This window comes from Streptomyces sp. NPDC050759, assembly GCF_044456945.1.
Taxonomy (GTDB): Bacteria; Actinomycetota; Actinomycetes; order Streptomycetales; family Streptomycetaceae; genus Streptomyces.
In genome coordinates this window covers 54,606-109,711 of the sequence record NZ_JBITGI010000009.1, presented here as the reverse complement: position 1 = coordinate 109,711, position 55,106 = coordinate 54,606, and the positions used below count along the sequence as shown (strand labels likewise).

The 55,106-nt window shown below is 69.7% G+C and carries 56 protein-coding genes, 2 tRNA genes and 1 riboswitch (2 of these 59 cut by a window edge); of the genes, 33 read left to right on the top strand and 25 right to left on the bottom strand.

What is annotated here, in order from left to right:
• The 4 genes from ACIBJB_RS26015 to ACIBJB_RS26000 form a co-directional block, all read left to right on the top strand.
• Window positions 1–724, top strand: partial view of an ATP-dependent DNA helicase UvrD2 gene (locus tag ACIBJB_RS26015; RefSeq protein WP_398933555.1) — the final stretch only. 1,472 nt of this gene lie to the left of the window's left edge; the window shows 724 of its 2,196 coding nt (coding positions 1,473–2,196); the start codon falls outside the window, past its left edge; its stop codon occupies window positions 722–724.
• Window positions 725–893: 169 nt separating this feature from the next.
• On the top strand, window positions 894–1,217 hold the full coding sequence (locus tag ACIBJB_RS26010; protein ID WP_398933553.1) for a hypothetical protein: 324 nt from the start codon (window positions 894–896) through the stop codon (window positions 1,215–1,217).
• Window positions 1,218–1,392: 175 nt separating this feature from the next.
• Window positions 1,393–1,761: a WhiB family transcriptional regulator gene (locus tag ACIBJB_RS26005; protein ID WP_030784068.1), complete on the top strand. Its 369-nt coding sequence runs from the start codon at window positions 1,393–1,395 to the stop codon at window positions 1,759–1,761.
• Window positions 1,758–2,081: a hypothetical protein gene (locus ACIBJB_RS26000; RefSeq protein WP_398933551.1), complete on the top strand. Its 324-nt coding sequence runs from the start codon at window positions 1,758–1,760 to the stop codon at window positions 2,079–2,081. Before ACIBJB_RS26005 ends, ACIBJB_RS26000 begins: the two co-directional genes overlap by 4 nt.
• A 142-nt stretch (window positions 2,082–2,223) precedes the next feature.
• On the opposite strand, the gene ACIBJB_RS25995 is transcribed toward ACIBJB_RS26000, so the two are convergent.
• Both ACIBJB_RS25995 and ACIBJB_RS25990 read right to left on the bottom strand, forming a co-directional pair.
• The gene (locus ACIBJB_RS25995; protein WP_398933549.1) at window positions 2,224–3,594 is read right to left on the bottom strand and encodes an ABC1 kinase family protein; all 1,371 of its coding nucleotides are present in this window, start codon (window positions 3,592–3,594) and stop codon (window positions 2,224–2,226) included.
• Window positions 3,587–4,804, bottom strand: coding sequence for a TOMM precursor leader peptide-binding protein (locus ACIBJB_RS25990; protein ID WP_398933547.1), 1,218 nt, complete (start codon window positions 4,802–4,804; stop codon window positions 3,587–3,589). Before ACIBJB_RS25990 ends, ACIBJB_RS25995 begins: the two co-directional genes overlap by 8 nt.
• Window positions 4,805–5,062: 258 nt before the next feature.
• Between ACIBJB_RS25990 and ACIBJB_RS25985 the strand changes: the two genes are divergently transcribed.
• The 4 genes from ACIBJB_RS25985 to ACIBJB_RS25970 all read left to right on the top strand — a co-directional run bounded on the left by ACIBJB_RS25985 (window position 5,063) and on the right by ACIBJB_RS25970 (window position 8,833).
• Window positions 5,063–5,659: a M48 family metallopeptidase gene (locus tag ACIBJB_RS25985; RefSeq protein ID WP_398933545.1), complete on the top strand. Its 597-nt coding sequence runs from the start codon at window positions 5,063–5,065 to the stop codon at window positions 5,657–5,659.
• Between the two features lie 115 nt (window positions 5,660–5,774).
• Window positions 5,775–7,394, top strand: coding sequence for a TerD family protein (locus tag ACIBJB_RS25980; protein ID WP_398933543.1), 1,620 nt, complete (start codon window positions 5,775–5,777; stop codon window positions 7,392–7,394).
• A gap of 4 nt (window positions 7,395–7,398) precedes the next feature.
• Window positions 7,399–8,076, top strand: a complete 678-nt coding sequence (locus ACIBJB_RS25975) for an AIM24 family protein (RefSeq protein WP_057612239.1) — start codon at window positions 7,399–7,401, stop codon at window positions 8,074–8,076.
• Between the two features lie 19 nt (window positions 8,077–8,095).
• Window positions 8,096–8,833 (top strand): AIM24 family protein, encoded by a 738-nt coding sequence (locus tag ACIBJB_RS25970; RefSeq protein WP_059204535.1) that lies wholly within the window; start codon window positions 8,096–8,098, stop codon window positions 8,831–8,833.
• A gap of 47 nt (window positions 8,834–8,880) precedes the next feature.
• Here ACIBJB_RS25970 and ACIBJB_RS25965 read toward each other — a convergent pair whose 3' ends face one another.
• Window positions 8,881–9,402, bottom strand: coding sequence for an NUDIX hydrolase (locus ACIBJB_RS25965; protein ID WP_398933540.1), 522 nt, complete (start codon window positions 9,400–9,402; stop codon window positions 8,881–8,883).
• The gene (locus ACIBJB_RS25960) at window positions 9,399–10,823 is read right to left on the bottom strand and encodes a zinc-dependent metalloprotease (RefSeq protein WP_398933538.1); all 1,425 of its coding nucleotides are present in this window, start codon (window positions 10,821–10,823) and stop codon (window positions 9,399–9,401) included. The genes ACIBJB_RS25965 and ACIBJB_RS25960 overlap by 4 nt, the downstream gene beginning before the upstream one ends.
• A gap of 192 nt (window positions 10,824–11,015) precedes the next feature.
• Between ACIBJB_RS25960 and ACIBJB_RS25955 the strand changes: the two genes are divergently transcribed.
• The 4 genes from ACIBJB_RS25955 to ACIBJB_RS25940 all read left to right on the top strand — a co-directional run bounded on the left by ACIBJB_RS25955 (window position 11,016) and on the right by ACIBJB_RS25940 (window position 14,218).
• Window positions 11,016–12,131: an SDR family oxidoreductase gene (locus ACIBJB_RS25955; RefSeq protein ID WP_398933536.1), complete on the top strand. Its 1,116-nt coding sequence runs from the start codon at window positions 11,016–11,018 to the stop codon at window positions 12,129–12,131.
• A gap of 182 nt (window positions 12,132–12,313) precedes the next feature.
• A complete protein-coding gene (locus ACIBJB_RS25950) occupies window positions 12,314–12,775 on the top strand; it encodes a molybdenum cofactor biosynthesis protein MoaE (protein WP_398933534.1) in 462 nt (153 codons plus the stop codon).
• Window positions 12,776–12,898: 123 nt separating this feature from the next.
• On the top strand, window positions 12,899–13,087 hold the full coding sequence (locus ACIBJB_RS25945) for a hypothetical protein (protein ID WP_398933532.1): 189 nt from the start codon (window positions 12,899–12,901) through the stop codon (window positions 13,085–13,087).
• 36 nt (window positions 13,088–13,123) lie between these two features.
• Window positions 13,124–14,218, top strand: coding sequence for a PDZ domain-containing protein (locus ACIBJB_RS25940; protein WP_398933530.1), 1,095 nt, complete (start codon window positions 13,124–13,126; stop codon window positions 14,216–14,218).
• A 9-nt stretch (window positions 14,219–14,227) separates the two neighbouring features.
• On the opposite strand, the gene ACIBJB_RS25935 is transcribed toward ACIBJB_RS25940, so the two are convergent.
• The gene (locus ACIBJB_RS25935; RefSeq protein ID WP_398933528.1) at window positions 14,228–14,770 is read right to left on the bottom strand and encodes a PPA1309 family protein; all 543 of its coding nucleotides are present in this window, start codon (window positions 14,768–14,770) and stop codon (window positions 14,228–14,230) included.
• Window positions 14,771–14,970: 200 nt separating this feature from the next.
• Between ACIBJB_RS25935 and ACIBJB_RS25930 the strand changes: the two genes are divergently transcribed.
• The 4 genes from ACIBJB_RS25930 to ACIBJB_RS25915 all read left to right on the top strand — a co-directional run bounded on the left by ACIBJB_RS25930 (window position 14,971) and on the right by ACIBJB_RS25915 (window position 20,222).
• Window positions 14,971–17,907: a UPF0182 family protein gene (locus ACIBJB_RS25930; protein ID WP_398933525.1), complete on the top strand. Its 2,937-nt coding sequence runs from the start codon at window positions 14,971–14,973 to the stop codon at window positions 17,905–17,907.
• A 54-nt stretch (window positions 17,908–17,961) separates the two neighbouring features.
• Window positions 17,962–18,035: transfer RNA gene (locus ACIBJB_RS25925), tRNA-Met, on the top strand.
• Window positions 18,036–18,242: 207 nt separating this feature from the next.
• A complete protein-coding gene (locus ACIBJB_RS25920) occupies window positions 18,243–20,078 on the top strand; it encodes a tetratricopeptide repeat protein (RefSeq protein WP_398933523.1) in 1,836 nt (611 codons plus the stop codon).
• A gap of 70 nt (window positions 20,079–20,148) precedes the next feature.
• A tRNA-Met gene (locus tag ACIBJB_RS25915) sits at window positions 20,149–20,222 on the top strand.
• A 49-nt stretch (window positions 20,223–20,271) separates the two neighbouring features.
• Here ACIBJB_RS25915 and ACIBJB_RS25910 read toward each other — a convergent pair.
• From ACIBJB_RS25910 to hisN, 6 genes are all read right to left on the bottom strand, one after another.
• Entirely contained in the window at window positions 20,272–21,417 is a 1,146-nt protein-coding gene (locus ACIBJB_RS25910) for an ABC transporter substrate-binding protein (protein ID WP_398933521.1), read from the bottom strand.
• Window positions 21,414–22,274, bottom strand: a complete 861-nt coding sequence (locus ACIBJB_RS25905; protein ID WP_398933519.1) for an ABC transporter permease — start codon at window positions 22,272–22,274, stop codon at window positions 21,414–21,416. Before ACIBJB_RS25905 ends, ACIBJB_RS25910 begins: the two co-directional genes overlap by 4 nt.
• Entirely contained in the window at window positions 22,271–23,002 is a 732-nt protein-coding gene (locus ACIBJB_RS25900; protein ID WP_398934009.1) for an ABC transporter ATP-binding protein, read from the bottom strand. The genes ACIBJB_RS25905 and ACIBJB_RS25900 overlap by 4 nt, the downstream gene beginning before the upstream one ends.
• A gap of 274 nt (window positions 23,003–23,276) precedes the next feature.
• Window positions 23,277–23,693: a Fur family transcriptional regulator gene (locus ACIBJB_RS25895; RefSeq protein ID WP_007384586.1), complete on the bottom strand. Its 417-nt coding sequence runs from the start codon at window positions 23,691–23,693 to the stop codon at window positions 23,277–23,279.
• Between the two features lie 80 nt (window positions 23,694–23,773).
• A complete protein-coding gene (locus ACIBJB_RS25890; RefSeq protein WP_398933516.1) occupies window positions 23,774–24,172 on the bottom strand; it encodes a cyclic nucleotide-binding/CBS domain-containing protein in 399 nt (132 codons plus the stop codon).
• Window positions 24,173–24,353: 181 nt separating this feature from the next.
• Window positions 24,354–25,154, bottom strand: a complete 801-nt coding sequence (gene hisN / locus ACIBJB_RS25885) for a histidinol-phosphatase (protein ID WP_398933514.1) — start codon at window positions 25,152–25,154, stop codon at window positions 24,354–24,356.
• Between the two features lie 210 nt (window positions 25,155–25,364).
• Between hisN and ACIBJB_RS25880 the strand changes: the two genes are divergently transcribed.
• The gene (locus ACIBJB_RS25880; RefSeq protein WP_398933512.1) at window positions 25,365–25,970 is read left to right on the top strand and encodes a TetR/AcrR family transcriptional regulator; all 606 of its coding nucleotides are present in this window, start codon (window positions 25,365–25,367) and stop codon (window positions 25,968–25,970) included.
• A gap of 16 nt (window positions 25,971–25,986) precedes the next feature.
• Here the strand turns inward: ACIBJB_RS25880 and ACIBJB_RS25875 are convergent, their stop codons facing one another.
• From ACIBJB_RS25875 to ACIBJB_RS25860, 4 genes are all read right to left on the bottom strand, one after another.
• The gene (locus tag ACIBJB_RS25875) at window positions 25,987–26,310 is read right to left on the bottom strand and encodes a multidrug efflux SMR transporter (RefSeq protein ID WP_266522149.1); all 324 of its coding nucleotides are present in this window, start codon (window positions 26,308–26,310) and stop codon (window positions 25,987–25,989) included.
• 94 nt (window positions 26,311–26,404) lie between these two features.
• Complete coding sequence (rsgA, locus tag ACIBJB_RS25870) at window positions 26,405–27,415, bottom strand: ribosome small subunit-dependent GTPase A (RefSeq protein ID WP_326664592.1); 1,011 nt, start codon at window positions 27,413–27,415, stop codon at window positions 26,405–26,407.
• 12 nt (window positions 27,416–27,427) lie between these two features.
• On the bottom strand, window positions 27,428–28,753 hold the full coding sequence (gene aroA, locus ACIBJB_RS25865; RefSeq protein WP_398933509.1) for a 3-phosphoshikimate 1-carboxyvinyltransferase: 1,326 nt from the start codon (window positions 28,751–28,753) through the stop codon (window positions 27,428–27,430).
• Between the two features lie 97 nt (window positions 28,754–28,850).
• Window positions 28,851–29,573, bottom strand: coding sequence for a M50 family metallopeptidase (locus tag ACIBJB_RS25860; RefSeq protein ID WP_398933507.1), 723 nt, complete (start codon window positions 29,571–29,573; stop codon window positions 28,851–28,853).
• 50 nt (window positions 29,574–29,623) lie between these two features.
• Here ACIBJB_RS25860 and ACIBJB_RS25855 point away from each other — a divergent pair, with 50 nt between their 5' ends.
• The 10 genes from ACIBJB_RS25855 (at window position 29,624) to ACIBJB_RS25810 (ending at window position 39,554) form a co-directional block, all read left to right on the top strand.
• A complete protein-coding gene (locus tag ACIBJB_RS25855) occupies window positions 29,624–30,439 on the top strand; it encodes an SOS response-associated peptidase (protein ID WP_398933505.1) in 816 nt (271 codons plus the stop codon).
• A 9-nt stretch (window positions 30,440–30,448) separates the two neighbouring features.
• Complete coding sequence (locus ACIBJB_RS25850) at window positions 30,449–31,078, top strand: alpha/beta family hydrolase (protein ID WP_398933503.1); 630 nt, start codon at window positions 30,449–30,451, stop codon at window positions 31,076–31,078.
• A 257-nt stretch (window positions 31,079–31,335) separates the two neighbouring features.
• The gene (sigR, locus tag ACIBJB_RS25845) at window positions 31,336–32,019 is read left to right on the top strand and encodes an RNA polymerase sigma factor SigR (RefSeq protein ID WP_007384596.1); all 684 of its coding nucleotides are present in this window, start codon (window positions 31,336–31,338) and stop codon (window positions 32,017–32,019) included.
• Window positions 32,016–32,327, top strand: coding sequence for a mycothiol system anti-sigma-R factor (gene rsrA / locus ACIBJB_RS25840; protein WP_365649428.1), 312 nt, complete (start codon window positions 32,016–32,018; stop codon window positions 32,325–32,327). Before sigR ends, rsrA begins: the two co-directional genes overlap by 4 nt.
• Window positions 32,328–32,443: 116 nt before the next feature.
• The gene (locus ACIBJB_RS25835) at window positions 32,444–33,751 is read left to right on the top strand and encodes an HD-GYP domain-containing protein (RefSeq protein ID WP_398933501.1); all 1,308 of its coding nucleotides are present in this window, start codon (window positions 32,444–32,446) and stop codon (window positions 33,749–33,751) included.
• Window positions 33,748–35,007: an HD-GYP domain-containing protein gene (locus ACIBJB_RS25830; protein ID WP_398933499.1), complete on the top strand. Its 1,260-nt coding sequence runs from the start codon at window positions 33,748–33,750 to the stop codon at window positions 35,005–35,007. Before ACIBJB_RS25835 ends, ACIBJB_RS25830 begins: the two co-directional genes overlap by 4 nt.
• 104 nt (window positions 35,008–35,111) lie before the next feature.
• Window positions 35,112–36,092 (top strand): hypothetical protein, encoded by a 981-nt coding sequence (locus ACIBJB_RS25825; RefSeq protein WP_057612214.1) that lies wholly within the window; start codon window positions 35,112–35,114, stop codon window positions 36,090–36,092.
• Window positions 36,093–36,166: 74 nt separating this feature from the next.
• Window positions 36,167–36,817, top strand: a complete 651-nt coding sequence (def, locus tag ACIBJB_RS25820; protein WP_398933497.1) for a peptide deformylase — start codon at window positions 36,167–36,169, stop codon at window positions 36,815–36,817.
• 248 nt (window positions 36,818–37,065) lie between these two features.
• Complete coding sequence (cyc1, locus tag ACIBJB_RS25815; RefSeq protein WP_398933495.1) at window positions 37,066–38,184, top strand: epi-isozizaene synthase; 1,119 nt, start codon at window positions 37,066–37,068, stop codon at window positions 38,182–38,184.
• Window positions 38,181–39,554 (top strand): cytochrome P450, encoded by a 1,374-nt coding sequence (locus ACIBJB_RS25810; RefSeq protein WP_398933493.1) that lies wholly within the window; start codon window positions 38,181–38,183, stop codon window positions 39,552–39,554. The genes cyc1 and ACIBJB_RS25810 overlap by 4 nt, the downstream gene beginning before the upstream one ends.
• 1 nt (window position 39,555) lies before the next feature.
• Here the strand turns inward: ACIBJB_RS25810 and ACIBJB_RS25805 are convergent, their stop codons facing one another.
• A complete protein-coding gene (locus ACIBJB_RS25805) occupies window positions 39,556–40,521 on the bottom strand; it encodes a GlxA family transcriptional regulator (protein WP_398933491.1) in 966 nt (321 codons plus the stop codon).
• A gap of 92 nt (window positions 40,522–40,613) precedes the next feature.
• Here ACIBJB_RS25805 and ACIBJB_RS25800 point away from each other — a divergent pair, with 92 nt between their 5' ends.
• Both ACIBJB_RS25800 and ACIBJB_RS25795 read left to right on the top strand, forming a co-directional pair.
• Complete coding sequence (locus tag ACIBJB_RS25800; RefSeq protein WP_398933489.1) at window positions 40,614–40,784, top strand: hypothetical protein; 171 nt, start codon at window positions 40,614–40,616, stop codon at window positions 40,782–40,784.
• 27 nt (window positions 40,785–40,811) lie between these two features.
• A complete protein-coding gene (locus tag ACIBJB_RS25795) occupies window positions 40,812–41,591 on the top strand; it encodes a hypothetical protein (protein WP_398933487.1) in 780 nt (259 codons plus the stop codon).
• Here the strand turns inward: ACIBJB_RS25795 and ACIBJB_RS25790 are convergent.
• The 9 genes from ACIBJB_RS25790 to ACIBJB_RS25750 all read right to left on the bottom strand — a co-directional run bounded on the left by ACIBJB_RS25790 (window position 41,584) and on the right by ACIBJB_RS25750 (window position 51,510).
• On the bottom strand, window positions 41,584–42,069 hold the full coding sequence (locus ACIBJB_RS25790) for a hypothetical protein (protein ID WP_398933486.1): 486 nt from the start codon (window positions 42,067–42,069) through the stop codon (window positions 41,584–41,586). The two genes, ACIBJB_RS25795 and ACIBJB_RS25790, sit on opposite strands and share 8 nt — an antisense overlap.
• 51 nt (window positions 42,070–42,120) lie before the next feature.
• Complete coding sequence (locus ACIBJB_RS25785; protein ID WP_398933485.1) at window positions 42,121–43,131, bottom strand: ribonucleotide-diphosphate reductase subunit beta; 1,011 nt, start codon at window positions 43,129–43,131, stop codon at window positions 42,121–42,123.
• Window positions 43,131–45,491 (bottom strand): ribonucleoside-diphosphate reductase subunit alpha, encoded by a 2,361-nt coding sequence (locus tag ACIBJB_RS25780; RefSeq protein ID WP_398933484.1) that lies wholly within the window; start codon window positions 45,489–45,491, stop codon window positions 43,131–43,133. Before ACIBJB_RS25780 ends, ACIBJB_RS25785 begins: the two co-directional genes overlap by 1 nt.
• Window positions 45,492–45,636: 145 nt before the next feature.
• Window positions 45,637–45,719: riboswitch (cobalamin riboswitch) on the bottom strand.
• 77 nt (window positions 45,720–45,796) lie between these two features.
• Window positions 45,797–46,294 carry a GNAT family N-acetyltransferase gene (locus tag ACIBJB_RS25775; RefSeq protein WP_398933483.1) on the bottom strand — a complete coding sequence of 166 codons (498 nt, stop codon included), beginning with the start codon at window positions 46,292–46,294 and terminating at the stop codon, window positions 45,797–45,799.
• A gap of 73 nt (window positions 46,295–46,367) precedes the next feature.
• Entirely contained in the window at window positions 46,368–47,978 is a 1,611-nt protein-coding gene (gene mctP / locus ACIBJB_RS25770) for a monocarboxylate uptake permease MctP (RefSeq protein ID WP_398933482.1), read from the bottom strand.
• Window positions 47,975–48,226, bottom strand: coding sequence for a DUF3311 domain-containing protein (locus tag ACIBJB_RS25765; protein WP_311714660.1), 252 nt, complete (start codon window positions 48,224–48,226; stop codon window positions 47,975–47,977). Before ACIBJB_RS25765 ends, mctP begins: the two co-directional genes overlap by 4 nt.
• Window positions 48,227–48,350: 124 nt before the next feature.
• Complete coding sequence (locus ACIBJB_RS25760; protein ID WP_398933481.1) at window positions 48,351–48,548, bottom strand: YbdD/YjiX family protein; 198 nt, start codon at window positions 48,546–48,548, stop codon at window positions 48,351–48,353.
• Window positions 48,523–50,658 (bottom strand): carbon starvation CstA family protein, encoded by a 2,136-nt coding sequence (locus ACIBJB_RS25755; RefSeq protein ID WP_398933480.1) that lies wholly within the window; start codon window positions 50,656–50,658, stop codon window positions 48,523–48,525. Before ACIBJB_RS25755 ends, ACIBJB_RS25760 begins: the two co-directional genes overlap by 26 nt.
• An 87-nt stretch (window positions 50,659–50,745) precedes the next feature.
• Window positions 50,746–51,510 carry a GntR family transcriptional regulator gene (locus ACIBJB_RS25750; protein ID WP_057612201.1) on the bottom strand — a complete coding sequence of 255 codons (765 nt, stop codon included), beginning with the start codon at window positions 51,508–51,510 and terminating at the stop codon, window positions 50,746–50,748.
• Window positions 51,511–51,816: 306 nt separating this feature from the next.
• On the opposite strand from ACIBJB_RS25750, the gene ACIBJB_RS25745 reads away from it, so the two are divergent.
• The 4 genes from ACIBJB_RS25745 to ACIBJB_RS25730 all read left to right on the top strand — a co-directional run.
• Window positions 51,817–53,100, top strand: coding sequence for an extracellular solute-binding protein (locus ACIBJB_RS25745; protein WP_398933479.1), 1,284 nt, complete (start codon window positions 51,817–51,819; stop codon window positions 53,098–53,100).
• Window positions 53,101–53,230: 130 nt separating this feature from the next.
• The gene (locus ACIBJB_RS25740) at window positions 53,231–54,211 is read left to right on the top strand and encodes a carbohydrate ABC transporter permease (protein WP_398933478.1); all 981 of its coding nucleotides are present in this window, start codon (window positions 53,231–53,233) and stop codon (window positions 54,209–54,211) included.
• 5 nt (window positions 54,212–54,216) lie between these two features.
• Entirely contained in the window at window positions 54,217–55,083 is an 867-nt protein-coding gene (locus ACIBJB_RS25735) for a carbohydrate ABC transporter permease (RefSeq protein WP_398934007.1), read from the top strand.
• 9 nt (window positions 55,084–55,092) lie between these two features.
• Window positions 55,093–55,106: the 5' end (the start) of a glycoside hydrolase family 3 protein gene (locus ACIBJB_RS25730; RefSeq protein WP_398933477.1), read on the top strand. 1,471 nt of this gene lie beyond the right edge of the window; 14 of the gene's 1,485 nt are visible here — the first part of the coding sequence; it begins with the start codon at window positions 55,093–55,095; its stop codon lies beyond the right edge, outside the window.

Here is a 55,106-nt window from a genome sequence, read left to right as displayed (position 1 = left end):
CGAGCGGGCCGGCGCCCAGCACGCCCCGACCGTCGAGGGCGTCACCCTCGCCTCCCTGCACTCGGCCAAGGGTCTGGAGTGGGACGCCGTGTTCCTGGTCGGTGTCGCCGAGGGCATGATGCCGATCACCTACGCGAAGACGGACGAGCAGATCGAGGAGGAGCGCCGACTCCTCTACGTCGGTGTCACCCGCGCCCGCGAGCGCCTTCACGTCTCCTGGTCGCTCTCCCGCTCGCCCGGCGGCCGCCCCAACCGCCGCCCCAGCCGCTTCCTCGACGGACTGCGCCCCGGTTCCACCGCCACGGCGGGGCGCACTGCGGGCGGTGGTCCCGGAGGTGTCGAGCGTGGCTTCACGAGCCCCGCCGGCGCCGCGCCGAGACGCACCCAGCGCACCCCGGCGCGCTGCCGGGTGTGCGGGCGCACGCTCACCGACGCGGGCGAGATGAAGCTCATGCGGTGCGAGGACTGCCCCTCCGACATGGACGAGGGACTCTACGAGCGCTTGCGCGACTGGCGTGCGGTGCAGGCGCAACGCAGCGGACAGCCGGCCTTCTGCGTCTTCACGGACAAGACGCTGATGGCGATCGCCGAGGCCGTGCCCGACGACGAGCATGAGCTCGCGCGGATCCCGGGCGTCGGTATGCGCAAGCTCAACCGGTACGGAGCCGATGTGCTGACCATCTGTGCAGGCCAGGAGGTTTCGGAAGAAGAAGACGAGGCCTGATCCCAACTCGTCGGAAAAATAGTTTGCGCATGCCCCAGCAATCCCCATAGGTTCTTAGCCACGGGGACGGAGGCCTTCTCGGAGGCCCCGATTCCGTGTTCTACTTGCATTTCCGTCGGACAGCGGCTCGCGCCGCCGTCCCCAGAGACGCCGAGAGGAGGCGATTGAAGTGATCAGCATCAACAGCAGCAAGGCCATCAGCACGGCCAAAATGACCGATCGCTCGGTCGTCTCCGCGTGCATGCTCGGCGTTTCGAACCTGGGCACCGGTCTGTCCGGCATTCCTGCCGCGCGTCCGGCGTCCTCCGTGTCTCTCGCGGTCCTTCCCGTCCGTGAGCGCAATGAGCGACCGACCAAGGCACTGGAAGCAGTAGTGGCACAGGCGCATGTCTATGCCTTTGCGGCGGCCGGTGCCGGATTCCGGAAGCAGACGACGCAGCACCACCTGATGTGGGCCTTCCGTGGGCCAGAACCCTGGAGTGATCCAGTCTGATCGTCGATCAGGCCGGCGCCTTCAGGGCCGCGGAACCCCATCCGGGATCCGCGGCCCTTCTGTTTTCCCCGAACGGGGAGAGCGGAGCGAAGGGGCCTCGGGACAAGAAAAGAACCCGGTACCAAGCGACTACCGGTCCAACAGGGCCGGACCGAACAGACGAGGAAGACCACCCGTGCAACTCGAAGCGCACGCCCCGTCCGTACCGCCTTCCGAAACGATCCCCCCGCCCGGCCTCACGGAGGACTCCGCCTTGACTCCGCTCACCGCGCTCACCGCGCTCGACGACGCCATCGAGAACCTCGGCGTACCCGTCCCCTGCCGTTCCTACGACCCGGAGGTCTTCTTCGCCGAGTCGCCGGCCGACGTCGAGTACGCCAAGTCCCTCTGCCGCACCTGCCCGCTGATGGAGGCCTGCCTCGCCGGCGCCAAGGAGCGGCGTGAGCCCTGGGGCGTCTGGGGTGGCGAGCTGTTCGTCCAGGGTGTCGTCGTCGCCCGGAAGCGGCCGCGTGGTCGCCCGCGCAAGAACCCGGTCACGGCATGAACATCACAGGAACGATCGACCGCCCCCTCACGAACGACCCCACGAAGCAGGCCCCGATGAAGCCGTCCACCAGCGAGCCCGCAGGCTCCGCGATCCCAGACTTCACCACCACCGACGCGTCCGACCAGCGTCAGAACAGGACCCGAGAGATGCAACTCATCCCAGAAGCCCTGGCTCGTGCGCATATGCACGACCGCCTGCATGAGGCCGAGCAGGAACGCCGGGCGATCCGCCTGGTGACCGCCCGCCGGATGCAGCGCCGGGCCGAGCGCGCCTCCCTGCGTGCTCGCCGTGCGCTCGCCATCGCCGTCATGCAGTAGATCCGACCCACACCTGAAGCGGTGGCCTCCCGCACCGAGCTGAACTGAGCTCACCGGGAGGCGAAAGCTCTCCCCATCGGGGGCCGGTCCGTCCGAACGGACCGGCCCCCGCGGTGCGTTGTGGGTGGTGACGAAGACCCGTTCACGCCTCCGCCGCGGAACCCTCCTCGTCCAGTTCCTCCTCCGACACGAACCCGGGCAGCCACTCCTCCAGTTCCTCGCGCAGCCGGACGGCCGCGCCCAGCTGGCACAGGACGCCGATGGTGCTCAGGGTGACCCGGTGTATCAGGAGGTATGCCGGGGGGAGGTTGAGCTGTTTGCCCAGTTGGTGGGCGGGGGAGCGGGGGTCCGCGATCCGGGCGGCCTGGCTGCGCATCCAGCCGCGGGTGAAGGTGAACTCGTCGACCTCGGCCGGTTCGATGATCGGCAGGAGGTAGTCGAGGACCGCGTCGGGGTCCAGCTCTATCGACTCCTTGACAAAGCCCTCCACGCGGAGGAGTTCGTAGACCGCTTCTGCCTCGCCGTCCAGCGTCATGCGCAGGGAGGTGCCGATGGTGTCCGGCAGACCGCCGGGAAGCCGGTCGACCGTGCCGAAGTCCAGGACGCCCAGGCGCCAGTCCTCCTTTCCGCCCGGACCGCCGGGCAGGAGCCGGAAGTTGCCCGGGTGCGGGTCGGCGTGCAGCAGGCCGGTGCGCGCGGGGCCGGAGAAGAGGAAACGGGCCAGGAGTTGTCCGGCGCGGTCGCGCTGCTCCTGGGTGCCGTCGGAGATCACCTCCGACAGGGGCACACCGTCGATCCACTCCGTGATCAGGACCTGGTCGCTCTGGTGGACCACGGCCGGGACCACGACGTCCGGATCGTCCGCGAACTCCTCCGCATGGACCTGCTGGGCCTGTGCCTCCAGGCCGTAGTCGAGCTCCTCCGAGACCCGGTCGCGCAGCTCGGCGATGAGCGGCTTGATGTCGATCCCGGGGACGAGGGGCCCCAGCAGACGGGCGAAGCGGCCCAGTTGGTTCAGGTCGGACAGCAGGGCCTCGCCGGCTCCCGGGTACTGGACCTTCACCGCCACCTCGCGCCCGTCGTGCCACACGGCCCGGTGCACCTGGCCGATGGACGCCGCCGCGGAGGGCTTGTCGTCGAACTCGGCGAACAGCTCCCGCCAGTCCTCGCCCAGCCGCTCCTCGAGCACGGTGTGCACGGTGCGGGTCGGCATCGGGGGCGCCGCCTCCTGCAGCTTCGTCAGGGCCGCACGATAGGGGCCGGCGACCTCCTCGGGGAGCGCCGACTCGAAGACGGACAGGGCCTGGCCGAACTTCATGGCACCGCCCTTGAGCTCCCCGAGCACCTTGAACAACTGGTCGGCGGTGCGCTGTTGCAGCTCCCGGCCGACGATCTCCGCGGACTCGCCCACGATCCGCTTGCCGAGTCCCCAGGTGGCCCGCCCGGCGAAGCCGAGCGGGAGCGCGGCGAGTTTGGCGGTCCGGGTGACCGCCTTCCGGGGAAGATCAGACATGCGCCCTCCAGGTCCCAGCAGGCCGTGGCGCGGTTGCCTTGCGGCACAACTCCTCCGACGACCCTTGCTCCGTCATTGTCTCGTGCGCAGCCTCCTCCTTGGAGGTGTGTTCTCCCTTACCTTTCTCCGCGGCCCCGCACGGACATGCGGGATGCGGCCAGACCGGCCGCGCGTGCCAGCTCAGACCGGGCAGTGAGACCTCCCAGCGGGCACCCGCGCTCGACGGGAGGCGGCCGTCCAGGAATGCGAGCGCGTGCGTGGCCGCAAGTCCGGCGACTGTAGTGGCCAGAGCCAGGTCACAGGGTCGCGCCGCAGGCCGTCTGCCGCCCGAACGCCACTGGGCGACCAGCCGGAGCCAGGCCTGGTCGCGGTCGGTCCGCGTCTCGTGCAGACAGCCCGCGCAGCCCGTCTCGCCCGGCAGCACGAGAGGGCCGACCACTCCTGTGGCCTCGACCACACCGGCGTACAGATGAGGTGTGCCGGACCGGACGAGGGGCTCGCCGGTGGCCGGGGCGGGCGCGTGCACGTCGACGTCGTCCCGCGGGGCCAGGATCACCAGGGAGAACCCGGGGTCGTCCGCCCCGGCCGAGGCCCGGGAGCCACCGCGTGGCGGGCGCCCCGGAGCCGCCACCGACACCGCCCGGCGTGCGGCCGTGTCCCTGCGGTCGCCGACGGAGCCGGCGGGCAGCCCACCCGGGGCCACGTCCCAGGGCTCGACCTGTCCGCTGTCCCGCACGTCGACCTCCCCGACGCCGGCGCCCGAGAGCAGCGCGGCCAGCACCACACCCACCCGGCCGGCACCCCTGACCTGCACGCGCAGCGAACGGCGGGCGGCCAGGAGTCTCATCGCGTCCCCCGGCTCCGAGGTGGTCAGCGAGAGGGACGCCAGGTCGGGTGCCAGCCGGTCAAAGACCTCCTTCTTGGCCCGCAGCGCGTCCGCGTCCGGCCCGCCGCCCCTCGCGTCGTCGACGAGCCCGGCTCGCGAGAGCCGCCCCACCAGCTTGTCGACATGGCCCTCGGGCAGATCCATACGGCGTCCCTCCTCCCGCAGCAGCGTGAGGCCGCGCGTGCCGTTGAGCAGGTCGAGGAAGCTGCCCGTGGCCGTGTCCATCGGACCCAGCGTCATCGCGTGCGCCGGGGTCATCCCGAACTGCACGGTGTTGAGATCGCGCCAGCCGCGCCGGAGCGCGGGTTTCATCTGCGGAACCATGTGCTCGAGCGGAACCACTGCTTGCATGACAGGCCCCCGTAGCCCTCGTGGAACATCCCCGTCCGTCGCCGGAGCCCGGACGACGGCCGGTCGCGGCTCAGGCGGCGGTGCCAGCATGCCCGGACCCGGCCGTCACGTGCCGAAGGTTGTCCACAGGTGAGGGCCATTCGTCGTACAAATCAGACGCATGGCGGGCGATCGGAACCGAACCGTCCCGGAGTCGGGACTTCACCCGTGTGCAGCGGGTAACGTCAGGGCGTGCCCGCCGACCCACTGCACAGCGCCGGAAAGCCACAGCGCAGTACGACGAGCCAGCCGCCGAGCGGCTCGGGGGCGAGCGCGATCGAGGTGCGCAGGAGCAGCCGTCGCCGCCGGACGGTCTCCGCGTACCGCGAGGGCGATCGCACCGTCGTGCTCATCCCTGCCCGGATGTCCGAGGCCGAGGAGCAGCGCTGGGTGAGCGTCATGCTCGACAAGCTGGCCGCCCAGGAGAGCAAACGGGTCCTCGGCGACACCGAGCTCTCCGAGCGCGCCCGGCGGCTTTCGGCCCAGTACTTCGACGGCCGCGCACGGCCCGCCTCGGTCCGCTGGGTCACCAACCAGAACACCCGCTGGGGCTCGTGCACCCCGTCCGAGGGCAGCATCCGGCTCTCGCACCGGCTCCAGGGCATGCCGGAGTACGTAGTCGACTACGTCCTGCTCCATGAGCTCGCGCATCTGCTCGTGCCCGGACACGGACCCCGTTTCTGGCGGTTGCTGGAGGCCTATCCGCGCACTGAGCGGGCCAAGGGCTATCTCGAAGGCGTGGTCGCCGCGGACCGGTTGCCGCACCTTCCGGACGCCCGCGGAGAGTGACCGCCGACCCGAACGGGTTTTTGTACCGGATCTGTACCAACCTGCACCGGTGTCCGAGTTTGCCGTTAGCCTGTCGCGACGCACTCGTATTCGGGATGGGGGACGGTCGTTACGCATGGCCAGGGAATTCCAACGAGGCCACAAGGCCAAGATCAGTGACCTGACCGCGGGTACGGATCTGTACGTAGGCGTGCAGATCTCCGGCCCCGGACTGACCTTCGACATCAGCTGCTTCGGCCTCGACGCCGACGAACGGCTCTCGGACGACCGGTACTTCATCTTCTTCAATCAGCCGAAGTCCCCCGAGGACTCCATCCAGCTCCTGGGCGCGCAGTCGGGCGACACGGAGTCGTTCCGAGTCACGCTCGATCAGATTCCGTCGCAGATCCAGAAGCTGTCGTTCACGGCGACGATCGACGGCGCCGGCCAGATGTCGCAGATCGCCCCGGGCTACCTGCGCATCGTTGCCGGCGGCGAGGAAGTGGCCCGGTACTCCTTCGACGGCAGCGAGTTCTCCACCGAGCGTGCCGTGATGGTGGGCGACCTGTATCTGAAGGACGTCTGGCGGTTCGCCGCGGTCGGCCAGGGCTTCGACGGCGGCCTCGACGCGCTGCTGAAGAACTTCGGCGGCGAGGTCGCCGACGAGGAGCCCGAGGCCGCGCCCCAGCAGCCCGCCGTCCCGGTCCAGTCCCAGGCGCCGGCCTTCGCCCCGCCCCCGCAGGCCACCGCGCCGGCACCTTCGTTCGGCGCGCCGCCGGCCCCCGCTCAGGCGGCGCCCGCTCCCGCCGCTGCGCCGGTCGCCGGGACCACCCCGCCCGCGCCCGCCGCGCCGACGAGCCCGCAGACGTTCACTCCTCCGGGTCAGACCTTCACGCCGCCCGGTGCACCTCCGGCGGGGCAGTACGCGCCCCCCGGCGCGCCCGCGGGCCAGTTCACGCCGCCGGGCGCCGTCGCCGGCCAGTTCACGCCGCCGGGCGCCGTCGCCGGCCAGTTCGCGCCTCCCGGTGCCCCCGGTGCCTTCCCCGGCCAGGCGCAGCCCTTCGGCGGCGGCACCCAGCTCGCCCCCGTGCCGCCCGAGGCCAACGTCCGCGTCGTCCTGACGAAGTACGCGGAAGCCCCCGTCGGCGACCGCTGGACCGAGCAGAACACGAACCTGGTGCGGGCCACCCTCACCAAGGACGCTCCCATCCTCGCCAAGCAGGGCAGCATGGTCGCCTACCAGGGCGACATCGACTTCGCTCACAAGGGCTCGGGGCTGCTCGGCAAGCTCACCGGGGCGCTCACCGGCCAGGGCATGTCCCTGATGCGCTGTACGGGCAACGGCGAGGTGTTCCTCGCCGACGAGGCCAGCCGTGTCTTCGTCATCCGTCTCCAGGGCGAGCAGATCTACACCAGCGCCCAGGGCGTGCTCGCCTTCGACGAGTCCCTGGAGACCGAGGTCCGCCGCATCGAGGGCGCGGGCCTGCCCGGCGGGGGCTTCTTCAGCATGCTCTTCTCCGGCACGGGAGCGGTCGTCGTCAAGACACGCGGCGTGCCCGTCGTCCTCCCCGTCGGCGCGGCCACCTACGTCGACGGCAACGCCGTCATCGCCTGGTCCGCCGGTGCGCAGGCGGTCACCACGACCTCGCTCAGGCTGCGCCGCTCCGGGTACGCCCGGCAGACCACCGAGGCCGTGAACCTCCAGTTCCGCGGCGCCCCCGGCAACTTCGTCGTCGTACAGCCCTTCGAGGTGTGAGGCCATGGACTCCCAGACTCTGAGTGCGCACCGCGCCGCCGCGACCGGCGTCCGCATGAGTGTGCACAGCTCCAAGACGCTCAAGGTCACCATGGTCACCGGGCAGGACCTGATCGCCAAGGCCGGCTCGATGATCGCGTACGACGGTTATGTGCAGTTCGACGGGGCGCCCGCGAGCCTGCGCCGCTCGGCGGAGGAGATGGTCAGCGGCGAGGGCGGCAAGCTGATGCTGGCCCGCGGCGACGGTGACCTCTACCTCGCGGACTACGGCGGCGACATCCTCGTCCTGCACCTCAACGGCGAGGCCCTGTCGGTCAACGGCGCCACGCTGCTGGCCTGCGACGCCTCGCTGGAACTTGCCATCGAACCGGTCAAGGGACTCGCCAAGCTGTCCGGCTCGGGCCTGACCAACCTCGTGATCAAGGGCACCGGCTGGGTCGCCCTGGTCAGCCGGGGCATCCCGATGGCCCTGGACTGCGCCGAACGCGAGACGTACGTCGACCCGGACGCCCTCGTCGCCTGGACGACCGGCCTGGAGATGAAGGCCCGCCGCACCATCAAGGCGAGCGCCCTCATCGGCCGCGGCAGCGGCGAGGCCTTCCAGATCGGCTTCAAGGGACAGGGCTTCGTCGTCGTCCAGCCCAGCGAGGACACCGGCGACCGATTCAAGATCCGGGGCTGAGGGGAGCACCAGGCACATCATGCACAGCACACTCTTCGCACATGTCCCGGTCGAGTCGACCGGGCGCTACACCCTGCAGAACCCGCAGCTCCTGAAGACCGACGTCACCCAGGGCAGCAGCGCCGTACTCGCCCGGCAGGGCGCCATGGTGGCCTTCGAGGGCCAGGTCGAGTTCGACAGCCAGTACCGCAACCGCAGTTGGCGCAACGTCGAGCGGATGACCGGCGAGCGCCTCGAACTCATGCGCTGCAAGGGCAACGGCATCGTCTACCTGGCCAACCTCGCCCAGCACCTGCACATCATGGAGGTCGGCAGGGGCATCACGGTCGACAGCTCCTACGTCCTGGCCTTCGACGGCTCCCTCGGTGTCGGCATCGTCGCGGTGGACAGCGCCGTCGAGGTGGCCGCCGCGGGCGCCTACAACCTGGAGCTGTCCGGCTCCGGCCAGGTCGTCCTCATGACCTCCGGCGAGCCGCTGGTGCTGGAGGTGGGACCGGACAAGAACGTCTGCGTCGACTCGGACGCCGTCATCGCCTGGTCCACGTCCCTGCGCACCCAGCTCCAGGCGCCCACGTCCACCTCCGGAGTGTGGCGCCGCCGGGGGACCACCGGCGAGGGCTGGGAGATGCACTTCGGCGGCACGGGCCACGTCCTGGTCCAGCCCAGCGAACTGCTGCCGCCGCAGGGCATGCGCAACGGCGGGATGCTCGGTCAGTTCGGCATGCGCGGCAACTCCCTCGGGGGCAGCAACAGCTAGCCATGCGTAAGGGGCGCCTGCTTGTCGGGCGCCCCTTACCCGTGCGCTCACAGCCTCGCGCGCGTCGCTTCCAGCAGCCGTACGACGGACTCGTCGGCCACATCCGCCACCTCGTCGTAGGCGAACCACCGCACGTCGAGCGATTCGTCGCTGATCGTCTCCACAGCCCCGGACGGAGCGAGCGCGGCGTACTGGACGTCGAAGTGGCAGTGGCACGGCGGCGGAATCGGATGCCGGTCCAGGCGCACCGGGCCGCCCAGCAGCAGTGTCAGGCCGGGGATGCCGGACTCCTCCGTCGCCTCGCGCAGGGCCGCCGCCGCCAGAGAGGTGTCGGCCGATTCGCAGTGGCCGCCCATCTGGAGCCACATCCGCAGCTTCTTGTGGAGCGTGAGCAGGACCTGGCCGCGCTCGGGGTCGATCACCAGAGCGCTCGCTGTGACGTGCCCCGCGTGACAGGCCTTCCACATGCCGTCCGGGTGGGTCGCCAAGTGATCCAGATAGGCCTGACGCAGCTCTTCCTGGTCCTCGTACTCCTTCAGCACGAGGACCGCGTCGTCGTACAGGCTCACTCGGTGTCGTCGTCCTTCTTCAGGTCGGGCTTCCCGCCGGAGCCGTCCGCGGCCTCGCCGAGCATCTTGTCCAGCTCGGAGAAGTCCAGCTGCTCGCGGTGCACGAAGCCGTCCGGGTCGTCCAGGTCGGACGCGGTCGGCAGCATGTCCGGGTGGGACCACAGGCCGTCACGGCCGTCGACACCGCGCGCGTCTGTGAGCGAGGCCCACAGACGGGAGGCGTCCCGCAGGCGGCGCGGACGCAGCTCCAGCCCGATCAGGGTGGCGAACGTCTGCTCGGCCGGACCGCCCGAGGCGCGGCGGCGGCGCAGGGTCTCGCGCAGCGCGTCGGCGGATGACAGGCGCGGCTTCGCGGCCGCGTGGACCACCGCGTCCACCCAGCCCTCCACGAGCGCCAGAGCGGTCTCCAGACGGGCCAGGGCCGCCTTCTGCTCCGGGGTGTCCTCCGGCTGGAACATCCCCTGCTGGAGGGCGTCCTGGAGCTGCTCGGGGTTCTGCGGGTCGAACTGGCCGACCACGTCCTCCAGCTTGGCGGTGTCGACCTTGATCCCGCGCGCGTAGCCGTCGACCGCGCCGTACAGGTGCGAGCGCAGCCACGGCACGTGCGCGAAGAGGCGCTGGTGGGCGGCCTCGCGCAGGGCGAGATACAGCCGCACCTCGTCCTTGGGCACGCCGAGGTCCTTGCCGAAGGCCTCGATGTTCGCCGGCAGCAGCGCGGCCTTGCCGGCCGGGCCGAGCGGCAGGCCGATGTCGGTGGAGCCGACGACCTCGCCCGCGAGCACGCCGACGGCCTGCCCGATCTGGGTGCCGAACATGGCCCCGCCCATCGAGCGCATCATGCCGATCAGCGGGCCCGCCATGGCCTGCATCTCCTCCGGCAGGACATCACCCATGGCGTTTCCCACGCGCTCGGCGACCGGGTCGACGAGCTCCTTCCACGCGGGGAGGGTCGCCTCGACCCACTCCGCGCGGGACCACGCCACGGCGGAGCCCGCCCCGGACGGCAGCGACGTCGCGTCGTCGAGCCACAGGTCCGCCAGGCGTACGGCGTCCTGGACCGCGGTGCGCTCGGCGGGGCCGATGCTCGCGTCCTTGGTGCCGTCCGCGGTGCCCTGGGACACCGTCTGGCGGGCGATCTGCTTGGCCATGTCCCAGTTCACGGGGCCGCCCTCGTACGAGAGCATCTGGCCCAGCTGCTGGAAGGCGGCGCCCAGGTCGTTGGGATTCAGTGAACCGAACATGGCTGCGAGCGGATTGTCCGCACCGGGGCCGCCAAAGCCTCCGGCTCCGGGCAGACCGCCGAAACCGAACGGGTTGGCCGGTCCCTGACCACCACCGCTCTCCTGGTCCTTCTTCTTGCCCTCGTCGCCGTCGTCCGGCTCCTCCGGCGGAAGGCCGAATCCGAATGGGGTGTCACTCACGGGATTCCTCGGCTGGTAAGGCCACCGGTTGCCTCCGGCGGCGCGGCTGCCCGATAACACCCCCCAGCGTAGACACCGACGGCCGTTCGGGCCTCGGTGCTCCGCCGACTCTCCGCCTGCGGCAGGATGGATGCCACCTGGTACGTACGCGTCACTCGCGTTCCTACTGAAGACAACCGCTGGAGACGCCCGGTGAGTTCCCCTGATCCGCAGGTTCGCGCAGCGCGAAACCAGTCAACCAACCCCGCCGCGCGCCGGCCAGTCGTCGCGGTCACCGGTGCCGCGTCCGGCATCGGAGCGCTGCTCACCGAGCGGCTGGCCGCCTCGGACGAGATCAAGCAGGTCATCGCGCTGGACGAGCGGCGTGGTGAGTGCGCCGCGGCGCAGTGGCACATCCTGGACGTACGGGATCCGGCCATCGCAGAGAAACTGCGCGGGGCCGACGTCGTGGTGCATCTGGCGCTCGACCTCGATCTGGAGACGGACCCGGCCGCGCGGACGGCCTACAACGTCCGGGGGACGCAGACCGTGCTGACCGCCGCGGCGGCCGCCGGCGTCCACCGCGTCGTGCTGTGCACCTCCGCCATGGTCTACGGGGCGCTTCCGGACAACGAACTGCCCCTGTCGGAGGACGCCGAGCTGCGGGCCACCGCGGAGGCCACCGGGGTCGGCGATCTCCTGGAGATCGAGCGGCTCGCGCGGCGGGCTCCTCGGGCGCATCCCGGACTCAATGTCACCGTCGTACGGCCTGCCGTGCTGGTGGGCGGAGGGACCGACACCGCTCTGACCCGGTACTTCGAGTCCCCGCGGCTGCTGGTCGTGGCCGGGTCCCGGCCCGCTTGGCAGTTCTGCCATGTCGAGGATCTGTGCAGCGCTCTGGAGTACGCCGTCCTCGAGAAGGTCGACGGGGAACTGGCCGTCGGGTGTGACGGGTGGCTGGAGCAGGAGGAGATCGAGGAGCTCAGCGGGATCCGCCGGATGGAGTTGCCGTCGGCGGTCGCGCTGGGGGCGGCGGCCCGGCTGCACCGGATCGGGCTGACGCCGTCTCCCGCGGGGGATCTCGCGTACACGATGTACCCCTGGGTGGTGAGCGGGAGCCGGCTCCATGACGCCGGGTGGCGGCCGCAGTGGACCAACGAGGAGGTGCTCGCGGAGCTGCTCGAGGAGGTCGCCGGGCGGCACACCGTCGCCGGGCGGCGGCTGGGGCGCAAGGACGCGACGGCTGCGGGGGCCGCGGGGGCGACGGTGGCGCTGCTCGGTGCGGCGGCCGTGGTGCGGCGGGCTCGGAAGGCGCGGCGGCGGATCTGACCGGAGCGCGCCTCGCGGGGAGCCGCGTGAGGTCGGCAGGCGGCTGACGGCCGGTGGGGGCTTGTCGCGCAGTTCCCCGCGCCCCTGGGTGGGCTCACTGTACGAGTCTCCAACAGTGCACGTGCGTGTGCCGGGTGATAGCTCCATTCCCGGTCGTCTCCGGTGTACGGCACGATGGACGCATGGCACCCACTTACGACCATCCCGGCGAGCAGGCCGCGCAGGATCCCATCAAGCTGATCGCGATCCGTGAGACCCCGCTCTCCCTCGACGAGGTCTTCCGGGCCGTCGGGGACGACTCCGCCGGCGGGACCGCCCTGTTCGTCGGGACCGTCAGGAATCACGACGGGGGGGCCGACGTCGACAAGCTCGGGTATTCGTGTCACCCCAGTGCCGAGGCCGAGATGCGGCGGGTCGCCGAAAAGGTCGTCGCCGAGTTTCCGGTGCGGGCCCTTGCCGCCGTGCATCGGGTCGGGGATCTCGCGGTCGGGGATCTCGCCGTCGTCGTGGCCGTTTCCTGCCCGCACAGGGGAGAGGCATTCGAGGCCTGCCGGAAGCTGATCGACGATCTCAAGCACGACGTGCCGATCTGGAAGCACCAGACGTTCTCTGACGGTACGGAGGAATGGGTCGGCGCCTGCTGAACCCTTCCTTCACCCCTCCGGTTGCGTAACCGCACCCCTGGCATGAGCGTTGTCAGTGCGGATGATTAATCTGCTGATCAGTCAGTTTTTCGCGGTCGCTCAGCGCGGGGTCGGGAGGTCGGCATGGGGGCGCTCATCTGGTTGTTGATTCCGCTCGTGGCCGCGGTCGCCGCCGGGTTGTGGGGCAGTTGGGCCAACCGGACCCACCGGATACGCAGCGACGGCCCCGAGCTCGACGGCTACGCCCGTTTCCGCGCCGCGATGGAGAAGTCGCACTCCGGACCTGACGACCGGGTGACGACAGCGCCCTGACGATGGTCCGACAGGAGCGTCCCGTACTGTCGTGCCATGCCACGCCGCACCGCGACGATGCTCGCCTCCACCCTGATGCTGATCGCGCTCCTGTGCGCGGGAGTCTTCATCAAAGTGCCCTACGCCGAGATGTCACCGGGTCCCACGGTGAACACCCTCGGGGACCACGGCGGCGAGCCGGTGCTGCAGATCTCCGGGCGCAAGACGTATCCGACGAGCGGTCACCTGAACATGACCACCGTCCGGGTCACCAGCGCCGACTTCAAGATGAACCTCGTCCAGGCCGTGTACGGCTGGCTCGCGCACGACAGCAAGGTCGTCCCGCACGACACCCTCTACCCGGACGGCAAGACCGAGGAGCAGTCCACCCAGGAGAACGCCGAGGAGTTCAGCCAGTCCCAGGAGAGCGCCAAGGTCGCCGCCCTGAAGGAACTGGACGTCCCGGTGCAGGCCTGGGTGATCGTCTCCACCGTCGTGAAGGACTCCCCGGCCGAGGGCAGACTGCACGCCGGTGACGTGATCAAGGCCGTGGACGGTACGACGGTGAAGGAGCCGGGCGACGTCGCCAAGCTGGTGACCAAGCACAAGCCCGGCGAGGACGTCGTGTTCACCATCGTGCCCGCGAAGGAACAGGCCGCCGCGGAGAAGGCGCACCGGACGGCGACGAAGACCGAGAAGATCACGGTCACGACCAGGACGTCCGACGACGAGGGCGAGAAGCGCGCCATCGTCGGGATCGCCGCCGGGACCGACCACACCTTCCCGTTCACCGTCGACATCAAGCTCGCCGACGTCGGCGGCCCGAGCGCCGGTCTGATGTTCGCGCTCGGCATCTACGACAAGCTCACCCCGGGCAGCCTGACCGGCGGCACGTTCGTCGCCGGCACCGGGACGATCGACGACGACGGCAAGGTCGGCCCGATCGGCGGCATCGAGATGAAGACGGTCGGCGCGCGCGACAAGGGCGCCCAGTACTTCCTGACGCCCGCCGACAACTGCGCGGCCGCCGCCAAGGACACCCCGAGCGGGCTCACCCTGGTCAAGGTGAACACCATCGGGGACGCCCTCGGCGCGCTCAGGGACATCCGCGAGAAGAAGACGTCCGACCTGCCGAAGTGCACGAAGGGATAGCCGCGAGGGCTACTCCTCGAACGTCGCCGACAGCGCCTCCGCCAGGCCCGGCACCAGGTCGCCGCCCGTGAGGACCTCCGTCGGGGAGTCCTTCTCGCGCAGGCGCAGGGCCGAGTCGCGGCTGCCGTCGCGCAGGACCGCGACCGTCATACGGACCTCCTGGCGCGCCGGGTGCTCGGCGACCCACGTCGCCAGCCGGGCCTCGCTCAGCCCCTGCGGGACGGACGCCTCGGCGGACGGTGGCAGCATCAGGCGCTCCACGGTGAGCGCGCAGCCGACGACCGCGTCGGGCCAGGCGATGGTGCCGAGGAACTCGTCGAGCGGCTTGCCCGCGGGAATCTCGTCCTGCTCGATGGGCGTCAGACCCGAGGACTCCCGCGCGCCCTCCAGACCGAGCTGGCTCGCGAGAGCGGGTTCCTGAGCCCGCAGCTGTGCGGTGTCTACGAGGGCGAAGAGGCGAGCGGGCTGGTCCCAGCCGAGGCCGGAGGCGTACTCGTCGATCTCGAGTACGGCCCGGGTGAGCGGGCTCGCCGCCATGGGAGTGTTGGACATGGTCACAATCCTGCCTCGTTCGTGACCGGAATCGGGAACCGAGTAAACGGTGAGTAAGTTGCATAGGTGTGGGCCCGCGATCACGGGGGCTCTGGAGGGGCTCGCGAACACGGGGGCCTGACGGATCGACAGCGAACTTCGAGGTGCGCACCTTGGCTTTCCAGATGCCGGACCGCGGCGGAGGCCCGACGGGGCCGCGGATGAGAGTGGGCCGCCCGTCCCGGCGTGCCCGGACCCTGCTCATGACGCTGGGCGTCCTTGCCGTTCTCGGCATGGCGTTCACCATGTTCGCGGGCTTCTGGACGGACTGGCTCTGGTACCGCTCGGTGAACTACTCGTCCGTGTTCACCACCACGCTGTGGACCAAGATCGGGCTGTTCTTCGTCTTCGGCCTGCTGATGGCCCTCGCGGTCGGCTTCAACATCTGGCTGGCCCACCGGCTGCGCCCGCCGCTGAGCGCCATGTCCATGGAGCAGCAGAACCTCGATCGTTACCGGATGGGCATCGCGCCCTACAAGAGGTGGCTGCTGCTGGGGATCGTCTCCCTGGTGGGCCTGATCGCGGGCGCCTCCGCCTCCAGTCAGTGGCGGACCTGGCTGATGTGGGTCAACGGCGTCTCCTTCGGCCAGAAGGACCCGCAGTTCCACCTCGACATCTCCTTCTACACCTTCGACCTGCCCTGGTACCGGTTCCTGCTCGGCTTCGGCTTCGCCGCAGCGATCCTCTCGGTGATCGCCGCCGCGCTCACCCACTATCTGTACGGCGGTCTCAGGATCACCTCCCCGGGCGCGCGGGCCACGGCCGCCGCGACCGGGCACCTGTCGGTGCTGCTCGGCGTCTTCGTCGCCCTGAAGGCGGTCGCGTACTGGCTCGACCGGTACGGCCTCGCGGTCAAGTCCAGCGACTTCAAGGCGACCGACAGCTGGACGGGCCTCAGGTACGTCGACGCGAACGCCTATCTGCCGGCCAAGACGATCCTGTTCTGCATCGCCGTGATCTGCGCCCTGCTGTTCTTCGCCACCCTGTGGCGGCGCACCTGGCAGCTGCCCGTGATCGGCTTCGGGCTGATGGTGCTCTCGGCGATCCTGATCGGCGGGCTCTACCCCGCGATCGTCCAGAAGTTCCAGGTCCAGCCGAACGAGCAGGCCAAGGAAGCGCCGTACGTCGAGAAGAACCTCAAGGCGACGCGTGAGGCGTACGGCATCGACGACGCCTCGGTGAAGGAGTACGACGGCAAGTCCACCCAGACGGACAAGACCAAGCTGCGGGACGACGTCGACGCCACGGCGAGCATCCGGGTCGTGGACCCCAACGTGGTTTCGCCGACGTTCCAGCAGCTCCAGCAGATGCGGAACTACTACGCGTTCCCGACCAACCTGGACGTCGATCGCTACAGCAAAGACGGCAAGAACGCCGGAGACCAGGACACGGTCATCGGTCTGCGCGAGCTGAACCTCGCCGGTATCCCGAAGAACAACTGGATCAACGACCACTTCCGCTACACCCACGGTTACGGCGTGGTCGCCGCGAAGGGCACCGAGGCCGACGCCGAGGGCCGCCCGGTCTTCACCGAGTCCAACCTGCCGTCCCAGGGCGACCTCGGGACGTACCAGCAGCGCGTCTACTACGGCGAGAAGACCACCGAATACTCGATCGTCGGCGGTCCCCAGAAGGAGATCGACTACTCCGACGACAACGGTGAGAAGACCTACAGCTACAAGGCCAAGAGCGGGGTCAACCTCTCCAACCCGGTCAACCGGGCCGCGTACGCGGTGGCGTTCAGCGAGCCGCAGATCCTCTACTCCGGAGCGATCGGCGAGGGCTCGAGGATCCTGTACAACCGCACGCCCAAGCAGCGCGTCGAGGCGGTCGCCCCCTGGCTGACCATCGACGGCGACGCCTATCCGGCGGTGGTGAACGGCAAGATCCAGTGGATCGTCGACGCGTACACGACGACGAACGGCTACCCGTACGCCTCCCGTACGACCCTCGGCGACACGACGGCCGACTCGCTGACCGCGACCAACAACTCGCGCGCGGTGGTGGCCCAGCAGAACCAGGTCAACTACATCCGCAACTCGGTGAAGGCGACCGTCGACGCGTACACCGGCGAGGTCAAGCTCTACCAGTGGGACACCAAGGACCCGGTCCTCAAGACCTGGATGAAGGCGTTCCCGGGCACGGTGGAGCCGAAGACGGACATCTCCACCGACCTGATGGCCCATCTGCGGTACCCGCAGGACCTGTTCAAGGTCCAGCGTGAGCTGCTCGCGCGCTACCACGTCGAGGACGCGGACACCTTCCTCAGCGGCAGCGAGGTGTGGCAGGTGCCGGACGACCCGACCAACAAGTCGGGCGACGCGGTGCCGCCGTACTACCTGAGCATGAAGATGCCCGACCAGTCGGCACAGGCGTTCTCGCTCACGACGACGTTCACGCCCAACGGCCGGGACAACCTCAGTGCGTTCATGTCGGTCGACGCCGAGGCGGGCACCAGCGACTACGGCAAGATCAGAATCCTGAAACTGCCGACCAACACCACGGTCAACGGGCCCAAACAGGTGCAGAGCCAGTTCAACTCCGAACAGGACATCGCCGAGACCATCAGCCTCCTCAACAGAGGCGACTCCAATGTGGAGTACGGCAATCTCCTGACGGTGCCGCTCGACGGAGGACTGCTCTATGTGGAGCCGGTCTACGTACGCGGTGGTGGACTCAAGTACCCGCTGCTGCGCAAGGTGTTGGTGACCTACGGCGGCAACACGGCCTTCGAGGACACCCTCGACGAAGCCCTGAACAAGGTCTTCGGAGCGGACGCTTCGACGACTCCGCCACCGGACGACGACGGCGGGACCACCAAGCCGCCGCCGACCTCCGGCAACCCGACGGTCCAAAAGGCGCTGGACGACGCCCAGAAGGCCTTCGACGCCGGCCAGGAAGCCCTGAAGAAGGGCGACTGGGAGGCGTACGGCCGGGCCCAGGCGGACCTGGAGGACGCGCTCAAGCGAGCCGAGAACGCGCAGGCCGCGGCGGACAAGAGCGGCGGCAGCAGCGCGAAGCCCAGTAGCAGCCCGAGTCCCAGGAGCAGTCCCAGCAGCAAGCCCAGTAGTAGTCCGAGCAGCAGTCCCAGCGGCTGAACAGCCGCTGGTCAACTGCCCACCCCGCGCCGTGATACGGTTGCAACACAACGGCGCGGGGTGGAGCAGCTCGGTAGCTCGCTGGGCTCATAACCCAGAGGTCGCAGGTTCAAATCCTGTCCCCGCTACTGAAAACGAAGGCCCGGATCCTTTCGAGGATCCGGGCCTTCGTGATGTGCGAACGCATGTGCCGACCGAGGGGACGGCCGTGCCGCCTCGGGGAGTTGGGGACAGCCGTGTTTGACTTGTCTCTCTGTGGGCATGTCGACAAAACGCTGAAGTGGCCTCACTGGCTGCGGTATACCAGGTGTACCCAGGTTGCAGGTGGTGCGACGATGGACGTTATGGGGGACAAGGCAACTCTGTTGGAGACAGGGCGTTTTGTGCAGCCTGCCGATTTTTCGGAGTCGACGGGCGACTTGTCGCAGCCCATGGACCGGGACGAAACCGGGGAGGCTGCCGAGGAGGCACGTCAGCGTCTTGCCGCGCAGAGCGGTGACGTCGAGGCGATGAGCGTCCTCGGCGCCCTCCTGCTGCGCCGCGGTGACCTCGACGGAGCCGAGCCCCATCTGCGTGCCGCCACCGCCGCGGGCGACCGGGCCGCCGCCAACAACCTGGGCGTCCTGCTGCACCAGCGCGGATACGCCGACGACGCCGCCGGCTGGTGGCGGATCGCCGCCGTCGCCGGATCCGCCGCGGCCGCGCACGCGCTGGGACGCCACCACCGTGAGCGGGGCGACGAGCCCGCCGCCGAGTACTGGCTGCGCCAGTCCGCCGAGCAGGGGCACGCACTGGGCGCCTACGCGCTCGCCGACCTCCTGGAGCACCGCGGGGACACGGGCGCCGAGCAGTGGATGCGGATCGCCGCCGAGCGGGGGCACCGGGAGGCCGCCTATCGGCTGGCGCGCTCGCTCGACCGTCGGCTGGGTCCCGAGGAGGACGTCGGGGACGACCACGGCGCCGGGGCCGAGGCCGAGCAGTGGTACCGGCAGGCCGCCGCGCGGGGGCACCGCCGGGCGGCGCTCCATCTCGGGGCGATACTGGAGCGGCGCGGTGCGCTCAAGGAGGCCGGACGCTGGTATCTGACGTCCGCGAAGGACGGGGAGGCGCGGGCCGCCTGCGCCCTCGGGTTCCTGCTGCGGGACGCCGGTGACACCGAGAGCGCCGCCGTGTGGTGGCTGCGCGCGGCCCAGGACGGGGACGGCAACGCGGCCAACGCGCTGGGCGCCCTGCACGCCGAGCGCGGCGAGTCGCAGACCGCCGAGCGCTGGTACCGGGCGGCGATGGACGCCGGTGACGACAACGGCGCGTACAACCTGGGGCTGCTCTGCGCCGAGCAGGGGCGGACCGCGCAGGCCGAGCAGTGGTACCGGCGGGCCGCGTACGCGGGGCACCGGGAGGCGGCCAACGCGCTCGCCATCCTGCTGCTCCAGGGCGGGGACACGGCCGGGGCGGAGCCCTGGTTCTCCAAGGCCGCGGAGGCCGGGAGCGTGGACGCCGCGTTCAACCTCGGGATCCTGTTCGCCGGGCGGGGCGAGGAGGCCCTCGCGCTGCGGTGGTACGAGCGGGCGGCTGCCGCCGGACACACCGAGGCCGCGCTGCAGGTGGGCATCGCCCGGCTGCGGGACGGGGACGAGACCGAGGCCGAGCGGCACCTTCGGTGTGCGGCGGGGGGCGGCAGCGCGGAGGCCGCGTACCGGCTGGCGACCGTGTTGGACGCCCGGCGGCCGCCGGTGCCCGCGCACTCGCTCGGTGAGCCGGTGCACGCGGGGAAGAGCGAGTGCGAGGAGTGGTACGAGCGGGCGGCCTCCCAGGGGCATCGGCGCGCTCAGGTGCGGGTGGGCATGCTCGCCGCCGGTCGGGGCGATGTCGTGGAGGCGGCCCGGTGGTACCGGGAGGCCGCGGAGGCGGGGTCCCGGAACGGAGCCTTCAATCTGGGGCTGCTGCTCGCCAGGGAGGGGAGCGATCCGGAGGCCGCCGTGTGGTGGACACGGGCGGCCGACGCGGGGCACGGGCGGGCGGCGCTGCGGTTGGCGCTCGTCTACGCGCGTCGGGGTGAGCTGGCCGAGGGGCAGCGGTGGGCCGATCGGGCGGTGGCCCTGGGGCCGGCCGAGGTGTCCGAGCGGGCCGCTCGGCTGCGGGACGCGCTCCGTGAGGAGCTGTCGGCGTAGCGGTGCACGGCGGGGCGCCGGAAGCGATTTGCCTCTGGCCTCCTCCTTCACGTAACGTTGCATTCATCGCCGCGGGGTGGAGCAGCTCGGTAGCTCGCTGGGCTCATAACCCAGAGGTCGCAGGTTCAAATCCTGTCCCCGCTACTGATGGCCGAGGGCCGGAATCCGAAAGGGTTCCGGCCCTCGGTGTTTCTCAGGGGCGGTGACCCACCGCCTCCTCGTACAGGCTTCTGTTCACCGTCTTCGATTCCGGCAGCGGCTCGCCCTCCGCCACGCCCTGTGACGTGTACGCCGCCTGCAGGCGGTCTGTCGTGCCGGACCTGATCTCCCAGTCCATGCGCAGGGACGGGGTGGATCTGAGGACGGCCTCGTCGGTCTTCAGGAGTTTCGCCAGGTAGGTGACGAAGGTCGCATCCGACTTGTAGTCGGCCGCGAAGTAGGTGTTCACCGTGCGGATGTAGGCCCGCAGCAGGGCGACCCCGGCGTCCACGTCGTCGTTCAGCAGGCCGGGACCGTAGAGCATGCCGCCCAGGGGCTCGCCGAGCGGCTGGCCGCCCAGGAAGGCGTAGCCGGGCTCGCCGTCGACCCTGCGCCAGACCGGGTCCAGGAGCCAGGCCGAGTCGACGCCGCCGTTCTGCAGGGCCGTGAGGACGTCGGCCGAACCGAGCTGCTGGTACTGGATCTCGTCGAGGCCGCCCCCGTGGCTTTCGAGGGCCTTCTCCATGGGATACGCGATCACCGAGCCCTTGCCGATCATCGTGCCCATCCTGCGGCCGGCCATCTTCACCTGGTCGCCGCTCTCGCCGTCCTTCAGGCGTACCCACAGGCCGCTCTTCGACTTCGGGTCGGGCGAGAAGTTCGCGGCGACCCAGCGGATGTCGAAACCGCCCCGGAGGCCGTTCATGACCGCCGCCTCGGGGGCCGCCCACAGCGCGTCGATGTCGCCCTTGGCGAGGAGGGGCAGCGAGTCGGGGGTCGGCAGCACCTTCAGGGTGACGTCCAGGCCCTCCTTCTTGAACTCGCCCTTGTCCAGCGCCACTTGGAGGGGTGCCACGTACTCCGCGCTCAGGGTGCCCGTGGCTATGGTGATCTTGCGGGGCTCGGGGAGCGGGGCGGGGGCGGGAGTGCCGGGCTCGCAGCGGGCCGGGGTGCGGGTCGGGGAGAGGTCGGCGGGGTCCGTCCAGGAGTGCGCGCCGCAGCCCGCCACCGGGCGGACGGTCCGTGTCCCACCCCCGCCCGCCTTGGACTCCGAGCTCGTCGAGTCATGTGACGCCGTGCAGGCTGTCGACGTCAGCAGGACGGCTGCGGTCAGTGCTGCGCCGTAGAACCGTGTTTTCACGACTGGCCCCTTCCGCGGTCCCTGGGTGCCCAGGGCGTGAGCAGGCGGCCCACGATGCGGACGAGTTCGGAGAAGAGGACTCCCAGGGCGGCCACGCAGACGATGCCGACGAACATCACGTCGTTCTGGAACAGGGCGCGTGAGTCGAAGATCAGGTGGCCCAGGCCGTTCGTCGCGGCGATCTGTTCCGAGGCGACGATCACCAGGACCGCCACGCCCGCCGCGATCCGGGCGCCGACCAGGACGGACGGGAGGGAGGCGGGGAGCAGGACGTGGCGGAACATCTGCCACGGCGAGGCGCCGAAGACCTGGCCCGCGTCGCGGTGGCCGGAGGGGATCGCGATCACCGCCGACATCGTCTGGATCCACACGAAGAAGAAGACCGTCGCCGCCACCAGGGCGATCTGGGGGCCCTCGCCCAGGCCGAACATGTTCAGGAAGACGGGGAGGAGGGCCAGTTTCGGTACTACGTACAGGGCGTCCAGCAGGGGTTCCAGGGCTGCCCTCACCAGGGGCAGCGAGCCCATCAGGAGGCCCAGGGCGTAGCCCGTGGCCGTGCCGATCGCGTAGCCCGCCAGGACGCGTTTCGTGGTCGCCCATACGTCCGGCCACAGGTCTCCGGCCGCCGCGCGGTCCCAGCCGTCGGCGAGGATCGTGGAGGGGGCGGGGTAGACGCGGTCGTCCAGCCAGGCCTGGGTGGCGGCCAGTTGCCACAGCAGGACCAGGAGCAGGGGGACCGCTGTCGCCAGGGTCAGTTCCAGGGCTCGTCTGCGGCGGTGGGTGCGTACCGGGTGCAGCTCTTCCGGGCCCGGGCGACGTACGAGTACGGAGACCTTCTCGGGAGCCACGGTCGTCATGCCGGTATCGCCTCCTTGCGCAGCAGGTCCCACAACTCGCTCTTCAGGGACGTGAATTCGGGCGCCGAGCGGATGTCGCCGGTCCGCGGGCGGGGGAAGGGCGGCCGGTGTTCGGCGATCAGCCGGCCCGGGCGGGCGGACATCACCAGGACGCGGTCGCCGAGGACGATCGCCTCCTCCAGGCTGTGGGTGATGAACAGGGTGGTGGTACAGAGGGTTTGTGTGATCTCCAGCAACTCGTCCTGGAGGATCATGCGGAGTTGGGCGTCCAGGGCCGCGAACGGCTCGTCCATCAGGAGCAGTTCGGGCCCTACGGCGAGGGCGCGCGCTATCGCGACCCGCTGGCGCATGCCTCCGGAGAGGGTCGCCGGGTACGCGTCGGCGAAGTCCGACAGGCCCATGCGGGCCAGCCACTCGTCGGCACGGGTGTTCGCCTCGCGGCGTGGGACGCGCTGGATGTCCAGGCCGAAGCGGACGTTGGCGCGGACGGACTTCCAGTCGTAGATGCCGTAGTCCTGGAAGATCATGGCAGCCGGGCGCGGTGCCGTCGTGCGGATCTCCAGGGTGCCCGTGCTCGGGCGGAGCAGGCCCGCGGCGATGCGCAGCAGCGTCGACTTGCCGCAGCCCGAGGGGCCGACCAGGCAGACGAACTCGCCCGGGTCGACGGTGAGGTCGAGCGGGCCGAGGGCTTCGACGGAGCGGGGCGGGCGGCCGAAGGTGCGGGTCAGGGCGGTGGCGTGGAGTTTGGGGCGCGGAGGGTCCGGGGTGGGCTGCGGTGGCGGTTCTCCCGCGGTGGGCTGCGATGGCTCCGGGGCGGGCTGCGGCTCTCCCGCGGTGGGGTCGGGGTGCGGATCTCCCACGGTTGCTCCTTGCGGAGTTCGGTACGGAGAGGGGGTGGCCGCACGACGATATGACGGTCCGTCAGATTCAGGAACCCCGTGGGCAGCACAAAGCCCCGGCGTCCGCGAAGGATGCCGGGGCTTCGTGCTGCCGTGAAGGCTGTTACGCCGCCGCGCAGTTCGGGCAGACGCCCCGGTACGTCACCTCGACGCCCGAGACGGTGAAGCCGAAACGCTCCGAGTCGGGAAGCTCGGTCAGCGGGTCGCCCGTGGGGTGGACGTCCCGGATGGCGCCGCACTGGGCGCAGACCAGGTGGTGGTGCGGTCGGTGGGCGTTCGGGTCGTACCTCTTGGCGCGCTTGTCGGTGGCGACCTCGAGCACCTCGCCGAGGCTGACCAGCTCGCCCAGCGTGTTGTAGACGGTCGCCCGGGAGATCTCGGGCAGCTTGGCCACGGCGCGCGCGTGGACCTCGTCGGCCGTCAGGTGGACGTGTTCGCCGTCGAGGACCTCGGCCACGACGCGCCGCTGCGCGGTCATCCGCCAGCCGCGGCCGCGCAGTCGTTCCAAAAGGTCGCTCATGCGTCCCAGCCTAACAGCAAGGGACCAGAATCCGAATGGGTGTGATTTTGGATGCCTACTGGATTTGGATCGAGTCCAGATCAGGAGCGGGCCGGCACACGCTGTCGGACAGGCGCCCAGCAGCGGATGATGTCGCGGACCGAGACGATGCCCGCGGGCTCGCCGTGGTCCAGGACGATGAGGTGCCGGAAGCCGCCGTGGGTCATCGCGTGCGCCGCCTCCTCCAGGGTCCAGGTCGGGGCGGCGAAGACGACGTCGGTGGTGGTGTGGGCATGGGCGTACTCCGCGTCCGGGCTCTGGCCGAGGCCCACGGAGTTGAGGATGTCGCGCTCGGTCAGTATGCCGATACCGGTGCCGTCGGGATCGAGGACCACGGCCGCGCCCACCCGGCGGGTGGACATCAGGGCGGCGGCCTGGCGGAGAGTGTGGGCGGGGCCGATGGTGAGGACCACCGTGCTCATGGCGTCGCGGACGAGCATGGGTTCGCAGTCACCTCCTGGGAGCCGGTGTTAGTTCACCGGTTCACAAGTTCACAAATGAGGGTCCTCTCAGAGTCGCAGGTAAAGCGAGGGTCAACAAGAGGGCGCGCGCCGCCGATTGAGGGCGTGCGCGCTCAGATGTGCTCCTTGGAAGCGCCCCTGGGCCTCCGGTGGAGGGGCGCTAGTAGCGCTCGTTGAGATAACCCAGGAACTCGTCGTGGAGCAGGCCGTTCGAAGCAGCCGCGTTGCCGCTGTGCGGGCCGGGGCGGCCGTCGAGGCCGGTGAAGGTGCCGCCGGCCTCCGTGACGACGATCGCGTTCGCCGCCATGTCCCAGAGGGAGAGCTCCGGCTCCGCGCAGAGGTCGATCGAGCCCTCGGCGACCATCATGTACGGCCAGAAGTCGCCGTACGCGCGCGTGCGCCACACCTCGCGGGTCAGGTCCAGGAAGCCGCCGAGGCGGCCCTGGTCCTCCCAGCCGGTGAGAGAGGAGTAAGCGAACGAGGCGTCCGAGAGCTTGCCGACCCGGGAGACGCGCAGGCGCGAGGCGGCGGAGAGGCTGCGCCCCGTGTAGGCGCCGTGCCCCTTCGCGGCCCACCAGCGGCGGCCGAGGGCGGGGGCGGAGACCACGCCGACGACGGGCTGGTAGCCGCCCTCCGCCGCCTCCATCAGGGAGATCAGCGTGGCCCAGACGGGAACGCCCCGTACGTAGTTCTTGGTGCCGTCGATGGGGTCGATGACCCAGCGGCGGGGGCCGGTGCCCTCGATGCCGAACTCCTCGCCGAGGATGGCGTCGCGGGGACGGGCGCGCTTGAGGTGGCCGCGGATGAGTTCTTCCGCCGCCTTGTCCGCCTCGCTGACCGGGGTCATGTCCGGCTTGGTCTCGACCTTGAGGTCCAGTGCCTTGAAGCGGGCCATGGTGGTCGCGTCGGCCGCGTCCGCGAGGACATGGGCGAGGCTGAGGTCGTCGAGGTAGTCGGGCATGTTGCGAACGGTATCTGTCGGTGTCGGTACGGGGCCAGCGGGCCCGGTGTGTGGACGCTGCGGGGGTTCGTGCAGACAGGGCCCGGTTTCGGGCGCCCACGCTCGTGAGGCGCCGCCGCGTGCGCCCCTTCCTGTCCTCGCGAACCCTTGACAGTGCTCCCGTGCGCGTCAAATCTGGGCGCAGAGCTGCTTGCTCCCTGGGAGGCGCTGATGCCTGCTGCGCGGGAATCGCTGCTGGACGCCGCTTATACGGCGTTGGCGCGTCGGCCGTGGTCCGCCGTGAGGATGGTGGATGTCGCCGCGACGGCCGGAGTGTCCCGGCAGACGTTGTACAACGAGTTCGGGAGCAAGGAAGGGCTGGCCCGCGCGCTGGTCAGACGAGAGGCCGACGGGTATCTCGTCGGCGTCGACCGGGCGCTCACCACGCACGGCGACGCCCGGGAGCGGCTGACCGCGACCGCCGAGTGGACCACCGCCTCCGCCCGGGAGAACGCGCTGGTACGGGCCATGCTCACCGGCTGCTGGAGTGAGCGGCTGCCCTCGCCGACGCTCTCCGCGGTGCCGTCCTCCTCCGCGGTGCCGGCGCAGCGCCGGGCCGACGGAGCGCTGCCGTCGCCCGGCGACTTCGTGGCACTGGTGCGCGACCGTGCCGTGTCCGCCCTCTCCGGACCCGGGGTGTACAAGTCGGACGTCCCCGACCTCGCCCGCTCCTGTGAACTGGCCGTCCGGCTCGCCCTGTCCTGTGTGGCGGCCCCGCCGGGTGAGGGCGGGGTCGGAGACCTGGTGCGGAGCGCGCTGCACCGGCAGCCGGTGTGAAGGGCCCTCGTGACCCTTAGTGGGAGGACCCCGACAGCTGGAGTCCGATCACGCCGATGATCACCAGGCTGATCGAGACGATCTTCAGTGTGGAGACGAGGTCGTCGAAGAAGATCATTCCGTAGATCGCGGTGCCCGCCGCGCCGATGCCGGTCCACACCGCGTACGCGGGGCCGACGTCCAGCTTCTTCAGGGACAGGGTCAGCAGGCCGAAGCTGCCGAGGGCGAAGATGCAGAACGCGATCGTCGGCCACAGTCGGGTGAAACCGTGGGAAAGCTTCAGACACACGGCGAAACCGGTCTCCAGCAACCCGGCCACCACCACCAGCAGCCACGCCATGTGCTGTCCTCCCGTATGTCCGGCTCGGTGCGATTATGCACTTACCGAACTCGCGTACACCCAAACAATGCGGAGGTCAGTCCCCCGCCCTCTCTCAGTCGCCCTCTGTCCGCTCCCGCGTCGAGAGCAGCCGCCGCAGGGAGTACAACCGGGCCGGATCGGCGTGCCCCTCGGCCACCCACGCGTCCAGCGCGCAGTCCGGCTCATCATGACTGCACGCGCGCGGACACCCCTCGGTTCCCGGGACCAGGTCGGGGAACGCGAGGATCACGCGGGAGGGGTCCACGTGGTGGAGGCCGAACGACCGTACGCCGGGGGTGTCGATCACCCAGCCGGCGTCGCCCGCCAGGGGAAGCGCCAGCGCCGACGTCGTGGTGTGGCGGCCGCGGCCGGTCACCGCGTTCACATGACCCGTCACCCGGCGCTGTTCCACCGGGACCAGCGTGTTGACCAGTGTCGTCTTGCCCACGCCCGAGTGACCGACGAAGGCAGTGATCTTGCCGTCGAGGTGCTCGCGCACCACGTCCGCAGCGCCGCCGTTCTCCAACTCCTCGCGGCTGGTGACGACGTACGGGATGTCCAGGTGGCCGTACAGCTCCAGCAGCTTGTCGGGCTGGGCGAGGTCCGACTTGGTCAGGACCAGCAGGGGGGTCAGGCCGCCGTCGAAGGCGGCCACCAGGCAGCGGTCGATCAGACGGGGACGGGGTTCCGGGTCGGCGAGGGCCGTGACGATGGCGAGCTGGTCGGCGTTGGCGACCACCACGCGCTCGTACGGATCGTCGTCGTCCGCCGTGCGGCGCAGGACCGAGGTGCGCGGTGAGATGCGGACGATGCGGGCCAGGGTGTCCTTCTCGCCTGAGAGATCGCCGACGATGTCCACCCGGTCTCCGACGACCGCGGCCTTGCGGCCCAGTTCGCGGGCCTTCATCGCCATGACGACCCTGTTGTCGACCAGACAGGTCAGACGGCCCCGGTCGACGGTGAGGACCATGCCCTCGACGGCTTCCTCGTGCTTGGGGCGGATGTTCGTACGCGGCCGGTTGCCCTTGCGGTTCGGGCGGCTGCGGATGTCGTCCTCGTCGGTGTGCTTGCCGTAGCGGCGCATGGCGTGAGTCCCCTACGCCTTCTCGCTCCCGAGCATCCCGCTCCACAGGTCGGGGAAGTCCGGCAGGGTCTTGGCCGTCGTCGCGACGTTCTCGATCTGTACTCCCTCGACCGCGAGGCCGATGATCGCGCCGGCCGTGGCCATGCGGTGGTCCTCGTAGGTGTGGAAGATCCCGCCGTGCAGCCGGCGCGGGCGGATGTGCAGACCGTCGGCCGTCTCGGTGACGTCACCGCCGAGTTCGTTGATCTCCTTGGTGAGCGCGGCCAGCCGGTCCGTCTCGTGCAGACGCAGATGGGCCACCCCGCGCAGGCTGGAGGGGGAGTCCGCGAGGGCCGCCACGGCCGCGATGCCGGGGGTCAGCTCGCCGACCTCGCCGAGGTCGACATCGATGCCGTGGATCGCACCCGAACCGGTGAACACCAGGCCGTACTCGGTGAGTTCGCAGGAACCGCCCATCTCGGTGAAGATCTCGCGCAGCCGGTCACCGGGCTGGGTGGTGCGGTGCGGCCAGTCCGGGACGACGACCTTGCCGCCGGTCACCAGCGCCGCCGCCAGGAACGGCTGCGCGTTGGAGAGGTCGGGCTCGACGGTGAGGTCCCGGCCCAGCAGGGCGCCCGGCGTGACCCGCCAGACGTTCGGCTCGCCGCCCGACTCCGGGGTGTCCACCTGGGCGCCCACCGCCCGCAGCATGTCCACGGTCATCCGGATGTGCGGCATCGACGGCAGGGCCGAGCCGACGTGGCGGACCTCGACGCCCTGGTTGAAGCGCGGGCCGGACAGCAGGAGCGCCGACACGAACTGGGACGACGAGGACGCGTCGATCTCGACCGGGCCGCCGTCCAGGGCGCCCCCGCCGTGCACCGTGAGTGGCAGCGCGCCGCGGCCGTCGTCGTCGATCCGGGCACCGAGGACGCGCAGGGCGTCGATCACACCGGTCAAAGGGCGTTCGTACGACCTCGGGTCGCCGTCGAAGCGGATCGGGCCGTCGGCGAGCGCGGCGACCGGGGGCAGGAAGCGCATCACCGTGCCGGCGTTGCCGACATCGACCGTGGCCGGGCCGGCGAGGCCCGTCGGAAGCACCCGCCAGGCCTCGCCCGAGCCGTCCGGGCCCACGCCCTCCTCGATCGCCACGCCCATCGCCCGCAGGGCGCCCGCCATCAGCAGGGTGTCCCGGGAACGCAGCGGGCGGCGCAGCCAGCCGGGCTCGGAGGCGAGGGCGGCCAGCACGAGGGCTCGGTTGGTGACTGACTTCGACCCCGGCACGTGGACCGTCGCGTCGACGGCTGCGCTCGCATGGGGGGCGGGCCAGAGGGCGGTGTCTGCGGGGTTCGAGGCCATGGGGTCCACTTTAGTGGGGGGTCGTCCGTCGGGGCCGCGCCGTCGCGGCTGGTCGCGCCGCGCGGCGGAGCAGGACCCGCACCCATGAGTCGGCTGGTCACACCTCCAGCAACCACCTTCCGCCGCCTATCAAGGAGCACAGGCTCACCGCGTGGAACAGGAACAGCCACAGCCCCGCCGGGACGTTGGTGAGGCGGGAGAGCTGGTCCGCGTCCGAGTCGCCGGCGCCGCCCCGCGCCCGCTTCGTCTGGAGCTCGAAGGCCGGACGCACCCCGCCGAGCAGCAGGAACCACACCACCGCGTACGCGAACGCCGCCTGCACCTGGGGCCCGGCGAGCCAGGACACCACCACGAAGGTGCCGCCCGTGAGCACCACCGTCAGCGCCCCGTACGCGTTGCGGATCATCACCAGCATCACCACCAGCAGGGCCGTCGCCGCCCACAGCAGCAGGGTGATCCGGCCGGCGGCCAGCAGGGCGGCGCCGCCGAGGCCGAGCAGCGGGGGAGCGGTGTAACCGGCCGCCGCCGTGAGGATCATGCCGATCCCGTGCGGCTTGCCCCGGCTGACCGTCAGTCCGCTGGTGTCGGAGTGCAGCCGTATGCCGGTGAGCTGACGCCCCGTGAGCAGGGCGACCAGGCCGTGGCCGCCCTCGTGGGCGATGGTGATGGCGTTGCGCGAGAGCCGCCACAGCGTATGCGGGACAACTATGGCGAGCGCCGCCACCATGGTGGCCAGCACCACCCACAGGTCGGGGTCGGGCTGCAGGCCGACGAGGCGGTCCCAAAGGTCGGGCAGCGCGGTCGATGCGGTGCTGTCCATGTTTCCCGGTGGCTCCCTCTCCTCGTACGGAGTCTGGCAGTGTGGCACGTATGTGCGGACGGTATGCAGCGAGTCGTGGGCCCGAGGATCTCGCAGGAATCTTTGAGATCGAGAAGTGGGACCCGGAAGAGACCCTGGAGCCCGACTACAACGTGGCCCCGACCAAGGAGGTCTACGCCGTCCTCGACCGTCCCCTCAAGGACGCCGAGGACCCGCGACCGGTTCGGCAGCTGCGGAAGCTGAAGTGGGGGCTGGTCCCGAGCTGGTCGAAGTCCCCCGAGGGCGCTGCCCGGATGATCAACGCGCGCGCGGAGACCGTGCACGAGAAGCCGTCGTACAAGAGGGCCTTCGCCACCCGCCGTTGCATCATCCCGGCCGACGGCTACTACGAGTGGGTCACCGGCTCCGGCGAGCGGGAGCTGGAGGTCGAGGGGAAGAAGAAGCGGCCGCGCAAGCAGCCCTACTTCGTGCTGCCCGCCGACGGTTCGGTGTTCGCGATGGCCGGACTGTACGAGTTCTGGCGCGACAAGACGCTGCCCGACGACCATCCGCAGGCCTGGTGGGCGACCTGCTCCGTGATCACCACGGAGGCGGAGACGGGCCCGCTGGCCGTCTCCCCGGCCGACGGCCCGCGGTCCCTCGTCGACATCCACCCCCGGATGCCGCTGATGCTGACCCCGGACCGCTGGGACACCTGGCTCGACCCGTCCCGCACGGACGTGGAGGACCTGCGCTCGCTGCTCGCGCCCCCGCCCGAGGGGCTCATGCGGGCCTACCCGGTCTCCACCGCCGTCAGCAACGTCCGCAACAACGGGCCGGAGCTGCTCAAGGAGCTGGAGGGGCCGGAAGAGGGCACTCTCTTCTAGCCTTCTGGTGTGAAGACCGAGATCATCAGCACCGAGGCCGGGGACGCCCGCATCACCTGGCACCCGGCGCGGCAGGCGCGGCTCGTGCTGGCCGCCGGCCATGGCGCCGGCGGCGGCATCGAGGCACGGGAGCTCCAGGCGCTCGCCCACGTGCTCCCCGGCCAGGGCGTGAGCGTCGCTCTGGTCGAGCAGCCCTGGCGGGTGGCCGGCAAGAAGGTCGCGCCGGCTCCGAAGACGCTGGACGTGGGATGGCGGGGCGTCTGGCCCTCGCTCGTGGGGCCCGGCCTGCCGGTGATCTCCGGCGGGCGCAGTGCCGGGGCCCGGGTCGCCTGCCGTACGGCCGTGGAGCTGGGCGCCGCCGCCGTCCTCGCCCTGAGCTTCCCGCTGCACCCGCCGGGCAGGCCGGAGAAGTCCCGCGCCGGGGAGCTGCTCGGATCCGGGGTGCCCACCCTGGTCGTCCAGGGCGGCAACGACCCGTTCGGGAAGCCGGAGGAGTTCCCGGACGGATCCTTCGAACTGGTCGAGGTGCCGTACGGCGATCATGGCTTCGCCGTGGCGAAGCGGGCGGAGATCACGCAGGAGGAGGCCGTGACGGTTATCACCGACGCGGTCTTGAAGTGGGTCGGGTCACTGGGGTAAAGGCCCGGGAATGCTGAGCCGCGGACCTCTGTTGAGGCGGACAGAAGCGCTGAGGAACAGCGCAGATCGCCGTACGAGAGGAAGTCCGCCGCATGGGTTCGACCTTCTGCCCGAGGCGCACCAGTCGCGCTGACCTGGACTGGACGGTGCTGCATGCGGCCAAGACCACCCCGATTCGGGGGGCGGCCGGGACGGGAAGTCGTCTATCCTCCAATTCCGGTGGCACCGGTTTCGTTGCTGCCCGGAATCTTGAGGAGGTGGGTCCGGTCACTGGGATCGACGCTGGGACCGACAACGGCCAGGCGGAGCAGCCCGAGGGCCAGGGCGCGAGCACGGAGTCGACTGCGGAGCGCACCGCGCGCTTCGAGCGGGACGCGCTCGAATTCCTCGACCAGATGTACTCGGCCGCTCTGCGTATGACGCGCAACCCGGCCGACGCCGAGGACCTGGTGCAGGAGACGTACGCCAAGGCGTACGCGTCCTTCCACCAGTTCCGCGAGGGGACCAACCTCAAGGCGTGGCTGTACCGGATCCTCACCAACACGTTCATCAACTCGTACCGCAAGAAGCAGCGCGAACCCCAGCGCTCCGCGGCCGAGGAGATCGAGGACTGGCAGCTCGCCCGCGCCGAGTCGCACATGTCGACCGGTCTGCGCTCCGCCGAGTCGCAGGCGCTCGACCACCTGCCCGACTCGGACGTGAAGGAAGCGCTCCAGGCGATCCCCGAGGAATTCCGCATCGCCGTCTACCTCGCTGACGTAGAGGGCTTTGCGTACAAGGAGATCGCGGACATCATGGGGACACCCATCGGAACGGTGATGTCCCGACTGCACCGGGGCCGCCGTCAACTGCGCGGCATGCTCGAGGACTACGCCCGTGAGCGCGGGCTCGTCCCGGCCGGTGCCGGAGAGTCGAACGAAGCGAAAGGCTCGGGCTCATGAGCTGCGGAGAGCCGCACGAGACGGACTGCAGTGAGGTACTCGATCATCTCTACGAGTTCCTCGACAGTGAGATGCCGGACGTCGATCGCGTCAAGTTCAAGCAGCACTTCAACGAGTGCTCTCCGTGCCTGGAGAAGTACGGTCTCGAAGAGGCCGTGAAGAAGCTCGTCAAGCGGTGCTGCGGCCATGACGACGTGCCGACCGACCTGCGCTCCAAGGTGCTGGGGCGGCTCGACCTGATCCGCTCAGGACAGGCCGTGCCCGAGCACGACGTGACGGCTTCGCCGGTGACACCGCAGGAGTCCTGAGCGGTCCGGTCGCCGTTCACTCGAACGTGCTAATCGGCAGGTGATCAGCCCACACCGCCTCCCCTCGCCGTCCTAGGCTCCTCGCAGCTGTGCGGACCTGGGGCTGGAGGGGCGAGATGGAGGCGGTACCGGCACGCGCGCGTGCGTTCGTCGCCTGTGTCGCCGTTGCCGCGCTGCTCTGTCTGCTGCCGCTGCCGGCCGTACGCACCCCCTGGTGGGAGGTCGCGCTGCTCGCCGCGCTCTCCGCCGGATGTGAGCAGGCCGCCGCGCGCCGGCGGTTCGCCGGCACCATTTATCCCGTCCTGCTGGCCGGTGCCTTTCTGCTGCCGCCCCCGGCCGCCGCCCTCGTGGCCCTGCCGGGGGCGCTGCTGTCCCCGGTCGAGCAGCGTCCGCGCGGGCTGCGCCGTCTCTGGCGGGCCGCGCAGCTCGCGGTGGGCGTGTGGGCGGCCGCACGGGTGCACGGGGCGACGGGCGGCCGGGACGCCGTCGTGGCCTCCGACTTCCCGTACGCGCTGGTCCCGGCCGGGGTCGCGGTGCTCGTCTTCTGCCTGGTGCTGAGCCTGCTGGACGGGGGGATCCTGGCGCTCGCCGAGAGGATTCCCGTACGGCGGGCCTGGCGCGGCCTGTTCCTCCGCTCCCTCGCCCCCGTCGCCGTACACGGGCTGGCCGGGCTCATGATGGCCGTCCTGTGGCGCAGTCCCTACGGTCCCGTCGCCGCGCTGCTCGTGCTGCTGCCGATGTGCGTGTCTTGGTGGGTGTTCGCGCAGTACCACCGGGAACGCGCCGCCCACCAGGCCACCATCCGGGCGCTGGTGCAGGCCGTCGACATCAAGGACGAGTACACACGCGGGCACAGCGAGCGGGTCGGGCAGGCGTCGATGATGATCGCGCGGGAGCTCGGCATGGACGACGCCCGGATCGAGGTGCTGCGGTTCGCCGGGATCCTGCACGACGTCGGAAAGCTCGGCGTGCCGACGCGGCTGCTCAGGAAGGACGGGCCGCTGACCCCGCAGGAACGGCGGATCATCGAGCTGCATCCCGAGTACGGGCACGAGATGGTCCGGGGCATCTCCTTCCTCGGGGAGGCCCGCGCCGCCGTACTGCACCACCATGAGCGGCTGGACGGGAGCGGGTACCCGTACGGACTGACAGGGGGTCAGATCCCGGAGTCCGCACGGGTGGTGGCGGTGGCCGACGCCTTCGACGCGATGACGTCCACCCGGTCCTACCGTCGCGCCCGGCCCGTCGGCGCCGCGCTGGAGGAGCTGGAGCGGTGCGCGGGCAGCCAGTTCGACCCACGGATGGTGACGGCCCTCGTCCGCGCCCTGTCCCGGCACGGCTGGCATCCGGCGGTAACGGCCGACGAGCCCGGTGTGCCGCGTCCTCGTCCGGCGGTCACGGGGCGGTCGGGGGTACGCCGGTGAGGGCCCCGCAGGCATCCTGCCGGGTGCCGCCCCTCCTCACCCTGGTCCACACCTCCGCCGCCCTCCTCGCCACCGGCTCGCTCGCCTTCGTCCTGTGGACCGGTCTCGAGGAGCGCGGTACCGCCCTCACCTTCGGGGTGCTGATCGCGGTCGGCGAGCTCAACCGGCGCAGCGGCCCCCACGTCAGGGAGGCCGCGCCCCTCGGTGCCGCCGGGGCGCTGTCGTACGCCCTGCTCGGCGAGAACGCCGGTGCGCCCACACATCACGGCGCCGCCCAGGTCGTCACCGTCGTCCTCGCCGCCTCCCTCGTCGGCAGCGTGCCGCACGTCGGACGCGGACAGGGTCCCACCGCCGACCAGCTCGCCCGCCGCGTCCTGACCGTCGGATTCGCCGCCGTGTGCTTCCAACCCCTGTACAACCAGGGGACCTTCGCGCAGTGGAGCGGTCCCGCGTACGCCCTGCTCCTGCTCGCCCTGCTCTCGCTCACCGCGCTGTGCGACGCCGTGCTGGCGGCCGCCCTGGCGCACTCCCGCACCCGCTGGCCCTTCGGCCCGCTGCTCAGGGACGAGCTGCGGGCCCTGCTCGGCATCGGGTCCGCCGTCGTGGCCACCGGGGCCGTGATGGCGCTCGCGGTCGCCGTCGCGGGACCGTGGGCGCTGCCCGTCTTCTCGGTGCCGCTGCTGCTCACCCAGCTCTCCGTCCGCCGGTACGCCGCCGTCCGTTCCACCTACCGGCAGACCATCGCCTCCCTCGCCCGCGCCACCGAGATAGCCGGGTACACGCCCGCCGGGCACGCCCGCAGGGTCGCCGCGCTCAGCCGGGAGGTGGGGCGCGACCTGGGACTGTCCCGGCCCGAGCTCACCGTCCTGGAGTACGCCGCCCTCATGCACGACATCGGCCAGCTGAGCCTCGTCGACCCGGTGCCCGCGGGCGCCACCGCGGACCTGCCCCTCGCCGAACAGCGCCGTATCGCGCTCCTCGGCGGGGCCGTCGTACGGCAGACGGGGGTGGACGCGGCCGTCGCCGTGGTCGTGGAGCGCCAGGCCGACCCCTGCCGGGAGCAGCCGCTGGCCGCGCGGATCGTGCGGGCCGTGAACGCGTACGAGGAGAAGGCGCGGGACGCCGGACCCGGCGGGGCACTGACCGCGCTCGAGGAGCTGCGCCTGGGCACCGCGGGGGACTACGCTCCGGAGGTCGTGGAGGCGCTGGCCAGGGTGCTGTCGAGAGACTGTCTGACCTCCCCCGTGACGGGGTAACCCATGGGTAATGAGCGCCCTTCCAAGCACACGTGGTTGGATGCGAGAGAGAGGGTGTCCGGGGGCACAGCCAGCCCACTCGACGGAACTGGCAGGCGGGAATCGTGAGGATCTTCGGCAAGGGACGGCACCGGCCCTCCGCCTCGTGGCGGCAGGCCACGGACCGCGCGTTCACGCTGATCGGCGACGGCCGGTACGAGGACGCGGGCGCGCTGCTGACACGTGCCGCGGACCTGGAGCCGTGGCTGTCGGAGTCCTGGTTCAACCTCGCCCTGCTCCACAAGTTCCGGCACGACTGGGAGCAGGCGCGGGCCGCCGGCCTCAGGGCCGTGGCGCTGCTCGACCGCGAGACCGGGGCGCCCGACTGGTGGAACGTCGGCATCGCCGCGACCGCGCTCCAGGACTGGTCGCTGGCCCGGCGGGCCTGGCAGGCGTACGGGCTGCGGGTGCCCGGTGGGGCCACCGACGCCGGTGAGCCGCTCGGCATGGACCTCGGCAGCGCGGCCGTACGGCTGTCCCCCGAGGGGGAGGCCGAGGTGGTCTGGGGGCGGCGGCTCGACCCGGCCCGGATCGAGGTGCTGTCCATCCCGCTGCCGTCCTCCGGGCGGCGCTGGGGCGAGGTCGTGCTGCACGACGGGGTACCGCACGGTGAGCGGACCACGGCGTCCGGGCACGCGTACCCCGTCTTCGACGAGATCGAGCTGTGGGCTCCTTCGCCCGTCCCCACCTGGGTGGTTCTCCTGGAGGCGGCCACCGAGGCGGACCGGGACGCGCTGGAGCAGCTCGCGGCGGACGCCGGGTTCGCGGCGGAGGACTGGTCGTCGTCGGTGCGGTTGCTGTGCCGGATGTGCTCCGAGTCACGGATGCCGTCGGACGAGGGCGACGGGGAGCACCTGGACCCCCATGACCACAGCGAACCGGGACACCCGGGGCCGCTGGGGCACCGCACGGACGGTCAGCTGTGGGTGCCGGAGCGGGAGTGCGGGGTGGCTGCGCCGGCTTCGCTGGTTCGGGGGTTGTTGGACGGGTGGGTCGCGGACAGTCCGGATTCGCGTGACTGGCGGGATCTCGAAGAGGTCTGCTGAACATTCGCCGTACCCTGTATCAGCATCACACCCCCCCATGTTCTTTGTTTGTGCAGGAAGGCGATCCGTAGGTCATGGCCCAGCAGGACACCGATCAGCAGCACGCGGGCGTGCTCCCCGTCGACGACGAGGGGTTCGTCATCGACACCGAGGACACCGAGGAGCGGGAGAACGCCTGGCGTGAGCGCGGCACCTCGCGGCCCATCACCGTCGTCGGGAACCCCGTCCTGCACAAGGAGTGCAAGGACGTCACCGAGTTCGGTGAGGAGCTCGACCAGCTGGTCGCGGACATGTTCGCCAGTCAGCGCACCGCCGAGGGCGTCGGCCTCGCCGCCAACCAGATCGGCGTCGACCTGAAGGTCTTCGTGTACGACTGCCAGGACGACGAGGGCCGGCGGCACGTGGGTGTCGTCTGCAACCCGAAGCTCGTGGACCTGCCCGCGGACAAGCGCCGCCTCGACGACAGCAACGAGGGCTGTCTGTCGGTGCCCACCGCGTACGCGCCGCTCGCCCGCCCCGACTACGCCGAGGTCACCGGGCAGGACGAGAAGGGCAACCCGGTCAAGGTCCGTGGCACCGGCTACTTCGCCCGGTGTCTGCAGCACGAGACCGACCATCTGTACGGCTACCTCTACATCGACCGGCTCTCCAAGCGCGAACGCAAGGACGCGCTGCGGCAGATGGCCGAGAGCGAGCCCCGCTACCCCGTGGTCGCGAACGACTGACGTCCCACGACTCCCGCCCGCACGGCGCCTGTTCAGGAATCACTCCCCGAACAGGCGCCGTTCGCATGTGCGTCGCACGTTCGATCGGATGTGCTCACATAGTGTTCCGATTCGAGTCACACATAGGGAGAATCCCGACACCGTGGGGTAGTGAATGAAGCAAATCCGTTCCCAGAATGGTCAGTTGTGGTGCTGAATGGGAAGGGCGGGGATACGCAACGGCGCACGCCCGGTTCAGCGGCAGGGGCATGCGTCAACTGGCGGCTGGAAGGGGTTTGTTCGTGCCTGCTTTCCCACACAGCACCACATCGACGCCGACGGCGATCGCGGTTCCACCGTCGCTCTCTCTCCCGGTGATCGAGGCAGCGTTTCCCAGGCAACTGCATCCGTATTGGCCCAGGCTCCAGGAGAACACCCGTACCTGGCTTCTGGAAAAGCGGCTCATGCCGGCGGACAAGGTGGCGGAATATGCCGACGGACTGTGCTACACGGACCTCATGGCGGGGTACTACCTCGGCGCCCCCGACGCGGTCCTCCAGGCGATAGCGGACTTCAGCGCGTGGTTCTTCGTCTGGGACGACCGGCACGACCGTGACATCGTCCACCGCCGTCCGCGCGCGTGGCGGCGGCTGAGGTTCCGGTTGCACGCGGCGCTCGACTCCCCACGGGATCATCTGCACCACGAGGATCCGCTGGTCGCCGCCTTCGCCGACTGCGTGGTGCGGCTGTACTCGTTCCTGCCGCGGATGTGGAACACCCGGTTCGCCGGGCACTTCCACGACGTGATCGAGGCCTACGACCGGGAATTCCGCAATCGCACCAGGGGAACCATTCCCACGGTCAAGGAATACCTGGCACTGCGCCGCCTCACCTTCGCGCACTGGATCTGGACGGATCTGCTGGAGCCGAGCGCGGGATGCGAACTCCCGGGCGAGGTGAGGAAACACCCGGCATACCAGCGGGCGGCCCTGCTGAGCCAGGAATTCGCCGCCTGGTACAACGACCTCTGTTCGCTGCCCAAGGAAATCGCGGGAGACGAGGTCCACAATCTCGGCATCAGTCTCATCAAGCACGAGGGGCTGACTCTCGAAGAGGCGATCCGGCACCTGCGGCGGCTGGTCGAGAAATGCGTGGACGCATTCCTCGTCGCCGAGGCCGACGCCCTCCGTTTCGCGGACGGCCTCGACGACGGAACCGCGCGGGGAAAGGAACTGAGCGCCGCCGTCCGGGCCTGCGTCCGCAATATGCGCAACTGGTTCAGCACCGTCTACTGGTTCCACCACGAGTCCGGCCGTTACATGGTCGACAGCTGGGACGACCGGTCCACGCCCCCGTACGTCAACAACGAAGCGGCAGGTGAGAAATGACCGTCGAATCCGTGAAACCCGAAGCCACGGTGGCTCCCGAGTTGCGTGAGCCGCCGTTCGCGGGCGGGCGCGTCCCCGTCCTCGGCCATGGCTGGCGGATGGTCCGCGATCCGCTGAGCTTCATGTCCGGTCTCCGGCGGCACGGCGATGTCGTACGCCTCAGGCTGGGCCCCAAGACGGTGTACGCGCCCACCACCCCGGAACTGACCGGAGCGGTGGCGCTCAACCCGGACTTCATCATTGCCGGCCCGCTGTGGGAGTCCCTGGAGGGACTGGTCGGCAAGGAGGGCGTGGCCACCGCGAACGGCCCCCGGCACCGGCGGCAGCGGCGCGTCATCCAGCCCGCCTTCCGGCTCGACGCGATCCCGGCGTACGGGCCGATCATGGAGGAGGAGGCGCATGCGCTCGCCGAGCGCTGGCGGCCCGGTGAGACCGTCGACTGCACCTCCGAGGCCTTCCGGGTCGCCGTGCGTGTTGCGGCCCGCTGTCTGCTGCGCGGGGACTTCATGGACGAGCGCGCCGAACGGCTGTGCGTCGCGCTCGCCACCGTCTTCCGGGGCATGTACCGGCGGATGGTGATACCCGCCGGGCCGCTGTACCGGCTGCCCCTGCCGCCCAACCGGAAATTCAATCGGGCGCTGGCCGATTTGCATCTCCTCGTCGACGAGATCGTCGCCGAGCGCAGGGCATCCGGTCAAAAGCCGGACGATTTGCTGACGGCATTGCTGGCGGCGAAGGACGAGAATGGCGAGCCCATCGGGGAACAGGAGGTCCACGACCAGGTCGTCGCGATACTCACCCCCGGCAGCGAAACCGTCGCGGCCACGGTCATGTGGTTGCTCCAGGCTCTTGCCGCACACCCGGAACACGCGGACAAGGTGTGCGCGGAAGTCGAATCGGTCACCGGCGGACGTCCCGTGGCATTCGACGACGTCCGGGCCCTCACGTACACGAACTATCTGGTGATCGAGGTCATGCGTTTACGGCCCGCCGTGTGGATATTGACGCGGCGGGCGGTGCGGGACACGGAACTCGGTGGCTGTCGCATTCCGGCCGGGGCCGACATCGTGTACAGCCCGTACGCGATCCAGCGCGATCCGAAGTCGTACGACGACAGCCAGGAGTTCGATCCCCTGCGCTGGAGTCCCGAGCGGGCCAGGTCCGTGCCGAAACACGCCATGAGTCCGTTCAGCACGGGTAACCGGAAGTGCCCGAGCGATCATTTCTCGATGGCCCAGCTGACGCTGATCACGGCGGCGCTGGCCCGGAAGTACCGCTTCGAGCAGGTGCCCGGATCCGACGACACCCCACGGGTGGGCATCACGCTGAAGCCGGCCGGGCTTCTGCTGAAACCCGTGCCGAGGACGTAGGTCAGGCGGCCGCCTCCGGGCCCTGGAAGGTGCGCCGGTAGGCGTTCGGGGTGGTGCCGACCGCGCGCAGGAACTGGTGACGCAGCGCGGCCGCGGTGCCGAACCCCGCCCGGCCGGCGATCGCGTCCACCGTCTCGTCCGTCGCCTCCAGCAACCGCTGGGCCAGCAGCACCCGTTGGCGCAGGATCCAGCGGTAGGGAGTCGTACCCGTCTCCTGCTGGAAGCGGCGGGCGAAGGTGCGCGGGGACATGTGCGCGCGCTCGGCGAGCTGCTCGACGGTGACCTCCTCGTCGAGGTGCCGCTCCATCCACACCAGCACCTCGCCGACGGTGTCGCACTTCGACCGGGGCAGCGGCCGCTCGATGTACTGCGCCTGCCCGCCGTCCCGGTGCGGCGGTACGACCATGCGCCGGGCGATCTTGTTGGCGACCTCGGGGCCCTGCTCCTTGCGCACGATGTGCAGACAGGCGTCGATGCCGGCGGCGGTGCCCGCGGAGGTGATCACCGGGTCCTCGTCGACGTACAGGACGTCCGGCTCGACCGTCAGCCGAGGATAGGCGAGCGCGAGCTCCTCCGCGTGGTGCCAGTGCACGGCGCAGCGCCGGCCGTCGAGCAGTCCGGCCGCCGCGAGCACGAAGACGCCGGAGCACACGCTGAGCACCCGTGCCCCGCGGTCGACCGCGTCGCGCAGGGCCTCGAGCAGCTCGGGCGGAAAGTCCCGCGTCTCGTAGCGGGCGCAGGCCGGCACGGCGATCAGGTCGGCCGACTCCAGCCGCTCCAGGCCGTGCTCGACGTGGACGGCGAAGCCCGCCCGCGAGGTCAGCGTCGGGCCCTCGGCCGAGGCGACCGCGAAGTCGTACACGGGCAGTCCGTCGTCGCTGCGGTCGGTGCCGAAGACCTCGCAGACGACTCCGAGTTCGAAGGGATTCACTCCGTCCAGGATGACGGCGGCCACGTTCTTCAGCATGCTGCCAGTGTGCCTCAGGCTTGGCAGTAAATCGAGGGTGTGCGGCAGTCCTGCCACTGTTTGTCAGCAGTCAACGGCGCGAGAGTAGTGACATGACTTCAGCACAGACAGAAGGACTGATCGCCATGCTGACTGTTTTCGCCATCTTCGTCCTCCTGGTCCTCCCGTCGGTGATCGGGATCGTGCACGACAAGCGGGTCGACCGTCAGATCCGGAAGGCGCACGAGTACCGGACCGCACGCCGGACGACCCGAACGGTCTAGTCTCTCCTGAACCAACAGGGGAGGATCATGAAACACAGACTGTGGGCCGTGGCAGGCGGGGCGGTAGCCCTGACCCTGCTCACGGCCACCGGCGCCCATGCCGAGGGGGAGGGTGACATCAGGGTCACCAAGGCCGTCGTGAACAAGGGCAACAACGTCATCGTCGGGACGGCCAAGGTCATCGACTACCCGGTCGCCATCACCATCAAGGACGACTCGGGGGTCAAGGGACTCTCGCACGTCAGCACTTACAGCATGTCCGCTCACGAAGGCGGCGGCTTCGCCGAGTGGGTCGGCAGCTCGTGCGTGAGGAAGTCGTCGACCACGTCGGTGTGCACGGCCACGATGAGGATCACCCCGGAGTGGATCCCCGGCTACAGCGACGCCGACAGCAACAAGTCCGCCGGTAAATGGGTGGTCAACGCCACCGTCAAGGCCAACGACGGCGACTACTGGATCTCGGACCACATCGCCGAGTACAAGGTCAAGCGTGCCGCGAAGCTCACCACGGACGCGAGCCCCGAACCCGTCGCCAAGGGCGCCCAGCTCACCGTCAAGGGCAAGCTCTCCCGGGCCAACTGGGAGGACCTGAAGTACCACGGCTACCCGGGCCAGTCGGTCAGGCTCCAGTTCCGCGCGGCCGGCGCCGCCCACTACAGCACGGTCAAGACCGTGAAGACGGACAACGTGGGCCGGCTCAGCACCAAGGTGACCGCCACGTCGGCGGGCAGCTGGCGCTGGTACTTCCCCGGCACCACGACGACCTCGCTGAAGGTGTCGGCCGGGGACGCGGTCGCGCTCAGGTGACCAGCACGGTGACCCGCCACTCCTGAATCCCCTTGCACGAGACCCGGCCGGTCTCGGTGGCGCACAGGGGGCGCTGTGAACTGAGCCGTACCTGACCCGCCGAGACCGCCTTGTACGCGGAACTCGCGTCACCGGGCAACAGGACGATGCCGCTGTTGGTGGCCTCCAGGCCACTGCCGTCGACGGCGACCGGCTTCCAGGGGCGGCTCTTCGTCCCGTCCAGCGAGATCCGGATCGTGTCGCCCACCGCGAGGCAGACGGTGTCCCCGCTGTCGGTGGCGCCGAGCTCCGCCCGGGTCGTGCACCCCGTCGCGGTGGGCGCGGGGGAGGTGGGGGACGTGGGGGACGTGGGGGAGGACGGCGACACGCTGTCGCCGCCTCCCCCCTTCCCGTTCCCGTTCCCGGCTTCGGTGCCGCACCCCGCGAGAAGCAGCGTCAGGGTCGCGAGGGCGAGGGTCGTCTTGCGGATCGGGCGCATGGATGGCCTCCTTCCCTCTTGGACGTACCACCCACGTGCCCGGATCCCGGCCTAGAAGTCCTCGTCCAGGTCGACCGTTCCCTCCACCGCCACCTGGTACGCGGACGGACGCCGCTCGAAGAAGTTCGTCAGCTCCTGGACCCCCTGCAGCTCCATGAAGGAGAAAGGGTTCTCGGAGCCGTACACCGGGGCGAAGCCGAGGCGCGTCAGGCGCTGGTCGGCGACGCACTCCAGGTACTGCCGCATCGACTCGGTGTTCATGCCCGGCAGCCCGTCCCCGCACAGGTCGCGCGCGAACTGCAGCTCCGCCTCCACGGCCTCCGCCAGCATGTCGGTGACCTGCTGCCGGAGCCGGTCGTCGAAGAGCTCCGGCTCCTCCTTGCGGACGGTGTCGACCACGTCGAAGGCGAAGGACATGTGCATGGTCTCGTCGCGGAACACCCAGTTGGTGCCGGTGGCGAGGCCGTGCAGCAGACCCCGGCTGCGGAACCAGTAGACGTACGCGAAGGCGCCGTAGAAGAAGAGGCCCTCGATGCACGCGGCGAAGCAGATCAGGTTGAGCAGGAAGCGGCGGCGGTCGGCCTGGGACTCCAGCCGGTCCAGCTTCTCGACCTCGTTGATCCACCGGAAGCAGAACTCCGCCTTCTCGCGGATCGAGGGGATGCTCTCGACGGCGTCGAAGGCCGCGGCCCGGTCCTCCGGGTCGGGCAGGTAGGTGTCGAGGAGCGTCAGGTAGAACTGGACATGGACGGCCTCCTCGAAGAGCTGCCGGCTCAGGTAGAGCCGCGCCTCGGGGGAATTGATGTGCTTGTACAGCGTCAGCACCAGGTTGTTCGCGACGATCGAGTCCCCCGTCGCGAAGAAGGCCACCAGGCGGCCGATCAGATGCTGCTCGGCGGGACTGAGCTTCGCCAGGTCGGAGACGTCCGAGTGGAGGTCGACCTCCTCGACGGTCCAGGTGTTCTTGATCGCGTCCCGGTAGCGCTCGTAGAAGTCCGGGTAGCGCATGGGGCGGAGAGTGAGCTCGAAGCCGGGGTCGAGCAGATTTTGGGTGCTGGGCATTACTGGCAGGCCTCGCAGGACTCGGGGTTCTCAAGGGAGCAGGCGACGGCTTCGGGATCGGCCGGCTGCTGAACCGGGACCGTCGCCTGTGCGGCGCGGGCGATCCGGGTCGCCGGGCGCGAGCGCAGGTAGTACGTCGTCTTCAGGCCGGACTTCCAGGCGTACGCGTACATCGAGGAGAGCTTGCCGATGGTCGGCGTCTCCAGGAAGAGGTTCAGGGACTGGGACTGGTCGAGGAACGGGGTGCGCGCCGCGGCCATGTCGATCAGACCGCGCTGCGGGATCTCCCACGCCGTCCGGTACAACGCCCGCACGTCCTCGGGGATCCACGCGAAGCCCTGCACCGAGCCGTTCGCGTCGCGCAGTGCCTCACGGGTGCGGGCGTCCCAGACGCCGAGCTTCTTCAACTCGGCCACCAGGTACGAGTTGACCTGGAGGAACTCCCCGGACAGCGTCTCGCGCTTGAACAGGTTGGAGACCTGCGGCTCGATGCACTCGTACACCCCGGCGATCGAGGCGATGGTGGCGGTGGGCGCGATGGCGAGGAGCAGGGAGTTGCGCAGTCCGGTGACGGCGATACGGTCGCGCAGGGCCGCCCACCGCTCGGGCCAGGTGAGTTCGACGCCGTAGTGGTCGGGGTGCAGGACGCCATGGGCGGTACGGGTCTTCTCCCAGGCCGGCAGCGGGCCGCTCCGCTCGGCGAGGTCGGCGGAGGCCTCGTAGGCGGCGAGCATGACGCGCTCGGCGATCCGGGTGGAGAGTTCCTTCGCCTCGGGGGAGTCGAAGGGCAGCCGCAGCTTGAAGAAGACGTCCTGGAGGCCCATCGCGCCGAGGCCGACAGGGCGCCACTTGGCGTTGGACCGCCCGGCCTGCTCGGTCGGGTAGAAGTTGATGTCGACGACCCGGTCGAGGAAGGTCACGGCGGTGCGGACGGTGGCGTCCAGCCGCTCCCAGTCGAGGTCACCGGTCGCCGTGTCGACGAACGCGCCCAGGTTCACCGACCCCAGGTTGCACACCGCCGTCTCCCCGTCGTCCGTGACCTCCAGGATCTCCGTGCAGAGGTTGGAGGAGTGGACGACATGGCCCGGGGTGGCCGTCTGGTTGGCCGTGCGGTTGGCGGCGTCCTTGAACGTCATCCAGCCGTTGCCGGTCTGCGCGAGGGTGCGCATCATGCGGCCGTAGAGGTCACGCGCGGGGATCGTCTTCCTCGCGAGCCCCGCGGCCTCGGCCTTCCGGTACGCCGCGTCGAACTCCTCGCCCCACAGGTCGACCAGCTCGGGCACGTCGGCGGGGGAGAAGAGGGACCACTCGGCGTCCGCGTTCACCCGGCGCATGAACTCGTCCGGGACCCAGTGCGCGAGGTTCAGGTTGTGCGTACGGCGGGCGTCCTCACCGGTGTTGTCCCTGAGCTCCAGGAACTCCTCGATGTCGGAGTGCCAGGTCTCCAGGTAGACCGCGGCCGCGCCCTTGCGCCGGCCTCCCTGGTTCACGGCGGCGACCGAGGCGTCCAGCGTCTTCAGGAACGGGACGATGCCGTTGGAGTGCCCGTTGGTGCCGCGGATCAGCGAACCGCGGCTGCGGATACGGGAGTACGACAGACCGATGCCGCCGGCGTGCTTCGAGAGGTTGGCGACCTGGTGATAGCGGTCGTAGATGGAGTCGAGCTCGTCCTTCGGGGAGTCGAGGAGGTAGCAGGACGACATCTGGGGGTGCCGGGTGCCGGAGTTGAAGAGGGTGGGGGAGGAGGGGAGGTAGTCGAGGCGGCTCATGAGGGCGTAGAGCGCGGCGACTTCGTCCAGTGCCCTGACCGTGTCGTCCTCGGCGAGGCCGGACGCCACCCGGAGCAGGAAGTGCTGGGGCGTCTCGATCACCTTGCGGGTGAGGGGGTGCCGCAGGAGGTACCGGCTGTGGAGGGTGCGGAGGCCGAAGTAGCCGAAGCGGTCGTCGGCGCCGGTGTCGACCAGGGCGTCGAGCCGCTCGGCGTGCACCCGCACGAACTCGGCGGTGCGGTCGGCGATGAGGCCCTCACGGTGTCCGACGGCGACCGATCCGGTGAACGAGGTGACGCCCTGTGAGGCGGCCTCCGCGGCGATGGTGACGGTCAGCAGCCTGGCGGCCAGCCTGCTGTACGCGGGGTCCTCGGAGATGAGGCCGGCCGCCGCCTCGGTGGCCAGCTCGCGCAGCTCCGTCACGTCCGCCCGGGCGGACCGGCCGCGGAGCGTGGCGGCGGCGACCCGTCCGGGGTCGGCGTCGGGGAGGTCGGCGGTCAGCTCGGTCAGGGTCCGCAGCAACGCGGTTCCGGGACCGTCCTCGTCCACAAAGGTGGTCGCTGAAGCCGGATCGGCTGGCGCGATGGTCACGTGGGGCTCTCCCTCGCTGGGCACGGGGCCTTGCGGAGGGCAGGGGGCAGCACACGAGCGCACACGGCGTCGCGTCCACCGGCCCACTCCACGAGGCCCGGACGTCAGGCACCCGGGCCGGTATGGCACGGGCGTGCTGTCGACAGGTCCTCGGACTGACTCTCATGTGTGCTTATGCACGCATGAGTACACCGTTGCGGGACAGTTCCGGATTCGCACCGGATTCCCCTGCGGCGACAGCGAGCACGAGCATACATCTTGTGCCGGGTGAGGAAAGCAGGCCCATATGTTGTGTTGCGGTGACTTCAGAGCGTCAACTCGTAGGTGAGAAGCGTGAAGTCGTCGCCGGGTATCGGGTGCCAGTCGCGTTCGGGGGCGCGGGTGAAGCCGAGGCGTTCGTAGATGCGGTGGGCGGTGTGCATCGTGGGCTGGGTGCACAGGACGACGCCGGTGGCCGCGCCGCTCGCACGGTCGACGCAAGCCCGTACGAGGGCCTGTCCGACGCCTCTGCCCCGGGCCGCGTGTGCCACCGCGAGCATGCGGATCTCCGCCTCTCCGGGGCGGGCGAGGTCGGCCAGGGGACCACCGGAGGGGACGAAGGTGACTCCGCCGAGGATGTCGTCGTTCTCCGTGGCCACCAGGACGTCCGCGGCGGACGCCCTCTTGGCCACGTCCTTGAGTTCTTCGAGGTACCAGTCGCTCTCACCGAACAGGAGGAGGCCGTCCTGGAGGTAGGCCTGGGCGGTGATCTCACCGAGGGCTTCGTAGTCGGCGGGCACCGCGGGGCGGATCAGGATGTCCATGCGGGTGAGTGTGCCCGACGGGTACGACAACGGGCCGCCGGACGAGAACTCCGACGGCCCGTGCGCACCGTGACTAGTGGGCCGTACCCGCGGTCGCCGGCGGAAGCTCCACCTGGACCCCCGGGTCGCCCGCGTCCGCCGTGTAGTCCGCCGGGCTGGTCTCGTCCACGCCGTCGGGGACCTTGGCCGCCTTCAGGGCGAAGGTCAGCACCACCGTCACGACGACGTTGAGCACGAACGCCGTCAGGCCGATGTAGCCGATCTCGCCGATGCCGGGGATCTCCTTCGCCGAGCCGCCGAAGTGCTTCTGGGTCGGGGAGGCGACGCCGTACGCGGCGACCGTGCCGTAGATCATGCCGACCGCCCAGCCGGCGAGCAGGGCCCAGCGGTGGAACCAGCGGGTGAAGAGGCCGCCGACCAGGGCCGGGAAGGTCTGGAGGATCCAGATGCCGCCCAGGAGCTGGAAGTTGATGGCGACCGTCTTGTCCATCGTGAGGACGAAGACCAGCGCGCCGACCTTCACCAGGAGCGAGACCAGCTTGGAGACCTTGGTCTCCTGTGCGGGCGTGGCGTCCGGCTTGATGAAGTCCTTGTAGATGTTGCGGGTGAAGAGATTCGCGGCCGCGATGGACATGATGGCCGCCGGGACCAGTGCGCCGATGCCGATCGCCGCGAAGGCCACGCCTGCGAACCAGTCCGGGAACATGTCCTCGAACAGCTGCGGGATCGCCAACTGCGGGTTGGTGACCTTGACTCCGGCCGCGATCGCCATGAAGCCGAGCAGCGCGAGCAGGCCCAGCATCAGCGAGTACAGCGGCAGGATCGTGGTGTTGCGGCGGATCACCTCGCGGCTGCGGGAGGAGAGCGTCGCGGTGATCGAGTGCGGGTACATGAAGAGCGCGAGTGCGGAGCCCAGCGCCAGCGTGGCGTACGTCCACTGCCCCGCCTCCAGCGGGACGAGGCCGCCGGCCTTGGCCGCCGTGTACTTCGCGCTCGCCGCGCCGAAGACGTCGTCGAACCCGCCCAGTTTGATCGGGATGTAGATGATCGCCACCGCGATGACGATGTAGATCAGCGTGTCCTTCACGAACGCGATCAGGGCGGGGGCGCGGAGGCCGGAGGAGTACGTGTAGGCCGCGAGGACGCCGAAGGCGATGAGCAACGGGAGGTCCTTGACGAACCAGTTCGTGTTCTCGCCGCCGCCGATGCCCATGACGTCGAGGACCGCCTGGATCCCGACCAGTTGGAGCGCGATGTACGGCATGGTCGCGAGGATGCCGGTGACCGCCACCGCCAGCGACAGGCCCTTGGAGCCGAAGCGGCCGCGCACGAAGTCCGAGGTGGTCACGTATCCGTGCTTGTGGGAGACCGACCACAGGCGGGGCAGGAACGTGAAGATCAGCGGGTACACCAGGATGGTGTAGGGCACCGCGAAGAAGCCGGACGCCCCCGCCGCGTAGATCGCCGCGGGGACCGCGACGAAGGTGTACGCCGTGTAGAGGTCGCCGCCGAGCAGGAACCAGGTGACCCAGGTGCCGAACGACCGCCCGCCCAGGCCCCATTCGTCGAGGCTGTGCTCGTTCTCGGCCTTGCGCCAGCGCGCGGCCAGGAAGCCCATGACCGTGACGGCCAGGAAGAAGATGATGAAGACGGCGAGTGCCACGCCGTTGACGCCGTCGTTCACTTGGAACCTCCGTGGCGGGCACGCTGGTCACGCTGCCACAGCTTGTACGCGGTCATCGTCAGCGCGGTGGATATCAGCACCCACAGCATCTGGTACCAGTAGAAGAACGGGATGCCGATGAACGTGGGGTCGACCTTGGCGTACGAGCCGACCCACAGCATCGCCACGAACGGGGCGACGAGGCAGAGGGCTATGACCACCCTGGCCGGTGTCACCACCGGCGGTCTCACTTCAGGTGCGTCCGACATTCCGCGACTCCGTCCCCTGGCTGATCACCTGTAACGCGCAGGCAATCTAGGTCACGGTGTCAGGTGAGCGGAAGACCTCGTCCGCATATCGGTATGTCGATTCTGTGAAGCATCGACAGCGGCATCAACAGCAGCGGAAGCCCTGGCGGGGATCTCCTTCCTGACGTTCCGTCCGCATTCGTTCGAACGCCCGCCGGGTCGGCACCGGCGCCTGCGGGTGGTCCCGGCGCACATGCGCGACATAGCGGTCGTACGCCGACTCGTCGGTCAGTTCACGGACGTACCAGCGCACGGCCCTAAACGCCCGTCGGAGTGACCGCATCCCGTGCCTCCTCCTTTTCCTTCCGGGTCGGGATCAGACCGGCGGGGGCCAGGATCTTCGACTCGACGTACGGCGCCTCGCTGAGCGTGGACAGCGCGGGACGGCGCAGGTGCCGGACGCAGACCCGCAGGGCGTCGGCGATCACCACCACGATCAGCAAGGCGAGGACGGCCGTGAGGACGCCGTCGACCGTGGAGTTGGTGACCACGGTGTGCATGTCGTCCATGCTCTTGGCGGGCGGCAGGACCTTGCCGTCGTCGATGGCGTCCTGGAACACGGACCGCTGCTTGAAGAAGCCGACCTTGGGGTCACTGGAGAACACCTTCTGGAAGCTGGCCGTGAGCGTCACGGTCGCGTCCCAGACGAGCGGAATCCCGGTGATCCAGGCCCACTTGAGGCGTCCCGACTTCACCAGCAGCGTGGTGCAGACGGCCAGCGCGACCGCGGCGAGCAGCTGGTTGGAGATGCCGAAGATCGGGAAGAGCTGGTTGATCCCGCCGAGCGGCTCGTGGACGCCCACCCACAGGAAGTAACCCCACAGCGCGCACACGATCGCGCTGGTCAGGACCAGGCCTGGCTTCCAACTGATGTTCCTGAACGGCCGGTAGACGTTGCCCAGCATGTCCTGGAGCATGAACCGGCCCACGCGCGTGCCCGCGTCCAGCGCGGTCAGGATGAACAGTGCCTCGAACATGATCGCGAAGTGGTACCAGAAGGCCCTGAGACTCCCGCCGGTGACCTTGGAGAAGATCTCCGAGACACCGACGGCGAGGGTCGGGGCGCCGCCGGTGCGGGAGAGCAGGGTGGCCTCCTCGACGTTCTTCGCCGCCTGGGCGAGCTCGGCGGGGGAGATGGAGTAGCCCCAACCGGTCACGACCTGCGAGGCGTTCTCGACGGTCGTGCCGATCGCACCGGCCGGCGCGTTCATCGCGAAGTACAGCCCCGGGTCGATGATGCTCGCCGCGACCAGGGCCATGATCGCGACCGACGACTCCATCAGCATGGAGCCGTAGCCGATCATCCGGACCTGCGTCTCCTTCTGGATCATCTTCGGCGTCGTACCGCTCGAGATCAGGGAGTGGAAGCCGCTCAGTGCCCCGCAGGCGATGGTGATGAAGACGAAGGGGAACGGCGAGCCCGCGAACACCGGACCGTCCCCGCGCGAGGCGAAGTCCGTCACCGCGTCCATCTTCAGCGTCGGCAGTGCGATGACGACACCGAGGGCGAGCAGGGCGATCGTGCCGATCTTCATGAAGGTGGAGAGGTAGTCGCGGGGCGCCAGGAGCATCCACACCGGCAGGATCGAGGCGATGAACCCGTACGCCACCAGCCAGACGACCAGCGTCGAGGGCGCGAGGGTGAAGGCACCGGCCCACGAGGACTCGGCCACCCAGCGGCCCGCGACCAGCGCGAGCAGCAGCAGTCCTACGCCGATGAGGGAGACCTCGGCGACCCGGCCGGGGCGAAGTACCCGCAGATAGAAGCCCATCAGCAGGGCGATCGGGATCGTCATCGCGATGGAGAAGGTGCCCCAGGGCGAGGCGGCCAGGGCGTTGACGATGACGAGGGCCAGTACGCCGAGCAGGATGATCATGATGGCGAAGGCGGCGATCAGCGCGGCCGCGCCGCCGAAGGGGCCGATCTCCTCGCGGGCCATCTGCCCGAGTGAGCGTCCGTCCCTTCGCGTGGAGAAGAACAGCACCACCATGTCCTGGACCGCGCCCGCGAAGATGACGCCCGCGATGATCCAGACCGTGCCGGGCAGATAGCCCATCTGCGCGGCCAGCACCGGGCCGACGAGCGGTCCGGCGCCCGCGATGGCGGCGAAGTGGTGGCCGAGCAGGACACGGCGGTCGGTGGGGTGGAAGTCGATGCCGTTGTTGAGGCGTTCGGCCGGGGTGGCCCTGGTCGCGTCGACCTTCAGGACCTTGTACGCGATGAACTTCGAGTAGAAGCGGTAGCCGATCGCGTACGACCCGAGGGCGGCCGCGACCATCCAGGCGGCGGAGACGTCCTCGCCCCGGGCGAGCGCGAGCACGGACCAGCCGGCGGCGCCGACCAGGGCGACGAGGGTCCAGATGACGATGGTTCGGACGTTCGCGGTACGCACGAGGCGGTCCTCCCGTCCAGACGGAGTCGGAAGGACCGTAGAGCAGGATGTGCGGTTGCGCTACACCGCGTGCGGTACTGGAAAGGACTAGTCGACAGGCCTCTTGAGGCGGGCCACGAACTTGTACCGGTCGCCCCGGTACACCGACCGCACCCACTCCACCGGCTCGCCCGTCCTGTCGGACGAGTGGCGGGACAGCATCAGCATCGGCAGGCCCACGTCGGTGCCGAGCAGGCCCGCCTCGCGCGGGGTGGCCAGGGAAGTCTCGATGGTCTCCTCGGCCTCGGCGAGATGGACGTCGTAGACCTCGGCCAATGCCGTGTAGAGGGACGTGTACTTGACCAGTGACCGGCGCAGGGCCGGGAAGCGCTTGGCGGAGAGGTGGGTCGTCTCGATGGCCATCGGCTCGGCGTTGGCCATCCGCAGGCGCTCGATGCGCAGCACCCGGCCGCCGGCGGTGATGTCGAGGAGCTCGGCGAGACGGTCGTCGGCGGTGATGTAGCCGATGTCGAGCAGTTGCGAGGTGGGTTCGAGACCCTGGGCGCGCATGTCCTCGGTGTAGGAGGTGAGTTGCAGCGCCTGCGAGACCTTCGGCTTGGCGACGAAGGTGCCCTTGCCCTGGATGCGCTCGAGCCTGCCCTCGACCACGAGCTCCTGCAGGGCCTGGCGCACCGTGGTCCGGGAGGTGTCGAACTCGGCGGCGAGCGTGCGCTCGGGCGGTACCGGCGTGCCGGGCGACTGGGTCTCCGTCATGTCGAGCAGGTGCTTCTTCAGGCGGTAGTACTTGGGCACGCGCGCGGTACGGACGCCTGCCCCGCCCTCGGTCTCCGCACTGCTGACGTCGCTGCTCATGGTCTGCCTTCCCGGCTCCGGATGCGGATCACATCGTGATCCCTTCTGTATACCGTCGCCGTCTCTTTTGGTCTAGTCCACCGAGGTAAGTGGTCTAGCGGACGAGAGTACTCCGGCGCCGCTGTTTTCGCTGGCTTCTTTACTAATGGTTCCTGCATATGTAGCTCGCATAACGGCTGGTCAGAGCGATTTCGCGGGCCCTTGACAGGCTTCGTGGTCTGGTCCAAGCTCCCCCTACTGGTCTACACCATTGGTCCAGGTCCCGGCCTGTGGGCGGGAGGTGTGGGCATCCCTGAGGAGGGTGGCGTGAAGCGCAAGCTGGCAGCCGCGATCGGTATCGCGGGCATGGTGGTCTCCGTCGCGGCATGTGGGAACAGCGACAGCGGAAGTTCGGACAACAGCGGCGCGGACGCCAAGGAGCTGACCGTCTGGCTCACCGTCGACGCTCAGAACAACTGGCCCGGGCTGGTGAAGGCCGCGGACGCCGCGGTCCAGAAGAAGCACCCCGGCATCAAGATCAACCACGAGTACTACGGTTGGCCGGACAAGAACACCAAGCTCGACGCGGTCCTCGCCACCGACAAGGCCCCCGACGTGGTCGAGATGGGCAACACCGAGATGCTGGGCTACATGGTCAAGGGCGCCTTCGCGCCCCTGGACACATCGAAGTTCACCAACTCGTCCGCCTGGCTCGACGGTCTCAAGGCCTCGGTGTCCTACGACGGCAAGACCTACGGCGTCCCTTACTACGCGGGTGGCCGCGTCGGCAACTGGCGCAAGGACCTCTTCGCCTCGGTCGGCGTCAAGTCAACGCCCAAGACCTACGCGGAGCTCACCGCCGCCCTGGACAAGGTCCAGAAAAAGGAGGGCGACAAGTTCTCCGCCTGGTACCAGCCCACCCGTGACTGGTACGCGGCCATGTCCTTCGTCTACGACGCCGGCGGCTCCATCGCCAAGGAGGACGGCGGCCAGTGGAAGGGCAACCTCTCCTCGCCGGAGTCGCTCAAGGGCCTGACCGAGTTCAAGAACGTCGTCGACAAGTACATGCACGGCGACAAGACCAAGGACGAGAACGACCGTTACATCGTCTACGGCCAGGGCAAGTCCGGCATGATCTTCGGCGCGGCCTGGGAGGGCGCGACCTCCGCCGACCCGAAGAACGACAAGACCGGCAAGCTCAAGGGCAACCTCGAGAACTTCGTGATGCCCGGCCCGTCCGGCAAGAACCTCCCCGTCTTCCTGGGCGGTTCGGACCTCGCCGTCCCGGTGAAGTCGAAGGCGCAGGCCGTCGCCGCCGAGTGGATCAACGCCTTCGTGGGTCCCTCCGGCCAGAAGGGCCTGATGGCCAAGGGCAACCTGCCCAACAACAAGACCGACCTCGCCACCCTGAAGAACGACCCGGCGACCGCGGTCCCGGCCACCGCGGCCGAGTCCAACTGGTTCGTCCCCATGGCGCCCGGCTGGGGCCAGGTCGAGAAGGCGCAGGTCCTGCAGAACATGCTGCAGAACATCGGCACCGGCAAGAAGTCGGTCGAGGCCGCCGCCAAGGAGGCGGACGCCGCGATCGACAAGGTCATCAACACGAAGTGACCGCAGGCAGGGCCCCGTTGAGACCGGCGGGGCCCTGCTTCCCGTACGACCGTGCGGGCTTCGCTTTCGTACGACCGGACCGTGCGGGCAACGCTCTCGTACGACCAGAGGGACCGCTGAGGAGCACGCCATGAGTGCCGCAGACACGACCACCCCCACCGAGGTGCCGCCGCCGATGTCGGTACCACCGCCGTCCAGGCCGGTCCTGCCGCGCAGAAAGCGGACCTTCAACGCCACCCCCTGGCTCCTGCTCGCCCCCTGTCTGCTGATCCTGGTGCTGGTCCTCGGCTATCCGCTGGTCCGCCTGGTCACGCTGTCCTTCCAGAAGTTCGGACAGTCCCAGCTGTGGGGCTTCCTGCCCGCGGACTGGATCGGATTCGACAACTTCACGGGCGTGCTCGACGACGGCGAGTTCTGGGCGGTCGTCGTCCGGACCGTCGTCTTCGCGGCCGGCTGCGTGATCTTCACAATGGTCGCCGGCATGCTGATCGCGCTGCTGCTCCAGCGGGTCTCCGGCTGGGTGAAGACCCTCGTCAACATCGCACTGGTGGCCAGCTGGGGCATGCCGATCATCGTCGCCACCACGGTCTTCAAGTGGCTGTTCGACGCGGACTACGGCATCCTCAACGCGCTGCTCAGCAAGCTGCCCGGGGTCGAGATGATCGGCCACAACTGGTTCGCGAGCGGTCCCCAGGGCCTGGCCGTGATCATGCTGCTCGTGGTCTGGGGCGCGGTGCCCTTCGTCGTGATCACTCTGAGCGCCGGGCTCACCCAGGTCCCGGCCGAACTGGAGGAGGCGGCCTGGCTGGACGGCGCGGGCGCGTGGGGCATCTTCCGGTACGTCACCCTGCCCATCCTCAAGCCGCTCATCGTGATGCTGACGACCCTCTCGGTCATCTGGGACATGGGCGTCTTCCCCCAGGTGTTCGTCATGCGGGGCGGCCACCCCGAGCCGGAGTTCCAGATCCTGACGACGTACTCGTACGACCGCGCCTTCGTGGTCAACGACTACGGGCAGGGCTCGGCGATCGCCCTCATCACCGTGCTCCTGCTGCTCGGGGTCGTCGCCGTCTACATGCGCCAGATGCTGAAGATCGGAGAGGTCGAATGACCATCATGGACGCCGTCGCGAGGTCAGGGAGCGGCTCGGGGCGCACTTCGCGGCCCCGGAAGTCCAAGGCGGGCTGGAACCTCCTCGGTCTCCTCGTCTTCGTCACCGCCGGCTTCCCCGTCTACTGGATGCTGAACACCGCGTTCAAACCGGCGAAGGACGCCATCGACCCGGACCCGAGCCTGCTGCCGACGGGGCTGACGCTGAGCAACTTCAGCCGCGCACTGGACATCGCCGACTTCTGGGGCCCGGTCGGCCGCAGTCTGATCGTCTCCCTGGCGGTCGTGGCGATCGGTGTCGTGGTCGGCACCCTGGCCGCCCTTGCCATCTCCCGCTTCGCCTTCCGCGGCCGCAAGGTCGTGATCGTGGGCATCCTCGCGGTCCAGATGGTCCCCCTGGTCGCGATGATCATCCCGGTCTTCCTGCTCCTCAACGACCTCGACCAGTACGACAAGTTGTCGGGCCTGATCATCACCTACCTGACCTTCATCCTCCCCTTCACGGTGTGGACGCTGCGCGGCTTCATCGTCAACATCCCCAAGGAGCTGGAGGAGGCGGCGATGGTCGACGGCTGCTCGCCCACGGGCGCCTTCCTGCGGGTGGTCTTCCCGCTGCTGGCCCCCGGCATGGTCGCCACCTCGGTCTACGCCTTCATCCAGGCCTGGAACGAGTACCTCTACGCCCTCATGCTGCTCAGCCAGAAGAACCAGACCGCGACCGTCTGGCTCGGCAACTTCACCACCAAACACGGCACCGAATACGCCCCCATGATGGCCGGTTCCACCATGATGGCCGTGCCGATCGTGGTCCTCTTCCTCCTCGTCCAGCGCAAGATGGCCGCGGGCCTCACCGCGGGCGCCGTGAAGGGATAACGCCCCCCGATGACGACATTCGC

Bases quoted from the DNA above. Each gene is read 5' to 3' on its own strand.
- ACIBJB_RS25875 (WP_266522149.1), bottom strand. From the start codon at position 26,310: ATGGCGTGGCTGCTGGTGGTGGTGGCCGGGTTGCTGGAGACCGGTTTC.
- aroA (WP_398933509.1), bottom strand. From the start codon at position 28,753: ATGGCCTCGAACCCCGCAGACACCGCCCTCTGGCCCGCCCCCCATGCG.
- ACIBJB_RS26000 (WP_398933551.1), top strand. From the start codon at position 1,758: ATGAACATCACAGGAACGATCGACCGCCCCCTCACGAACGACCCCACG.
- ACIBJB_RS25785 (WP_398933485.1), bottom strand. From the start codon at position 43,131: ATGCCCAGCACCCAAAATCTGCTCGACCCCGGCTTCGAGCTCACTCTC.
- ACIBJB_RS25980 (WP_398933543.1), top strand. From the start codon at position 5,775: ATGGCCAGGGAATTCCAACGAGGCCACAAGGCCAAGATCAGTGACCTG.
- ACIBJB_RS25970 (WP_059204535.1), top strand. From the start codon at position 8,096: ATGCACAGCACACTCTTCGCACATGTCCCGGTCGAGTCGACCGGGCGC.
- ACIBJB_RS25750 (WP_057612201.1), bottom strand. From the start codon at position 51,510: ATGAGCAGCGACGTCAGCAGTGCGGAGACCGAGGGCGGGGCAGGCGTC.
- ACIBJB_RS25890 (WP_398933516.1), bottom strand. From the start codon at position 24,172: ATGCTCGTCCGCGACGCCATGAGCACGGTGGTCCTCACCATCGGCCCC.
- ACIBJB_RS25765 (WP_311714660.1), bottom strand. From the start codon at position 48,226: ATGTCGGACGCACCTGAAGTGAGACCGCCGGTGGTGACACCGGCCAGG.
- ACIBJB_RS25855 (WP_398933505.1), top strand. From the start codon at position 29,624: ATGTGCGGACGGTATGCAGCGAGTCGTGGGCCCGAGGATCTCGCAGGA.
- def (WP_398933497.1), top strand. From the start codon at position 36,167: ATGGCCCAGCAGGACACCGATCAGCAGCACGCGGGCGTGCTCCCCGTC.
- ACIBJB_RS25760 (WP_398933481.1), bottom strand. From the start codon at position 48,548: ATGCGGTCACTCCGACGGGCGTTTAGGGCCGTGCGCTGGTACGTCCGT.
- ACIBJB_RS25775 (WP_398933483.1), bottom strand. From the start codon at position 46,294: ATGGACATCCTGATCCGCCCCGCGGTGCCCGCCGACTACGAAGCCCTC.
- ACIBJB_RS25940 (WP_398933530.1), top strand. From the start codon at position 13,124: ATGCCACGCCGCACCGCGACGATGCTCGCCTCCACCCTGATGCTGATC.
- ACIBJB_RS25995 (WP_398933549.1), bottom strand. From the start codon at position 3,594: ATGTCTGATCTTCCCCGGAAGGCGGTCACCCGGACCGCCAAACTCGCC.
- ACIBJB_RS25935 (WP_398933528.1), bottom strand. From the start codon at position 14,770: ATGTCCAACACTCCCATGGCGGCGAGCCCGCTCACCCGGGCCGTACTC.
- ACIBJB_RS25895 (WP_007384586.1), bottom strand. From the start codon at position 23,693: ATGAGCGACCTTTTGGAACGACTGCGCGGCCGCGGCTGGCGGATGACC.
- rsrA (WP_365649428.1), top strand. From the start codon at position 32,016: ATGAGCTGCGGAGAGCCGCACGAGACGGACTGCAGTGAGGTACTCGAT.
- hisN (WP_398933514.1), bottom strand. From the start codon at position 25,154: ATGCCCGACTACCTCGACGACCTCAGCCTCGCCCATGTCCTCGCGGAC.
- ACIBJB_RS25945 (WP_398933532.1), top strand. From the start codon at position 12,899: ATGGGGGCGCTCATCTGGTTGTTGATTCCGCTCGTGGCCGCGGTCGCC.
- ACIBJB_RS25860 (WP_398933507.1), bottom strand. From the start codon at position 29,573: ATGGACAGCACCGCATCGACCGCGCTGCCCGACCTTTGGGACCGCCTC.
- cyc1 (WP_398933495.1), top strand. From the start codon at position 37,066: ATGCGTCAACTGGCGGCTGGAAGGGGTTTGTTCGTGCCTGCTTTCCCA.
- ACIBJB_RS25950 (WP_398933534.1), top strand. From the start codon at position 12,314: ATGGCACCCACTTACGACCATCCCGGCGAGCAGGCCGCGCAGGATCCC.
- ACIBJB_RS25795 (WP_398933487.1), top strand. From the start codon at position 40,812: ATGAAACACAGACTGTGGGCCGTGGCAGGCGGGGCGGTAGCCCTGACC.
- ACIBJB_RS25905 (WP_398933519.1), bottom strand. From the start codon at position 22,274: ATGACGACCGTGGCTCCCGAGAAGGTCTCCGTACTCGTACGTCGCCCG.
- ACIBJB_RS25880 (WP_398933512.1), top strand. From the start codon at position 25,365: ATGCCTGCTGCGCGGGAATCGCTGCTGGACGCCGCTTATACGGCGTTG.
- ACIBJB_RS25810 (WP_398933493.1), top strand. From the start codon at position 38,181: ATGACCGTCGAATCCGTGAAACCCGAAGCCACGGTGGCTCCCGAGTTG.
- ACIBJB_RS25930 (WP_398933525.1), top strand. From the start codon at position 14,971: ATGAGAGTGGGCCGCCCGTCCCGGCGTGCCCGGACCCTGCTCATGACG.
- ACIBJB_RS25735 (WP_398934007.1), top strand. From the start codon at position 54,217: ATGGACGCCGTCGCGAGGTCAGGGAGCGGCTCGGGGCGCACTTCGCGG.
- ACIBJB_RS25800 (WP_398933489.1), top strand. From the start codon at position 40,614: ATGACTTCAGCACAGACAGAAGGACTGATCGCCATGCTGACTGTTTTC.
- ACIBJB_RS25975 (WP_057612239.1), top strand. From the start codon at position 7,399: ATGGACTCCCAGACTCTGAGTGCGCACCGCGCCGCCGCGACCGGCGTC.
- ACIBJB_RS25790 (WP_398933486.1), bottom strand. From the start codon at position 42,069: ATGCGCCCGATCCGCAAGACGACCCTCGCCCTCGCGACCCTGACGCTG.
- ACIBJB_RS25835 (WP_398933501.1), top strand. From the start codon at position 32,444: ATGGAGGCGGTACCGGCACGCGCGCGTGCGTTCGTCGCCTGTGTCGCC.
- rsgA (WP_326664592.1), bottom strand. From the start codon at position 27,415: ATGCGCCGCTACGGCAAGCACACCGACGAGGACGACATCCGCAGCCGC.
- ACIBJB_RS25990 (WP_398933547.1), bottom strand. From the start codon at position 4,804: ATGGTTCCGCAGATGAAACCCGCGCTCCGGCGCGGCTGGCGCGATCTC.
- ACIBJB_RS25920 (WP_398933523.1), top strand. From the start codon at position 18,243: ATGGACGTTATGGGGGACAAGGCAACTCTGTTGGAGACAGGGCGTTTT.
- ACIBJB_RS25805 (WP_398933491.1), bottom strand. From the start codon at position 40,521: ATGCTGAAGAACGTGGCCGCCGTCATCCTGGACGGAGTGAATCCCTTC.
- ACIBJB_RS25740 (WP_398933478.1), top strand. From the start codon at position 53,231: ATGAGTGCCGCAGACACGACCACCCCCACCGAGGTGCCGCCGCCGATG.